At 71.7% G+C, this 56,712-nt stretch carries 49 protein-coding genes, 1 tRNA gene and 2 pseudogenes (1 of these 52 only partly in view); 30 read left to right on the forward strand and 22 right to left on the reverse strand.

Going from position 1 to position 56,712, the window contains the following annotated elements:
- The 5 genes and pseudogenes from D458_RS0130235 to D458_RS0130255 form a co-directional block, all read right to left on the reverse strand.
- Positions 1-342: pseudogene (locus tag D458_RS0130235) on the reverse strand (oxygenase MpaB family protein); the annotation flags it as partial.
- 272 nt (positions 343-614) lie between these two features.
- Positions 615-1,199, reverse strand: coding sequence for a GTP-binding protein (locus D458_RS0130240; RefSeq protein WP_026119835.1), 585 nt, complete (start codon positions 1,197-1,199; stop codon positions 615-617).
- Positions 1,180-1,620 carry a DUF742 domain-containing protein gene (locus D458_RS0130245; RefSeq protein WP_017590462.1) on the reverse strand — a complete coding sequence of 147 codons (441 nt, stop codon included), beginning with the start codon at positions 1,618-1,620 and terminating at the stop codon, positions 1,180-1,182. The genes D458_RS0130240 and D458_RS0130245 overlap by 20 nt, the downstream gene beginning before the upstream one ends.
- A gap of 8 nt (positions 1,621-1,628) precedes the next feature.
- On the reverse strand, positions 1,629-2,081 hold the full coding sequence (locus tag D458_RS0130250) for a roadblock/LC7 domain-containing protein (protein ID WP_017590463.1): 453 nt from the start codon (positions 2,079-2,081) through the stop codon (positions 1,629-1,631).
- 2 nt (positions 2,082-2,083) lie between these two features.
- Positions 2,084-4,696, reverse strand: coding sequence for a sensor histidine kinase (locus tag D458_RS0130255; RefSeq protein WP_026119836.1), 2,613 nt, complete (start codon positions 4,694-4,696; stop codon positions 2,084-2,086).
- Between the two features lie 480 nt (positions 4,697-5,176).
- Here D458_RS0130255 and D458_RS0130260 point away from each other — a divergent pair, with 480 nt between their 5' ends.
- A complete protein-coding gene (locus D458_RS0130260) occupies positions 5,177-6,256 on the forward strand; it encodes an RDD family protein (protein ID WP_017590465.1) in 1,080 nt (359 codons plus the stop codon).
- A gap of 87 nt (positions 6,257-6,343) precedes the next feature.
- Here D458_RS0130260 and D458_RS0130265 read toward each other — a convergent pair whose 3' ends face one another.
- The 4 genes from D458_RS0130265 to D458_RS0130280 form a co-directional block, all read right to left on the reverse strand.
- Complete coding sequence (locus D458_RS0130265) at positions 6,344-6,742, reverse strand: DUF3592 domain-containing protein (protein WP_017590466.1); 399 nt, start codon at positions 6,740-6,742, stop codon at positions 6,344-6,346.
- Between the two features lie 38 nt (positions 6,743-6,780).
- Positions 6,781-7,422, reverse strand: coding sequence for a TetR/AcrR family transcriptional regulator (locus D458_RS0130270; protein WP_026119837.1), 642 nt, complete (start codon positions 7,420-7,422; stop codon positions 6,781-6,783).
- 112 nt (positions 7,423-7,534) lie between these two features.
- Positions 7,535-9,649, reverse strand: a complete 2,115-nt coding sequence (locus D458_RS0130275) for a YhgE/Pip domain-containing protein (RefSeq protein ID WP_017590468.1) — start codon at positions 9,647-9,649, stop codon at positions 7,535-7,537.
- Positions 9,636-10,340 carry an ATP-binding cassette domain-containing protein gene (locus D458_RS0130280; protein WP_083936480.1) on the reverse strand — a complete coding sequence of 235 codons (705 nt, stop codon included), beginning with the start codon at positions 10,338-10,340 and terminating at the stop codon, positions 9,636-9,638. Before D458_RS0130280 ends, D458_RS0130275 begins: the two co-directional genes overlap by 14 nt.
- Positions 10,341-10,578: 238 nt before the next feature.
- Here D458_RS0130280 and D458_RS0130285 point away from each other — a divergent pair, with 238 nt between their 5' ends.
- Together D458_RS0130285 and D458_RS0130290 are read left to right on the forward strand one after the other, a co-directional pair.
- Positions 10,579-11,391: a M23 family metallopeptidase gene (locus D458_RS0130285; protein ID WP_017590470.1), complete on the forward strand. Its 813-nt coding sequence runs from the start codon at positions 10,579-10,581 to the stop codon at positions 11,389-11,391.
- Between the two features lie 78 nt (positions 11,392-11,469).
- A complete protein-coding gene (locus D458_RS0130290) occupies positions 11,470-12,240 on the forward strand; it encodes an endonuclease V (RefSeq protein WP_017590471.1) in 771 nt (256 codons plus the stop codon).
- 64 nt (positions 12,241-12,304) lie between these two features.
- On the opposite strand, the gene D458_RS0130295 is transcribed toward D458_RS0130290, so the two are convergent.
- Positions 12,305-13,744 carry a GuaB1 family IMP dehydrogenase-related protein gene (locus D458_RS0130295; RefSeq protein WP_017590472.1) on the reverse strand — a complete coding sequence of 480 codons (1,440 nt, stop codon included), beginning with the start codon at positions 13,742-13,744 and terminating at the stop codon, positions 12,305-12,307.
- Positions 13,745-13,988: 244 nt separating this feature from the next.
- On the opposite strand from D458_RS0130295, the gene D458_RS0130300 reads away from it, so the two are divergent.
- Positions 13,989-14,918 (forward strand): CDP-alcohol phosphatidyltransferase family protein, encoded by a 930-nt coding sequence (locus D458_RS0130300; RefSeq protein ID WP_017590473.1) that lies wholly within the window; start codon positions 13,989-13,991, stop codon positions 14,916-14,918.
- 142 nt (positions 14,919-15,060) lie between these two features.
- Here D458_RS0130300 and D458_RS0130305 read toward each other — a convergent pair whose 3' ends face one another.
- A complete protein-coding gene (locus D458_RS0130305; RefSeq protein WP_017590474.1) occupies positions 15,061-16,206 on the reverse strand; it encodes an acyltransferase family protein in 1,146 nt (381 codons plus the stop codon).
- A 477-nt stretch (positions 16,207-16,683) separates the two neighbouring features.
- Between D458_RS0130305 and D458_RS0130310 the strand changes: the two genes are divergently transcribed.
- Positions 16,684-18,597: an amidohydrolase gene (locus D458_RS0130310; RefSeq protein ID WP_017590475.1), complete on the forward strand. Its 1,914-nt coding sequence runs from the start codon at positions 16,684-16,686 to the stop codon at positions 18,595-18,597.
- A gap of 42 nt (positions 18,598-18,639) precedes the next feature.
- Positions 18,640-19,407, forward strand: coding sequence for a M48 family metallopeptidase (locus D458_RS0130315; protein WP_017590476.1), 768 nt, complete (start codon positions 18,640-18,642; stop codon positions 19,405-19,407).
- 445 nt (positions 19,408-19,852) lie between these two features.
- On the opposite strand, the gene D458_RS0130320 is transcribed toward D458_RS0130315, so the two are convergent.
- Positions 19,853-22,018 carry an elongation factor G-like protein EF-G2 gene (locus tag D458_RS0130320; protein WP_017590477.1) on the reverse strand — a complete coding sequence of 722 codons (2,166 nt, stop codon included), beginning with the start codon at positions 22,016-22,018 and terminating at the stop codon, positions 19,853-19,855.
- Positions 22,019-22,197: 179 nt separating this feature from the next.
- Between D458_RS0130320 and D458_RS37200 the strand changes: the two genes are divergently transcribed.
- The 3 genes from D458_RS37200 to D458_RS0130335 are packed head-to-tail and all read left to right on the forward strand — an operon-like array spanning position 22,198 to position 25,835.
- Positions 22,198-23,691 carry a CPBP family intramembrane glutamic endopeptidase gene (locus D458_RS37200; RefSeq protein WP_040702994.1) on the forward strand — a complete coding sequence of 498 codons (1,494 nt, stop codon included), beginning with the start codon at positions 22,198-22,200 and terminating at the stop codon, positions 23,689-23,691.
- A 17-nt stretch (positions 23,692-23,708) separates the two neighbouring features.
- The gene (locus D458_RS0130330; protein ID WP_017590479.1) at positions 23,709-24,506 is read left to right on the forward strand and encodes an alpha/beta hydrolase; all 798 of its coding nucleotides are present in this window, start codon (positions 23,709-23,711) and stop codon (positions 24,504-24,506) included.
- Between the two features lie 60 nt (positions 24,507-24,566).
- A complete protein-coding gene (locus tag D458_RS0130335; RefSeq protein WP_017590480.1) occupies positions 24,567-25,835 on the forward strand; it encodes an MFS transporter in 1,269 nt (422 codons plus the stop codon).
- A 47-nt stretch (positions 25,836-25,882) separates the two neighbouring features.
- On the opposite strand, the gene D458_RS0130340 is transcribed toward D458_RS0130335, so the two are convergent.
- The 3 genes from D458_RS0130340 to D458_RS0130350 form a co-directional block, all read right to left on the reverse strand.
- A complete protein-coding gene (locus tag D458_RS0130340; protein WP_017590481.1) occupies positions 25,883-26,842 on the reverse strand; it encodes a coiled-coil domain-containing protein in 960 nt (319 codons plus the stop codon).
- A gap of 206 nt (positions 26,843-27,048) precedes the next feature.
- Positions 27,049-27,606, reverse strand: coding sequence for a peptide deformylase (gene def, locus D458_RS0130345; protein ID WP_017590482.1), 558 nt, complete (start codon positions 27,604-27,606; stop codon positions 27,049-27,051).
- 81 nt (positions 27,607-27,687) lie between these two features.
- Complete coding sequence (locus tag D458_RS0130350; RefSeq protein WP_026119838.1) at positions 27,688-28,497, reverse strand: nucleotidyltransferase domain-containing protein; 810 nt, start codon at positions 28,495-28,497, stop codon at positions 27,688-27,690.
- 826 nt (positions 28,498-29,323) lie between these two features.
- Between D458_RS0130350 and D458_RS0130355 the strand changes: the two genes are divergently transcribed.
- Both D458_RS0130355 and D458_RS0130360 read left to right on the forward strand, forming a co-directional pair.
- Positions 29,324-30,001: a sirohydrochlorin chelatase gene (locus D458_RS0130355; RefSeq protein ID WP_017590484.1), complete on the forward strand. Its 678-nt coding sequence runs from the start codon at positions 29,324-29,326 to the stop codon at positions 29,999-30,001.
- A 329-nt stretch (positions 30,002-30,330) separates the two neighbouring features.
- Positions 30,331-31,248 (forward strand): aminoglycoside phosphotransferase family protein, encoded by a 918-nt coding sequence (locus D458_RS0130360; RefSeq protein WP_017590485.1) that lies wholly within the window; start codon positions 30,331-30,333, stop codon positions 31,246-31,248.
- 542 nt (positions 31,249-31,790) lie between these two features.
- Here the strand turns inward: D458_RS0130360 and D458_RS0130365 are convergent.
- Complete coding sequence (locus D458_RS0130365; protein ID WP_017590486.1) at positions 31,791-32,468, reverse strand: response regulator; 678 nt, start codon at positions 32,466-32,468, stop codon at positions 31,791-31,793.
- Positions 32,449-34,983, reverse strand: coding sequence for an ATP-binding protein (locus D458_RS0130370; protein ID WP_017590487.1), 2,535 nt, complete (start codon positions 34,981-34,983; stop codon positions 32,449-32,451). Before D458_RS0130370 ends, D458_RS0130365 begins: the two co-directional genes overlap by 20 nt.
- A gap of 150 nt (positions 34,984-35,133) precedes the next feature.
- On the opposite strand from D458_RS0130370, the gene D458_RS37790 reads away from it, so the two are divergent.
- Together D458_RS37790 and D458_RS0130380 are read left to right on the forward strand one after the other, a co-directional pair.
- Positions 35,134-36,147 carry a hypothetical protein gene (locus tag D458_RS37790; RefSeq protein ID WP_239648109.1) on the forward strand — a complete coding sequence of 338 codons (1,014 nt, stop codon included), beginning with the start codon at positions 35,134-35,136 and terminating at the stop codon, positions 36,145-36,147.
- 231 nt (positions 36,148-36,378) lie between these two features.
- On the forward strand, positions 36,379-37,371 hold the full coding sequence (locus D458_RS0130380) for a hypothetical protein (RefSeq protein ID WP_239648110.1): 993 nt from the start codon (positions 36,379-36,381) through the stop codon (positions 37,369-37,371).
- A 76-nt stretch (positions 37,372-37,447) separates the two neighbouring features.
- Here D458_RS0130380 and D458_RS0130385 read toward each other — a convergent pair whose 3' ends face one another.
- Positions 37,448-39,067, reverse strand: a complete 1,620-nt coding sequence (locus D458_RS0130385; RefSeq protein ID WP_017590490.1) for an FAD-binding oxidoreductase — start codon at positions 39,065-39,067, stop codon at positions 37,448-37,450.
- A 17-nt stretch (positions 39,068-39,084) separates the two neighbouring features.
- Here D458_RS0130385 and D458_RS0130390 point away from each other — a divergent pair, with 17 nt between their 5' ends.
- From D458_RS0130390 to D458_RS0130435, 10 genes are all read left to right on the forward strand, one after another.
- Positions 39,085-39,720 carry a TetR/AcrR family transcriptional regulator gene (locus D458_RS0130390; protein ID WP_017590491.1) on the forward strand — a complete coding sequence of 212 codons (636 nt, stop codon included), beginning with the start codon at positions 39,085-39,087 and terminating at the stop codon, positions 39,718-39,720.
- Positions 39,721-39,794: 74 nt separating this feature from the next.
- Positions 39,795-41,327 carry a glycerol-3-phosphate dehydrogenase/oxidase gene (locus D458_RS0130395; RefSeq protein ID WP_017590492.1) on the forward strand — a complete coding sequence of 511 codons (1,533 nt, stop codon included), beginning with the start codon at positions 39,795-39,797 and terminating at the stop codon, positions 41,325-41,327.
- A gap of 178 nt (positions 41,328-41,505) precedes the next feature.
- Positions 41,506-42,057 carry an ATP-binding protein gene (locus D458_RS0130400; RefSeq protein WP_017590493.1) on the forward strand — a complete coding sequence of 184 codons (552 nt, stop codon included), beginning with the start codon at positions 41,506-41,508 and terminating at the stop codon, positions 42,055-42,057.
- Positions 42,058-42,208: 151 nt separating this feature from the next.
- The gene (locus tag D458_RS0130405; protein WP_017590494.1) at positions 42,209-43,102 is read left to right on the forward strand and encodes a bile acid:sodium symporter family protein; all 894 of its coding nucleotides are present in this window, start codon (positions 42,209-42,211) and stop codon (positions 43,100-43,102) included.
- Between the two features lie 171 nt (positions 43,103-43,273).
- Positions 43,274-43,819, forward strand: coding sequence for a DinB family protein (locus tag D458_RS0130410; protein WP_017590495.1), 546 nt, complete (start codon positions 43,274-43,276; stop codon positions 43,817-43,819).
- 28 nt (positions 43,820-43,847) lie between these two features.
- Positions 43,848-44,342 carry a hypothetical protein gene (locus D458_RS0130415; RefSeq protein WP_017590496.1) on the forward strand — a complete coding sequence of 165 codons (495 nt, stop codon included), beginning with the start codon at positions 43,848-43,850 and terminating at the stop codon, positions 44,340-44,342.
- 32 nt (positions 44,343-44,374) lie between these two features.
- Positions 44,375-45,652, forward strand: a complete 1,278-nt coding sequence (locus D458_RS34585) for a sensor histidine kinase (RefSeq protein ID WP_083936482.1) — start codon at positions 44,375-44,377, stop codon at positions 45,650-45,652.
- Complete coding sequence (locus tag D458_RS0130425; RefSeq protein ID WP_017590498.1) at positions 45,649-46,353, forward strand: response regulator; 705 nt, start codon at positions 45,649-45,651, stop codon at positions 46,351-46,353. The genes D458_RS34585 and D458_RS0130425 overlap by 4 nt, the downstream gene beginning before the upstream one ends.
- A 120-nt stretch (positions 46,354-46,473) precedes the next feature.
- On the forward strand, positions 46,474-47,187 hold the full coding sequence (locus D458_RS0130430; protein WP_017590499.1) for an ABC transporter ATP-binding protein: 714 nt from the start codon (positions 46,474-46,476) through the stop codon (positions 47,185-47,187).
- Positions 47,187-47,942: an ABC transporter permease gene (locus D458_RS0130435; protein ID WP_017590500.1), complete on the forward strand. Its 756-nt coding sequence runs from the start codon at positions 47,187-47,189 to the stop codon at positions 47,940-47,942. The genes D458_RS0130430 and D458_RS0130435 overlap by 1 nt, the downstream gene beginning before the upstream one ends.
- A gap of 73 nt (positions 47,943-48,015) precedes the next feature.
- Here the strand turns inward: D458_RS0130435 and D458_RS0130440 are convergent, their stop codons facing one another.
- The gene (locus D458_RS0130440) at positions 48,016-48,510 is read right to left on the reverse strand and encodes an LURP-one-related/scramblase family protein (RefSeq protein ID WP_017590501.1); all 495 of its coding nucleotides are present in this window, start codon (positions 48,508-48,510) and stop codon (positions 48,016-48,018) included.
- Between the two features lie 75 nt (positions 48,511-48,585).
- A complete protein-coding gene (locus D458_RS0130445) occupies positions 48,586-49,050 on the reverse strand; it encodes a MarR family winged helix-turn-helix transcriptional regulator (RefSeq protein WP_017590502.1) in 465 nt (154 codons plus the stop codon).
- 133 nt (positions 49,051-49,183) lie between these two features.
- Here D458_RS0130445 and D458_RS0130450 point away from each other — a divergent pair, with 133 nt between their 5' ends.
- A complete protein-coding gene (locus tag D458_RS0130450) occupies positions 49,184-50,407 on the forward strand; it encodes an MFS transporter (RefSeq protein WP_017590503.1) in 1,224 nt (407 codons plus the stop codon).
- Between the two features lie 81 nt (positions 50,408-50,488).
- On the opposite strand, the pseudogene D458_RS35930 reads toward D458_RS0130450, so the two are convergent.
- Positions 50,489-51,547: pseudogene (locus D458_RS35930) on the reverse strand (DMT family transporter); the annotation flags it as partial.
- On the opposite strand from D458_RS35930, the gene D458_RS0130465 reads away from it, so the two are divergent.
- The 4 genes from D458_RS0130465 (at position 51,467) to D458_RS0130480 (ending at position 55,401) form a co-directional block, all read left to right on the forward strand.
- Entirely contained in the window at positions 51,467-52,438 is a 972-nt protein-coding gene (locus D458_RS0130465) for a LysR family transcriptional regulator (protein ID WP_017590506.1), read from the forward strand. The pseudogene D458_RS35930 and the gene D458_RS0130465 overlap by 81 nt on opposite strands.
- A complete protein-coding gene (locus tag D458_RS0130470) occupies positions 52,435-53,145 on the forward strand; it encodes an exonuclease domain-containing protein (RefSeq protein WP_017590507.1) in 711 nt (236 codons plus the stop codon). The genes D458_RS0130465 and D458_RS0130470 overlap by 4 nt, the downstream gene beginning before the upstream one ends.
- A gap of 56 nt (positions 53,146-53,201) precedes the next feature.
- On the forward strand, positions 53,202-54,134 hold the full coding sequence (locus tag D458_RS0130475) for a LysR family transcriptional regulator (RefSeq protein WP_026119840.1): 933 nt from the start codon (positions 53,202-53,204) through the stop codon (positions 54,132-54,134).
- Positions 54,135-54,240: 106 nt separating this feature from the next.
- Positions 54,241-55,401, forward strand: coding sequence for an NAD-dependent formate dehydrogenase (locus D458_RS0130480; protein ID WP_026119841.1), 1,161 nt, complete (start codon positions 54,241-54,243; stop codon positions 55,399-55,401).
- Positions 55,402-55,559: 158 nt separating this feature from the next.
- Here D458_RS0130480 and D458_RS0130485 read toward each other — a convergent pair.
- Positions 55,560-55,631, reverse strand: a tRNA-Arg gene (locus D458_RS0130485).
- A 133-nt stretch (positions 55,632-55,764) separates the two neighbouring features.
- Between D458_RS0130485 and D458_RS0130490 the strand changes: the two genes are divergently transcribed.
- The gene (locus tag D458_RS0130490) at positions 55,765-56,163 is read left to right on the forward strand and encodes a response regulator transcription factor (RefSeq protein WP_017590510.1); all 399 of its coding nucleotides are present in this window, start codon (positions 55,765-55,767) and stop codon (positions 56,161-56,163) included.
- A protein-coding gene (locus D458_RS0130495) for a DALR anticodon-binding domain-containing protein (protein ID WP_017590511.1) crosses the window boundary here: on the forward strand, positions 56,160-56,712 show its 5' end (the start). 566 nt of this gene lie beyond the right edge of the window; only the first 553 of its 1,119 coding nucleotides appear in the window; its start codon is at positions 56,160-56,162; its stop codon lies off the right edge, out of view. Before D458_RS0130490 ends, D458_RS0130495 begins: the two co-directional genes overlap by 4 nt.

A 56,712-nucleotide genomic window follows, 5' to 3' on the forward strand; every position in this document is an offset into this window, starting at 1 on the left:
CACGTAGCGGTAGTCGTCGTTGCTGATGTCGTAGGACCGGTGCATCTGGTTCATCCGGCGCAGCGCGTCGCGCCCGCGGCCGGGCTCGAATCCGAACTCCAGGATGTCGTTGAGGATGAGCGCGGTGTCGTCGTAGCGGTGCTGGGTGCGTTCGGTGAACTCACGGGTGTCCCCGAGCAGTCGGCCGATGGAGGGCACGGCGTAGGTGCGGTACAGCGCCAGCCCCAGGGCCTGCTCGATGTCCCAGGGGAACTCGTGTGCGCCCAGGATCTGGACGATCCGCTCACAGTCGGCCTCGGCGTCCAGGCTGTGGATCGTGTCGCGCCATTCGAAACGCTTCATGGGGGAACTCCACCTTCGTCCGGGCCCGCCCGAGACGGGTCCATGGTCGTCGGGTACTCGAAACGCCTGCCACGGAGACGTTCCACCGCCCCGCACTTTACCTGGACGCTTCACGTGTACAGCGGCCCGAGAGCGTGCTGCCCCGATCCGAGGGCGGAACCGTGTCCGGAATGTTCCCGAAAGCGCGGGATGGCGGGTGGTGAAGGGCTCCCGGAGCCCTTCACCACCCGCCATCGTTCATGCCCGTACCGCTCGTACGCGTACCGCCGCGCCTACGCGGTGACGCGCTCCGCGACCCGTCCCACCAGGGTCAGCAGCACCTGCTTGGCGGACTCGCGCCGACGGGCGTCGCACAGCGCCACCGGGATGTCGGGGCTCAGGCTCAGCGCCTCGCGCACCTCGTCGGCCTCGTACTCGTGGGCTCCGTCGAAGCAGTTCACCGCGACCACGAACGGCACCCCGCGCCGCTCGAAGAAGTCGACCGCGGCGAAGCAGGTCTCCAGGCGGCGGGTGTCGGCGATGACGATCGCGCCCAGGGCCCCCTCGGAGAGCTCCTCCCACATGAACCAGAAGCGCTCCTGTCCGGGGGTGCCGAACAGGTACAGCACCAGGCTGGGGCTGATGGTGATCCGGCCGAAGTCCAGCGCCACGGTGGTGGTGGTCTTGGACTCCACACCGGACAGGTCGTCGACCCCGTAGCTGGCCTCGGTCATCACCTCCTCGGTGCTGAGCGGCGCGATCTCGCTGACCGCACCGACCAGGGTGGTCTTGCCGGCGCCGAAACCACCGGCCACCAGAATCTTCAGTGCCGAGGGGACAGGGGCCTCGGGGCCCGGGTCAGAGTCTCTGGATGCCATCGAGAACCGCCTGGAGTACGTCCCGGCTGACCGGGCTCTTAGCTGTGTAGGGGGCGCGGGCCAGGGCCAGTCCGCGGTTGAGCAGGTCGCTGAGCAGGACCTTGACGACGGCGACCGGGATGTTCAGGTGGGCGGACACCTCGGCCACCGACTGGGGGCGGCGGCACAGCTCCAGGATGCGGAGCTGCTCCGGTTCGAGCGCCATCTCGTCGACCTCGGCGCGCTTGGCCGCGATCACCACACTGATCATGTCCAGCTGGACGGCGTCGGCGTGGTCGCGGCCCTGCGCGATCACGTACGGCCGGACCAGCGGCCCCGCCTCGTCGGCCTCGGGGCCGTCGTCGCCGTAACCGCCGATCGCGTCACGGTGCGGCAGGCTGTGCGGGGTTCCGCCCGGATCGAACTCGTTGTGCGCTTGCATACCGTCCCCTAACGCGTGGCTTCCCCGGCTGCACCCTCGTGGCGGGGCGCGGCGTCGAGGTAACGGCCGACCTGCTCGACCAGGACGTTCATCTCGTAGGCGATGAGGCCGACATCGGAGCTCTCCTCGGCCAGTACGGCCAGGCAGGCGCCGCGGCCCGCGCCGGTGACGAAGAGGTAGGCGCTCTCCATCTCGACGACGGTCTGGAGGACCTCACCGCCGCCGAAGTGGCGGCCGGTGCCCCGGGCCAGGCTCTGGAACGCGGAGGCCACTGCGGACAGGTGCTCTGCGTCCTCCTTGACCAGGTCGCGGGAACGGCCGATGAGCAGGCCGTCAGCGGAGAGGACGATCGCGTGGCGGGAGCCCACGGCCCGGTCGAGCAACTCGTCGAGCAGCCAGTTGATGTCCTTCTTGCCCGCGGCGCTTCCGCTGCCGCGCTCGGAGCTTTCGGTACTCGTCACGGTTACGCGTCCTTGTCGGTGTCGTTGGTGTTCTGCTTGCCATCGCGCCGCCCGCGGTCCGTGCCCTGCTGGAACGCGGACATGTTCTGGCGCAGGCGCGCCAGCCGTTCGGTGCCGTCGAGGGTCGGTGCGGAGGATGCGGTACCACCGGCAGCGGGGCCGGTCTTACCCGTCTCGGAGGGGTCGGTCGCCAACTGGGGCGCCAGGTTCTCCTGAGGGCGCCGCTTGGGCAGCGCTGGGCGGCCACCGCCGGCCTCGACCGTCTCGCTCTGCTCCGGCTCCCGGGCGGGGGAGGTCTCGAGGGAGGAGGGGGTCTCGGAGGACGGGGCGCTGGAGGGCGGGGTCTCGGGGACGTCCGGCACCGCGCTGATCCGGGAGCCGCGGCTGGGCAGGACGGGACGGCTCTCGTCCTTCGCGGGTGCGCTGAGAAGGTCGCTCTCGGAGGCGGTGTCAGCGGGGGCGGACGCCTGCTCGGCCCCGCTTCCGGAACCGGATCCGGAGGTTCGGGAGGAGGTGGAGACCGAGGTCAGGAGAGGCTTTCCGGACCGGTTGCCCCGGCCCGCCTCCAGGGCGGTGTCGGGAGTGCGGTCGACGATCTCCCGCACCTCCCAGATGTCCTCGCCGGTGTCCTCGGAGGAGGGCAGCGGGGTGCGGTCACCCGAGATCAGCTCCTGCGGGAGCAGCACGATGGCCTGAACGCCGCCGTACGGCGACGGGCGCAGGTGCACCCGGATGCCGTGGCGGTGCGCCAGGTGGGAGACCACGAAGAGGCCGAGGCGCATCTTCTCGTTGAGGCGCATCACGTCGAACTCGGGCGGGTCCGCCAGCAGGGAGTTGGCCGAGGCGAACTCGCCGTCGGTCATGCCCAGGCCGCGGTCCTCGATCTCGATGGTCACGCCGTTGGGCACGTCCTCGCTGCTCAGGCGCACATGCGTGTGCGGCGGCGAGAACATGGCGGCGTTGTCGACCAGCTCGGCGACCAGGTGGATGACGTCGGCGACGGCCGGGCCGTTGAGGTTCACCCGGGCGATGCGCTCGCGCTTGACCCGCGTGTAGTCGCCGGACTCCGAGATCGCGCCGCGCAGGACGTCGATCAGCGGCATCGGCCGGTGCCAGGTACGGCCCGGAGCCTCGCCGCCGAGGATCAGCAGGTTCTCCGCGTTGCGGCGGGAGCGGGTCGCGAGGTGGTCCAGCTTGAACAGCTGGGCGAGCTGGTCCGGGTCCTCCTGCTCGCGCTCCATCTTGTCCAGCAGCCGGAGCTGGCGGTGCACCAGAGTCTGGCTGCGGTGGGCGATGTTGAGGAAGACGCGGTTGACGCCCTGGCGCAGCTCGGTCTGCTGGACGGCCTCCTCGACGGCGGCGCGCTGGGCGGTGTTGAACGCACGGGCGACGTCGCCGATCTCGTCGTCCTCGGCCTTGAGCTCGGGGAGCGAGGTGGCGGTGTCCACACGCTCGCCCCGGTGCAGGCGGCCCATGATCTCGGGCAGCCTGTTCTCGGCGAGGTCCTGGGACTCCTCGCGCAGGGTGAGCAGGCGCTCGGTGAGGTTCCGCGAGGAGCGGCGGGCCAGGTAGAAGGCGACCACGATGGCGGCGGCGACGCCGAGGCTGCCGCCGATGGCGAGGAGCACGGCCCCGTTGGCGTCCTCCCGGGCCAGCTGGGCGGAGTGCAGCGCCTCGTCCGCGCCCAGGGCGGTGAGCTCGGTGAGCACGTGGCCGTACGCGGCGTCCCACTCGGCCTCGTCGACCGGCATGGAGAGGTCGTCGACCGTCTGCGGGGCGAGGGTGACCGGGTCGGTGACCGTGGTGGTCTCGACCTCGCGGTCGATGATCTCGTCCGAGAGCCTGGTGAGGGCGGCGAACTCGGAGCTCTCCCGCACCGCCTCGTACCGCTCCAGGTGGCCCTCTCCCCCGAGGTAGGGGGCGTTGGCGTCCAGAAGGGTCTCGAAGGCCCCCAGCTGAGCGGTGAACTCGCGCTGGTCCTCGGTGGTGAGCTCGCCGGTGGCGAAGGCGCGGGCGATCTGGGCGTCGGCCCGGGCGCCCACGTCCACGGCGCGGAACAGGTAGACCGCGGTGAAACCGGGGCTGATGGCGTCGCCCTCGTTGCCCTCCCGGCCCTGGCTGTCGAAGCTGTCGGCGCCGTGCAGGATGAGTTCGTTGTAGTAGTCCAGGACGTCGTCACGGCTCGCGTCACCGTTGTCGACGGCCTCGCGGATCTCGCCGACCTCCTGGTACATGCCGTGCAGCATCTCGATGTGCATGCCGGTCTCCTCGGGGGCGTAGTCGACGAACCCGATGAGGTCGTCGACGACGGCGCCGAGGGAGTCGTCGGTGGCTTCGCGTGCTTCCGCGAGCCCTTGGGCCAGGTCCGCGTCATCGGGGTTCTCGATGAAGGCGATCGTCGCGGACCGCTCCGACATCGCGTCCACGAGACCGATGGCCGCGGGGGTGACGAGGTCGTCGGTGGCCTTGGACCGGATCAGTTTCAGGGCCGCGTCGCCGCCGAGGGCGAAAGTGAGGATCAGCCACAGCGCGACCAGCGCGGTAGTGGGGATCATGACCATGGCGCGGATACGGGCGGTGATCGTCCGCCCACGTTTTTTCGGTACTGCCTGCACGGTTCTCCTGTCGATCCGCGTCAAAGTCTTCTCGGGTGGCGCCGGGGCCGGGTGGTCGCCTGGCCGCCCCGGGGGGCGGACGGCGTGCGCGCACGCGGGCCTCTTCACCCCCGTGGACCGCTTGGTCGGCATCCGAGGGTGGTCAACGCCGGACTTACCGCAGAGTAACCAAATTTGGGGGTTTTGGCGTTGGGGATCGTATCTCGCCTGGGAAACAGCGGAATATCCGGGTGCAGCAGGCAGTCTGCCATGAAGTTGTGAAATGTTCACACAACTGCAGGTATGGCGCCTGGAGAAGGGGGTTCGGGTTGTCCCGAACCCTATGGGACAAACGTCACATGTGGATCCGGGTGCCACTTTGCGGGCCTCGCCAGTCGTTCCGAACCGCACTCGCGAAGCGATATCGCCGTTCCCGCCACGCGTCGGCGCGGACCGTACTAGCGTGGCGCACCGGGAACGAGCGGGGGGAACGCACACGCCATGGGGCAACCGTTCGGCGGAGCACAGGCCGCCATCGAGGTGGCGGTCGCCGCCATACCGCTGTTGATGGTCATCGGGTCCGCGCTCTACCTGAGCGCACAGCACCGCCGCTACGGGCGCCTGGTCGGCTGGCCGGGGCAGCTCACCCTCGCCGCGCTGCTCGTCGGGCTCGGACTGGCGACGTACGCGGTCTGGCCGCTGCCCGCCTCGGCCGACGGACTCTGCCCGGTCGAACCCGTGCCGGCTCCGCCGCTGGAGCTCCGTGACGCCGCCCTGGCGCTGGGGGTGTTCCTGCCGGTCGGCGTCCTGGCCCGGTCCCGGTTCCGCCGCGGCCTGTTCGTCACGGTGGCCATCGGTACCGCGCTGGCCGTGGCGGTGACCGTCGTCCGCGCCACCGGGGTCCTCGGCCTCTACCCCTGCGCCTACAACGCCGCCGCGCCCGAGACCGCCGGGATCGGTGTCGCCGGAACCCTCCTGGGCTGGCTGCTCGCCCGCTGGGTGCCGGTGGTCTGGCCGTTCGGTCCGCACCGCTCCTGGCCCGCCGCGGTCCCGGACAGGGTCGCTCCCGACCTCGCCCGCCGCATGCTCGGCACCCTGGTCGACCTCGGCCTGTGGTGGTTCGGCTCGGCGACCCTCGTCGCCCTGCTGCACGCCTACGGCGCGGTCCGCCCCGGTACGGAGGCGCAGGTCCTCACCGGAACCCTCCTGGGCCTGGCGGCGCTCTTCGGCCTCTTCCTGCCCCTGCTGCGCCGCGACCGCTGCACCCCAGGCCGCGCCTCGGTCCACCTGTCCCTGACCGAGTGGAGCTCGCCGCGCCCCGCGGCCCGCCACCGCGTCCTCGCCCGCGCGGCCCTGCTGTCCGCGCCGGTGGCCGCGCTGATCGCGTTCGGGCTGCCCTGGTTCGCGCTCCTCGTCGTCGCGGTGCACGCCGGCACCGCTGTGGTCCGCCCGGACGGTGCGGGCCTGGCCGACCTGGTCTGCCGTGTGCGGGTCCGCACCAGGTCCAGCCTGGACGGCGGCCTGCCCCGCCGCCTCGTCCGCTACGTCCCCCCGCCGGAGGGGGTTCCCTCCCCGGCCTGAGCCGCAGGGGTCCGTTCGAGCGCCGGTGGGTCCGGGGTGCGGCAGACCCGGTCCCGGAGCAGCCGAGCCGCCGGCGGAGGCGCGAAACTATTCGGCCCAGTGCAGGTAGCCCAGGAACGCCCCGATGAGGACCAGGATCAGGCCGAGGCTGCCGAACATGCCCCGGACCCAGTGGCTCAGCCAGGGGGCGGAGACGATCCGGGCTCGCTCGGGGGACTCAGGGTCGTAGGAGACGGTGACGATCTCACCGGCGCGGGAGGCCATCCAGCCGGTGTTCTCGTGTTCGGCGTGGACCTCCCGGCCGTCCTCGGTCCGGAACTGCACGATCATCCGGGAGGCCACCGACGTCTCGTGGTAGCCGATCACCCGCCCCTTGGCGCGCACTCCGTTGCGGACCAGGCGCAGCTCCGTGCGGGTGTCGCGGGTGACGATCCACAACAGGATCACGCCGACCGAGATGGGCAGAAGCGGGTACAGGTCGACCATGGCGGGGGAGTCCTCTCCGGGGTTCTGCTTGCGGAAGTTCAGCGCGGGGAGGCGGGGGAGCCGATCAGTCCGTCGGCCATGTGCGCCAGGGTGGTGTGGATCTCCTCCACGGGGCGCTCCGGTTGGAGGGTACGCCAGTCGAGGGCCACTGTTACCACCATGCCGAACAGCGCGGACCCCGCAAGGGCGGTGTCCAGGTCCGGACGGGTCGACCCCTGTTCGACCATGGCGTCGAGCTGGCCGGTGATGACGCCGATGGCCTCGGTGCGGATCTGCCGGACGGTCGCGTACCAGGCGCGGTTGGTACGCCAGGCCTCGGCCATCAGCAGCCGGGCCAGCGCCTCGTGGGTGCTGATGAACACGACGCCGGCCCGCAGCACCGCGGTCAGGGCCTCACGGGGGCCGACGCCCCGCGCGGGGTCGGGGACCGCGTCCCTCAGGGTGTCGGCCAGCCGGGTCACGCCCCATTCCATCAGGGCCGCGTACAGCTCGTTCTTGCCCCCGAAGTTGTAGTAGACGGTGCCCTTGGCGACACCGGCCCGCTCGGCGATCTCGTCGACGGTGGTGGCGCCGTAGCCCTGTTCGGAGATCAGCGTGACCGCCGCCTCGAACAGTTTGCGCCTGGTGGCCTCGCGGCGGCCGCTGAGGGGCCTACCCGGTCCGGGTGTGCTCACGTTGATCCGTTCCGTTCTTCCCTGCTCGGGTGGGTTCCGCCCGTCGTCCGCCATCACCCTCAACGGACACGCGGGTTCGTGCAGTTCCCTGATGCCTACGTGCCCTGCCCCGGGGCGGTCAGACCTTCAGTGCAGGGTAGAGCGCGGACATCGTCCACACCCGTTTCCGGGCCACGGCCCGCCAGGTGAGCAGCAGGGGCACCACCAGCCAGAGCGCCATCACCCCGAAGGCCTGCGCGACCAGGGCCGTGTCACCGCCGCCGACCAGGTGGCGCATGGCGGTCACCCCCCAGTGCAGGGGCAGGTACGGGCCGATGGCCTGGAAGAAGGCGGGGCTCGTCTCGATCGGATAGGTGCCGCCCGCCGACGTCAGCTGGAGGACCAGCAGCGCCAGCGCGACCACCCGGCCCGCCGCGTTGAACCGCACGTTCAGGTACTGCACGGTGGCGGTGAACGCGGCCGAGGTCAACACGAGGAACGCGATCAGCAGGAGCCAGTTCTGGGACTCCAGTCCCAGTGCCAGGTGCAGGACGGTCATCATGACCGCCACCTGGGCCCAGCCGAGCAGCAGCGGGACCACCCGCCCCGCCAGGGCGACCCGCCAGGACGCGGCGGAGGAGGCCAGTGCCCGGCTGGACAGCGGGGGCAGCACCATGAACACCACCATGGCGCCCACCCACAGCGACAGGGGCACGAAGAACGGCGCGAAACCGGTGCCGTAGTCGGGCACCTCGTTGTCCACCTCGCTGTCGAGCCGGACCGGTTCGCTCATCATGTCGGCGGCGTCGACCCGGCCCTGGTCGGAGTAGGTGGGGATCTCGTCGGCCCCCTCGGCCAGTCCCTCGGCGAGCTCGTCGGTGCCCGAGGCCAGGGTGCCCAGCCCTTCGTGGAGTTCACCGGCGCCGCCGCTGAGCGTGCCCAGCCCCGTGTCGAGCTCCCCGGCTCCCTCGGCGGCGTCGGAGAGCCCGTCGCGCAGGGCTCGGGAACCCTCGGCCAGCTCCTCCAGCCCTTCGGCGAGCTCGTCGACCTGCTCCCGCGCACCCTCGGCGTCCTCGACGAGGTCGGGCAGGTCCTCGGACAGGCTCGCGGCCTTCGAGCTCAGGGCGGCGGCCTCGGCGGCCGTGTCGTCGATGTCCTCGCGGTTGTCGTTGACGAACCCGGCCACCGACAGCGCGGTGTCCATGGCCCCCTGGAGGTCCGTCATCAGCGCGTACAGGTCGGGCTGCTCCTCCTCCAGCTCGGGGTGGTCCTCCAGGTAGGCGTCGAGCCGCCCGTCGACCTCGCCGAGTGCGGTGACGTCGATCTCCTCGGGCAGCTCCCCCAGGGCCTCGGACACCGCGGCGGAGACCTTCTCGGCCTCCGCGGCGCGCTCCTGGACGGCGGGGATGTCCTCCTCCAGCTGGGGGAGCCACTCGTCGACCAGGTCGTCGAGTTCGTCCACCTTCTCGGAGACGCCGTCGGAGGCGGTCGTGGCGCCGCCGGCGAGGGTCTTCGAACCCTCGTAGAGCTGTCCGATCCCGCTGTTGAGCGAACCCGCGCCCTCGTGCGCGCCGTCGATGCCCCCGGCGAGCTCGCCCGAGCCGCTCTCGGCGTCGTCGGCACCGCCGGCGATCTCGTCGGCCCCCTCCGAGGCCTCCTCCGTCTTTCCGTGGATCTCGTTGAAGCCCAGGAAGATCTGGTCGAGGTAGTCGCTGATCGCGGAGCCCGCCGCCGCCTCGCGGATCTCCTTGAAGGCGCTTCCGGCGAGCTGGCGCACGATGTAGCTGTTGGAGTCGTTGTAGTTGGCGACCAGCAGGGCGGGGACCGGGTCCTCCCGGTCCCGTGAGGGGGAGGTGACGGCCTCGCTGAAGTGCGCGGGGACGGTCAGGGTCACGTAGTACGTGCCGTCGCCCAGCCCGCGGGCGGCCTCCTGCGCGTCCACGAGGTGCCAGTCGAGGTCACCGCGGTCCAGGAGCGTCTCGGCGAGCTCCTCGCCCGCGTTGACCTCCTCGTCGTCGACCTCTGCGCCCTCGTCCTCGTTCACCAGGGCGACCGGCAGGTGCTCCATCCGGTCGAAGGGGTCCCAGAACGACCACAGGTACATCCCGGAGTAGAGCAGGGGGATGAGCATGAGCGCGGCGAGCGCCGCGGCGGGCAGCGGCGACCGCAGGAACGACCGCGCGGTGAGCAGCCCGAGCCGGGGGACGGCCAGGAAGCGGTAGCGGGGGGTGCCGGATCTCCTAGGGGCGCGCATGCCGTCCGCCTCCGTTCGTGTCCTCGTTCGTGCCCTGCCCGATGGGGAGGGGGCCCTGGGTGTCGCGGTCGGCCACGGTGTCGAGTTCCCGGGCGTCCGCGCAGGTGGCGATCACGGTCAGCCCTTCCTCGGAGAGGTCCTTCAGGCAGCGCCACATGTCGGCCCGGTGCTCGCTGCCGAGCCCGCCGTCCACGTTGTCCACCACGAGCAGGCGCGGTTCGGTGACCAGCGCCAGGGCCACGCCGAGGCGCCGCCGTTCCAGCATCGAGAGCTCCTTGACCATGGTCCGGCGGTCCAGGTCGGCCAGCCCGGCGGCGGTCATCGCGGAGTCGGCCACGGACCGGGCGGCGGGCCGCGTCCGCAGCAGCCGGGCCTCGGAGAGGTGCTCGCTGATCCGCAGGCGTTCGTCGAGGGCGTTGACGTCGTCCATCAGCCCGAGCGCGCTGATCCGCCGGACCTTCCGGGCCTGTTCGGGCAGGGCGTAGCCGTCCACGTGCAGGGTTCCCCCGGTGGGCCTCATCCGGCCGGAGAGGGTGAGCAGCAGTGCGCTGCGCCCGCCCCCGGAGTCGGCCTGGAAGGCGGTGAGCGTTCCCGGCCGGGCGGTGAGGTCGATCCCCGTGTAGACGGGTCCCTCGCGGGTGGTGAGCGTGACGCCCTCGGCGCGCACGCGAGCTCCGGTGGCCCGACGCATCCTTGCGGCCTCCCATTTTTGAACTGACCAGTCAGTACAAATTTACGGCTCCACCGTACTGCTCCGGGGCGGCGGTGCCGGACGTTCGGGCCTGTGTCCTCCGGCACAGCGCGACACGCTGGGGCCGAGGGGTCCGCGGAGGAGGCGGGGCTGTGCTTTCCGGTTGGGCGATCGTGAGGTACGTTGATACGTAATTACGTATTAGTACGCACGAGTTCGACTCCCAGAGGAACCACTCATGCGCCGCAAGGCCGCGATCACCGGTTACTGTTTTCTGCTCGCCTACTTCGCCTACCTGGCCCTGCTCTTCTGGGGGCCCGCGTCCGAGCTCTCCGCGCTGCCCGCGTTCGCCCTGCTCGGGGTCGCGATCGCGCTGATCCTCGGATCCGCGCTGTGGCCCCGGACCCGGTCCGAGGAGCACCGGGAGGCCGTCGAGGTCGCCCCGCCGGTGAGCGGTGAGTGGATCGCGGTGAACAGCCCGGCCGACAGGGTGCCCAGCCACGGTGTGCACGGTCTGGGCCAGGAGTACGCGATCGACGTCTTCATGGATTCCGGCAGGCCCCTGGTCGACGGCTGGTGGCCCGCCATGCGCCGCCCCGACGACGGGTTCCCGGCGTTCGGCCGGCCGATCCTGGCGGTCGCCGACGCCACGGTCGTGCACGTCTCCGACGGCCAGCGCGACCACCTCAGCCGCAACAGCTGGCCCGGGCTCCTCTACCTGCACGTGATCGAGGGCATCGGCCGCTCGATCGGCGGCGCGCGACGGATCTTCGGCAACCACGTCGTCCTGGACCTGGGCGACGGCGTCCATGCCGCCTACGCCCACCTCAAGCAGGGTTCGATCGAGGTCGCGGCCGGGGACCGGGTCACCGTCGGGCAGCGGATCGCGCTGTGCGGGAACTCGGGGAACTCCAGCGAACCCCATCTGCACTTCCAGCTGATGGACCACCCGCGGATCGCCTTCGCCAAGGGCGTCCCCTTCACCTGGACCGGCGTGGGGGTCCCCTCCGCCGGGGAACCCTTCCACACACCCGCGCCCGATCCGAGCTGAACGGCCCCTCCCGTCCTAGACTGCGCCTCGACAGCGCATCCGACAGGGGACGGCCGAGAGGTCATCGGAGGAGGACACGTGAGCGATATCGCGGAACGGGCGGCCAAGGCCCTGGACGACCCGGAGAACTGGCCGTCCGATCCCAAGGAGGCCGTGACCCGCCAGCGCCGGCTGGCCGACCTCGTGCGCACCGCACCTTTCGACCCGGACTCCGTGCGCCATGTCGCCGGGCTGGACGTCAGCTACGGCGTGGGGGACACCGAGCTCGCCGCGGCCGCCGTGGTCCTGGATGCACGCACCCTGGAGGTCGTCGACACCTCCCTGGTCGCCGACACCCCGTCCTTCCCCTACATCTCCGGGCTGTTCGGCTTCCGGGAGCTGCCGCCGGTGCTCAAGGCGATCGAGGGCCTGTCCGTCACCCCCGACGTGTTCGTCTGCGACGGCTTCGGCCTGGCCCACCCCCGCCGCTTCGGGGTCGCCAGCCACCTCGGCGTGCTCATCGACGCCCCGGTGGTCGGCTCCGCCAAGTCCGTGCTCTACGGGAAGAACTCCCTGCCGGGGGAGGAGCGCGGCGCGTGGACCCCCATGGTCGCCGGGCGCTCCGAACTGGTCGAGGACACCGAGAGCCTCGCCGCGGAGGGGGCCGAGGTCATCGGCCGGGCCCTGCGCACACGCGCCAGGACCAAACCCGTCTACGTCTCCGTGGGCCACCGCGTGGACCTGGCCGGATCCGCCGAGCTCGTCCTGCGCATGTCGCCCAAGTACCGGATCCCCGAACCCATCCGGCACGCGGACCGCCTCTGCGGGCAGTACCGCAAGGAGCACAAGGCACGCACAGCCGAGGGGTAGGGCACACAGAAGGGGAGGGGCCCGAAGGCCCCTCCCCGTCACTGTCCTCCGGGTCGGTACCGGACTACCAGCCGTTCTCCACGGGGCGGCCCTCGTTGTACCCGGCGGCGCTCTGCACGCCGACCACGGCGCGCTCCTGGAACTCCGCCAGCGAGGTGGCGCCCGCGTACGTCATGGAGCTGCGCACACCGGCGATGATCTGGTCGATCAGGTCCTCGACCCCCGGGCGCTCCGCGTCCAGGTACATCCGGCCGGTGGAGATGCCCTCCTCGAACAGCGCCTTGCGGGCCCGCTCGAAGGGGGAGTCGTCCGAGGTGCGCAGACGCACCGCGCGGGCGGAGGCCATCCCGAAGCTCTCCTTGTACTGGCGGCCCTGGGCGTCGCGCATGACGTCACCGGGGGACTCGTAGGTCCCGGCGAACCAGGAGCCGACCATCACGTTGGAGGCGCCGGCGGCCAGGGCGAGGGCGACGTCGCGCGGGTGGCGCACACCGCCGTCCGCCCACACGTGCTTGCCGAGCTCGCGGGCGGCGGCCGCGCACTCCAGCACGGCGGAGAACTGGGGGCGGCCCACCGCGGTCATCATCCGGGTGGTGCACATCGCGCCCGGGCCCACACCCACCTTGACGATGTCGGCCCCGGCCTCGATGAGGTCCCGGGTGCCCTGCGCGGTGACGATGTTGCCCGCGACGATCGGCACGTCCGGCGAGAGGGCGCGGACCTTCCGGATCGCCGTGATCATCTTCTCCTGGTGGCCGTGCGCGGTGTCGATCACCAGGGTGTCCACACCGGCGGCCAGCAGTTCGGCGGCCTTGCCGGCCACGTCGCCGTTGATGCCCACGGCGGCGGCCACCCGCAGCCGGTTCCGCGCGTCGACGGCCGGCTTGTACAGGGTGGAGCGCAGGGCGCCGGTACGGGTGAGCACGCCCACCAGGGCGCCCTCGCCGTCGACGACCGGGGCGAGCCGGTGCCGGAAGTCGTGCAGTGTCCCGAACGCCTCCTGCGGTTCGGTGCCCGCGGGAATGGTCAGCAGCTCGGTGGACATCACGTCGCGCAGCTGCGCGAAGCGGTCCACGCCGGCGCAGTCCGCCTCGGTGACCACACCGACCGGACGGCGATCGTCGTCGACGACGATCACGGCGTTGTGCGCCCGCTTGGGCAGCAGGTTGAGCGCCTCGCCGACCGTGCTGGCAGGGTTCAGGGTGATGGCGGTGTCGTAGACCAGGTCGCGCTGCTTGGTCCAGGAGATGACGTCGGACACCACCTCGAAGGGGATGTCCTGCGGGATGACGGCGACGCCGCCGCGGCGGGCGACCGTCTCGGCCATCCTGCGGCCCGCGACAGCGGTCATGTTCGCGACGACCAGCGGCACAGTGGTGCCGGTGCCGTCAGGGGACGACAGGTCGACGCTGAGCCGGGAACCCACGGCGCTGCGGCCCGGGACCATGAACACGTCGCTGTAGGTCAGGTCCTGGCTGGGGACCTGGTCGTTGAGAAAACGCAATGCCTCTACCTCGGTCGAGACCGAAGGGGGTGGACCACTCCGCCGCGGTCAGCGCAGGCGGCACCCTGTTGATCCCCCTCTTACCAGTCAAGTATGCCGTCACTGATTAGGTTGGGGGTACCCCCGTCTGGCATGATGACTCGATTCCCGCCTCTACCCGGCCCTCGCCCCTGCCATGAATCGGCGGTCGTATCCCGTGCGCCGTAGGCGTTTCCGGGGGCTGGGCCTTCCAGGAGAACCCCGCATGTCGCGTTTCACTCTCGCGCAAGTCAAGGAAGAGACCTACAAGGCGAAGGACGCCTGGTGGACGGTCTTCCTGGTCGATCCGCTGGCGGGTCGGCTGGTGGTGTGGACGGCGAACAGGACCAACATCACACCGAACCAGCTGACCCTCGGCGCCGGTGTGCTGGGCCTGCTGTCCGCGATCTGCTTCGCGGCCCCGATCTGGGCGGGCGACCTGGGTTGGGCGTGGCTGCTGGCCGGCGCGCTGCTGTTCCACCTGAGCTTCGTCCTGGACTGCATGGACGGCAAGATCGCCCGGCTGAAGGGCACCGGTTCGGTCTTCGGGAGCTGGGTCGACTTCGTCTTCGACCGCATCCGCTTCTTCGGTTGCGTGATGGCGCTGCTGATCGGCCAGTGGCTGGTCACGGGCAACGCCGCCTACCTGATCGTCGCCCCCGTGGTGGTCTTCTTCGACCTGCTGCGCTACCTCAACGGGTCCCAGGTCGCCAAGACGCGCAAGACCATGAAACAGGCCCTCGCCGTGGCCTCGGGTGACACCGAGCGGCTGCGCGCGGAGGCCACCGACCCCGACGTGTCCGACCCCGAGGACGACGAGATGTCGGACGCACCGGCCAACGCGGACACACCGGCGCGGCAGGGCCTCTACCAGCGGGTGCGCGCCTTCCTGCTCCAGCACCGGGTGCGCCCGCACCTGTTCAGCGGTATCGAGTTCGAGATGTTCCTGTGCGTGGTGGCGCCGGTGACCGTGCTGGTGGCCTTCTTCACCCCGCTGAACAGCCTCATCATCCCGGTGGCGGTCTTCTCCGTCCTCGCCCTGGCCTTCTTCGAGGTGGTACTGGTGGGCCGCCTGTACAAGGAGTCCCAGCGCTTCGAGGCGCGCCGCCGCCAGCTGGCCGCCGCGACCCCGACCGGCACGGACAGCGGCAGCTGATCCGGGGCCCGGCCGGTCCCAGGCGCGGCCGGCCCGAGGCGCGGTCGGCCGGCGGCACAGCCGGTCCGTGACACAGAAGGGGGCGTTCCGCGTGGTGCGGAACGCCCCCTTCGGCGTTGTGGTGCCGTCCGGGCGGTACTCCCTAGACGGTGCTCTTCTCCCGCTCGGCCGCCCGCCTGCTGGCGTCGGCCTCCTTCCGCGCGAGTCCCTTGTCGTCCTGGCGCAGGAACCAGGTCGGCTGCGGTTCGACCGCCCACTGCAGGCACCTGCGCACCCACGGGGCGCACAGCAGCAGAGTCAGTCCCACCGCCATCACCAGAGTGGTGACCAGGGCCACGGGGCCGGACATCATGTCGTACCAGGGGGTGTTCTTCAGCAGGAGCAGGAACACCGAGTGGCCCAGGTAGACGAACAGCGTGTAGGCGCCCAGAGACGTGTACCAGGTCCGCTGCTTCGGGGTGAGCGCCAGTATCGCGACGGTCATGGCCAGGGCCAGGCCCATGAAGGCCAACCGGATGCCGATGCTCGGCAGCAGCGGGTCGATGTCGCGGTCGGTGAGGCTGTCCCGCCAGAACAGCCAGTCCCGGCTCAGGCGGTCCGAGATCGGCACCGCCAGGACGGCGGTGACGCCCAGGACCAGCAGCGAACTCACTCGAATCCAGAAGCGGTCCAGGTACGCGAAGTGCTCGCGGCGCAGGCTCAGGCCCAGTACGAAGAAGGGCAGGAAGCTGACGACGCGTCCCATCGACAGGGTCTCTCCCAGGCTCGACATGGCCCCGAACACGGAGATGACCACCGCGATCGCGACGGGCCAGCGCAGCCGCTGCCACAACGGCACGCTCAGGCGCCAGAGGAAGAGGGCGACCAGGAACCACAGGGTCCAGGTCGGCTTGAGGACGGAGACGGCGTCCGGGAGCCCTCCGCGCTCGACCGTGTAGATGGTCTGGTGCGCGGTCCAGAAGATGAGGTAGGGAACGGCCAGCGACAGGACCAGCTTCTCCACGCGGTTCGACGAGGCGTCGAAGGACCGGGAGAGGTAGCCGCTGATCAAGATGAACGCGGGCATGTGGAAGAAGTAGATCCAGTAGTAGAGGGCACTGGCGGGCCCGTAGTCGGTGAGCGGTTCGATCGCGTGGCCGACGACGACCAGCGCGATGAGGATGAACTTGGCGTTGTCCAGCCGGGCGTCGCGCTCCGACGGCTGAGTTGTCACACCGGCCTGTTCTGCGGAGGCCCGGGCGGTCGCGCCGTGCCCGTTCTCCGAGGACTGGGGGGCCGGACTGGTCATGGATGAGGCCACTAGGGACTCCGAGATCACTGATTTCTGGGCTATGGGTATCGGTCCCGCCACCCTCTGTGCGGGATTGGGGACGTCCGACTGGTCGGGGACAGGAGACCGGTGGTGTGGTGCCGCGTGGCGCGCGAGGGGGGCACCGGGCGGAGCTGTTGCGCGAACTTGGTTCCGTTACCTTACTGAGACATACTGGGGTATGCCAGTGGTTCGCACAAATCAGGTAAAAGTTCCCGCGGCCTACTCGGGCCCGACGAGGCGGGGCACATGAGGGCTCGTGGCCCGTGGAGACGGGCCTGGGATGGCTTACCGTGTGCAGACCCTAACCCATGGTCCCCACCACGGACGACCTCCGCACACCCGTGCGCGAACATGTCGGTGTGAACCGTCGGTGGGCGCGCCGATAGGCTGCCCCCAGGCGGCTGAACCCCCTGACAACCTTTTACTGCCCGCCAGTCGAGAACGAAGAAGGCGGTGGAAACCGTGCCGCACGCGGTGGACCCGAACCGTGCAGCCCAGCACGGAAGCGTGGTCATGCGACTCCTCGACGAGCTCTTCCCGCTCGTGGAGGGGGTCTACGTCGACCTGCACAAGAACCCGGAGCTCTCCCACTCCGAACAGCGCACCGCCAGCGTCGTCGCGGAGTGGCTGAACCGAACCGGCTACGAGGTCCACAGGGGCGTCGGCGGCACCGGTGTGGTCGGCATCCTCCGCAACGGCCCCGGCCCCACGGTGATGCTCCGGGCGGACATGGACGCCCTCCCCCTGGAGGAGAAGACCGGTCTGCCCTACGCCAGCACGGCCAGGGCCCTGGACCCCGACGGCGTCGAGGTCCCGGTCATGCACGCCTGCGGGCACGACGCGCACACCGCGTGCCTGATCGGTGTCGCGGACCTGCTCTCGGAGACCCGCGAGGAGTGGGCCGGGACGGTCATGATCGTGGCCCAGCCCGGCGAGGAGACCCTCGACGGCGCCCAGAGGATGATCGACGACGGGCTGTTCGACCGCTTCGGCCGCCCCGACGTGGTCCTCGGCCAGCACCTCGGGCCGCAGCCCGCCGGGCTCATCTCCCACCGGGCCGGCATCATCCTCGGTTCCTCCAGCTCCTACCGGGTGCGGATCTTCGGCGAGGGCGGCCACGCCTCCCAGCCGCACACCACCGTCGACCCGGTGCTGATCGCCGCCAACATCGTCACCCGGCTCCAGGGCGTGGTCTCCCGCGAGATCAGCCCCAGCGAGATGGCGGTGCTCACCGTCGGCAAGCTCCAGGCGGGCACCAAGGCCAACATCATCCCCGACGAGGCCTACCTGGAGATCAACACCAGGGCCCTCAACGACAACGTCGCGGACCAGCTGCAGCAGGCCATCGAGCGTGTCGTGCGCGCCGAGGCGGCCGCCTCCGGCGCCGGCCGCGAGCCCGAGGTCGAGCGCTTCCAGGGCAGTGGGGTCACCCACAACGACCCGGCCAGCACCGCCGACGTGGCCGCCGCCCACCACGCCTACTTCGGTCCCGACTACGTCATCCACCTGCCGGACCCCTCCCCGGCGACCGAGGACTTCTGCCGCTTCGGTCTGCCCGGGGACCCGCAGCCCATCCCGTACGTGTTCTGGTTCGTCGGCGCCACCCCGCACGACGTGTGGGACAGCGCCCCCGGGGACACCCCCTACGAGAAGATGGGCAACGTCCCGAGCAACCACTCGCCGTTCTTCTCGCCCGACCGCGAGCCCACCCTGCGCGCCGGGCTCGCCGCGCTCACCGTCGCCGCCCTCTCCTACCTGGGCAGCGACAACAAGAACCCGTCCGCCCTGGCCCCGGAGCCCGCCGCGGCCCCGATGGGCGTGCCCTTCCCCGGCCCGGCTCCCACCGAGACCGCTGACCCGCGCGGCAACACCGACCCCGGCGCCGCGGGCTTCGGCGGGACCGGCTACGGGACCAGCTACGGGACCGACTACCCGGGGGACACACCGCCCCCGGGGGAGGCGCCCGCACCGGCCGACCCGTTCTCGGACCCGCTGACCGGGCCGCGCCCCTCGGAGCCGAGCTTCTCGGACGAGGCCAACGACGCCTACGACAGCGCGTTCCTCGCAGCCGCCTCCTGGCCGGAGGAGCCCTCCAAGTCCACCTACGACGCCGACATGGACTCGGTGATGGGCGCACAGGACCAGGAGATCCGCGACGAGTGGCGCAGCGACAAGGCCGAGGAGTCGACCCTGTCCGCCGACATGGCCGCGATCCTGGACGAGGACGAGGCCCCCGCGCCACCGCCGCCGTCGGGCCCGCCCGCCGGGCCGGCCTACGGGGGTCCGCCGCCGGCGGGCAGCGCGCACTCCGCGCCGCCGCCCCCCGGGCCGGACGACGATCTGCCCGACGCCCAGTACCGGCTCTGAACGCAGGTGGGGGCCATCCCTTGGCGATGGGGTGACCCCCGCGTGCGCCGGTCCCTGCGGCACCACCGGGAGACCACCCTGCTGGTGGGTTGTATCGGTGTCACGCTGCTCGCCGTCGTGGGGGCCGTCAGCCGTGCCCTGTCCGGCGATCCCAACGAGCCGCTGCTGCTCCTGAGCATCCCCGCGCTGGTGTACTTCGTGCGCGGGCAGCTCTACGCCCGCCAGCGCGTCAACGGGGTGCGCATCACCGAGGCGCAGTTCCCGGAGGCGTACCGGATGGTGGCCGAGGCGGCGGCGTTCTTCGGGATGCGCCGCGTCCCGGAGGCCTACATCGTGCTGGGCAACGGCACCATCAACGCGTTCGCCTCCGGGCACGGCTTCCGGCGCTACGTGGCGATCCACAGCGACCTGTTCGAGGTGGGCGGCCGCCTCGGCGACCCCGACGCGCTGCGGTTCGTGATCGGCCACGAGGTCGGCCACATCGCGGCCGGACACACCTCCTTCTGGCGGCAGTTCTCGATCTCGATCGCCCAGGTGATCCCGGGGGTGGGCAGCACGCTCGGCCGCGCCCAGGAGTACACCGCCGACAACCACGCCTACGAGTTCTGTCCCGAGGGCGTGCCGGGGATGCGCGTGCTGGCCGCGGGCAAGTACCTCTACCCGGCGGTGGACTTCGACGACATCGCCGCGCGCGCCGCCACCGACACCGGCTTCTTCGTGCTGCTGGTCAACTTCCTGTCCAGCCACCCGGTGAACACGTTCCGGTTCGCCGCCCTGGCCGACCGCTCCAGACCCGGCCGGGTGCTGTGACTGTGTTTTTCGGGCATCTCCGCTTCGCTTCGATGCGTGTTCGGCGCCTTTGCGGAGGGGTTCTTCATCCTCGTCTGCGCCTGACGCTCGTTCCTCGCTAGCGGCTTGACTCGTCTTGCAGAACCCTCCCGGCGTCCGAACGGCAACCCCTTGTGGTTGCGGCGGATGGGTGGGCTAACTCCGTTTTTTGGGCATCTCCGCTTCGCTTCGATGCGTGTTCGGCGCCTTTGCGGAGGGGTTTGGGTTCAAGGCAACACCGTGTCCTCGTCTACGCCCACCCGTCGCCCGCCACCACCCTCAACGGACGCCTACGGCGCAGCCCCTGCCTCCAGCTCGTTCCTCGCTAGCGGCTTGACTCGTCTTGCCCTGTGTTGCAGAGGATCGGCCTCCCGGCGTCCGAACGGTAACCCCTTGTGGTTGCGGCGGGTGGGTGGGCTCTACGGGCTTACGCCTTCGCCTTGGTGAGCCGCCGGCCCACCTGCTCGGGCAGGCGCTCGTGGCGCAGGTAGTCGCGGGTGAACACCCCGGTGCCGTGCGAGACCGACCGCAGTTCCACGGCGTAGCGCACGATCTCCAGTTCGGGCACCTCCGCCCTGATGACCACCCGCCCGCCCGCTGTCGCCTCGGTGCCCACCACACGCCCGCGCCGGGCCGACAGGTCGCTCAGGACCGACCCCAGGTAGGCGTCGTCGACCTCCACCGTCACGGTGTCCACCGGCTCCAGGACGGCCAGTTCCGAGGTGGTCGCGGCGTCCCGCAGCGCGAGCCGGCCGGCCTTCTGGAAGGCCATGTCGGAGGAGTCCACCGAGTGCGCCTTGCCGTCGTACAGGGTGACGCGCAGGTCCACCAGCGGATACCCGTCGCCCACGCCGTCGGCCATCTGCGCGCGGACGCCCTTCTCCACCGACGGCACGTACTGGCGGGGGACGACCCCGCCCACGATCCGGTCGACGAACTCCAGCCCGGCCCCGGACTCCAGCGGCTCCACCCGGATCCGGCACACCCCGAACTCCCCGTGCCCGCCGCTCTGCTTGACGTTGCGCCCCATGCCCTGGCCGGGTGAGGTGAAGGTCTCCCGCAACGGGATGCGCAGGTCCTCGGTCGCCACGCGGACCCCGTAGCGGTGCTCCAGCCGGTCCAGGGCGGCGTCCAGGTGCGCCTCGCCCAGGCTCCACAGCACCATCTGGTGGGTCTCCGGGTTGATCCGCACCCGCAGAGACGGGTCCTCCGACACCAACCGGGTCACCGACTGGGACAACTTGTCCTCGTCGGAGGCCGAGGCCGCGCGGATCGCCACCGGCATCGTCGGGTCGGGGAACCGCCAGGGCGACACCCGGAACGGCAGCTCGGGCGCGGACAGGGTGTCCCCGGTCCTGGCGGCGGGCAGCTTCGACACCAGGCACAGGTCGCCGGCGACCACCTCGCCCACGGGCCGGGCCTCCCTGCCGAGCGGTACCGAGAGCGAACCCAGCCGCTCCTCGTCCCCGGTCCGGTCCAGGTCCTCGGAGTTGCCCAGCCCCGTGCGCACACCGTGGCCGTGCAGATGGACGTCGACGTCGGGCGTCAGCGTGCCGGAGAAGACCCGGACCAGACTGACCCGGCCCACGTAGGGGTCGCTCGTGGTGCTGAGGACCTCGGCGGCCAGCGGTCCCGCCGGATCGCAGGACAGGCCCTCGACGGGGCGGCCGTCGGGCCGGGTCACCGAGGGGAACGGGCTCCGGGTCGGGTCCGGACAGGACAGCGGGAGTTCGCGCAGCAGCTCGCGTACGCCCACGCCGCGGGTCGGGCTCAGCGCCAGCACCGGGTGGAACCCGCCCGCGGCCACCGCCTTCTTGAGGTCGGCGATGAGCAGGTCCGGGTCGAGTTCACCGCCCTCCATGTAGCGCTCCATGAGCGCCTCGTCCTCGCTCTCGGTGATGACCTCCTCGATGAGGGTCTCTCTCAGCGGGCCGGCCTGCTCGCGGAGCCAGTCGGGTGCCGGACACGAAGAGGGGGCGGACTCCGGCCCGCCCCCCTCGGAGTAGTCGTAGTAGCGCTCCGAGACCAGGCCCCAGAGCCCCACCAACTCGCGTTGGTCGCCCGACCCCCGCACCGCGGGGACGTAGGCGGCGTGCACGCCGGGGCCGAACGCGTCCTGGCACTGCGCCACCATCTCGTCGAAGTCGGCGCGGGGATGGTCGATCTTGGTGACGGCGACCGCCCGGGGCATACCGACGGCGGCGCACTCCTCCCACAGCATCCGGGTGCGCCCGTCCACGCCGTCCAGGGCGGAGATCACGAACAGGGCGGCGTCGGCGCCGCGCAGCCCGGCACGCATCGCCCCGATGAAGTCGGCGTACCCGGGGGTGTCCAGCAGGTTGACCTTGACGTCGCCCACCATCACCGGACTGACGGTCAGGTGCACGGACCGCTTCTGGCGGATCTCGACCTCGTCGTGGTCGCTGACGGTCGTGCCCTCCTCCACGCGGCCGGGGCGCTTGATCTCCCCGGCGGCGAGGAGCAGCGCCTCGACCAGGCTCGTCTTGCCGGCGCCGGTCGGGCCGACCAGCGCGACGTTGCGGATGTTCTGGGGCCTTTCGGCCCTCGGTACGGCTACGGCTCGGTCTGCCATCCTGCTTACCCAGCCCTTCGGGGTCCGAGCGGTGGTCGACCAGGACCACCGAGAGTGTGACCTGTGACACTCTCTACGTTCGCTCTTCACGGCCCCGATCACAAGAGGTCACCCGGTTGATATCCGGCTTGGGGGCTTTCGGGTCCGTGTGACCCGGGTTGTTCTTCTAGGCTGTGCCCGTGCCATGGTCGGAGAGTCTTCCTCAATTCAGTCTCGCCGGGACCCTTCTCACGGTCCTGCTGCTGTTCTTCGCGGCGGTCGGTGAGCCCCTGCTCGGTCGGCGCGCGTTCGCGTGGCTGTCGCGCCGTCGGGACGGCGACGAACGCGCCCTCGGGCTGCTGTACGCAGTCACGACGGCGATCCACGTCCTGTGGGGCCTGCTGGTCCTCGCGGTGCTGCTGCTGTCACCCGCTCTGAACCTGGTGGACCTGGGGCTGCGGACCCCGGACGCGTTCGGCCCGCTCGTGGGCGCCGCGGTCGGCGGGATCGTCGCCCTGGCGGTCTTCTGGGTGCTGGTCAACGGCCTGCCCACCAAGGAACGCCTCCCGATCCTGGCCCGGCTGCCCGAGCGCGGGTCCGCGAAGGACGGCGACGGTGCCGAGGACGAGGCGGAGGGCGGTTCCGGCGGCCGGCGCCGAGGGAGCCGCGGGGGACGCGGAAGCGGCCACCGCGGGCGCAGGAGCGCCGCCAAGCCCATGATCCTGCCCGAACCCGGGCACCGGCAGTACCTGCTGCTGCCGCGCACCCGTCGCGAGCGGTGGCTGGCCGCGGGCATGGCGGTCACCGCCGGCGTGTTCGGCGAACTCCTGTACCGGGGCTTGTTCATCACCCTGGTCGCCAGCATGGGTGTCCCGCTGTGGGGCGCCGCCGTGCTGTCGATCCTGCTCTTCGCCGTGGCGCACGCCTACCAGGGCTGGTGGGGGCTGCTCAGCGCGGGCTTCTCGGGGACCCTGTTCACCGTCCTGTACCTGGGCACGGGCAGCCTGGTCGTCCCGGTCCTGGTCCACGTGGCGCTGAACCTGCGCTCGGTGGTCTTCCCCCCTGCCGCGGACCTGGCGGCGGCGGAGGAGGCCTACTACTCCGCCGACCACTACGACGACGAGTACGAGGGCGAGTACGAGGACGACTACGGGCGGACCGGCGAGTTCGACGCGGTCGAGCCGGTCGGAGCAGTGGAGGGGGTCTCGGAGGAGCCTCCGGCCCCACCGAACGCTCAGGGCCCGCCCCCGGGGTACGGTCCTCAAGGCCCGCCCCAGGGTCCGCCCCCCGGCCGGTTCCCCCAGGGTCCGCCCCCGGGATACGGCCCCCAGGGCCCGCCGTCCCCCCAGGGCCCGCCGCCCGGCCGGTTCCCGCAGGGTCCGCCCCCGCCTCCGCAGGGCCCGCCCCCGGGGTACGGCCCCCCGGGCCCGGGACCCCGCCCGGGACCGCCCCCCGGTCCGCCGCAGGGCTTCGGTCCGCAGGGTCCCGTCCCGCCCGCACCGGCCCACCCGCCCGCGCACGACCCCGGCGACTTCCTGTCCGGTCCCGGCCACGGGGCCGACCCGCTCTCCGCGCCGTACCCGGACCCCAGCGGTGACAAGGCCGGACACCGCCTGTACCCGGACGAATGGATCGACCGGCACCACGGCCCCGAAGGCGACACACCGGGGCCGGATTCCCCGTACCGGGACTGATCGTGCACGATGGAGTGGTGTCCGACGCCATTGACCACCCCATCGCCCAACCCCAGGAGAACCGCTTCTGGCTGACCACCTCGGACGGGGTGGGGATCGACGCCGTGCTGTTGCGCCGAGCCGCACCCCGGACGACCGCGGTGGTCCTCGCCAACGGTTTCACCGGGACCTACCGGAGCCCGCACACGCGCACCGTCGCCGAAGGGCTGCTGGCCGTGGGCGACGTGATGACCTTCGACTTCCGGGGCCACCACGGTTCCGGCGGGCGCAGCACCGTCGGCAACGCCGAGATCCACGACCTCGAAGCGGTGGTGAGCCGCCTGCGCGAGCTCGGCTACACCCACATCGCCACCGTGGGCTTCTCCATGGGAGCCGCGGTCGCGATCCGGCACGCCGCCATCTACGGCGGTGTCCGCGCCGTCGTGTCCGTGAGCGGCCCCAGCCGCTGGTACTACCAGGGCACCCGGGCCATGCGCCTGCTGCACATCGGGATCGGCAAGGCGATGGGCCGTGCCTTCCTGCGGCGCTTCCGCAAGGTCCGCGTCACCGACCAGCGCTGGGACCCCACTCCCGCCGAACCCCGGGAGATCGCCGGTGAGGTCTCACCGGCTCCGCTCCTGGTCGTGCACGGCGACGCCGACAGCTACTTCCCGGTGGCGCACGCCACCGCCGTCTACGACGCCGCCCGCGAGCCCAAGGACCTGTGGATCATCCCGGACATGGGTCACGCGGAGCGGGCTGTCACCCCCGACCTGGTGGCCCGGCTGCGCGGGTGGCTGGACGAGCGGCTGCCCCAGCAGGAGCAGCCCGGCTAGCAGAGCGGGGCGGGACCGGGTCGCGTCGACAGAGCACCGTGACTCGGTTAGAAAGGACGGATGATCCGATCTCGCTCCTCCTCGGCCGGGAACGGTGCCCCCGAGTTCACCGACGCCGACCTCCCCGGTCTCAAGGGGCGGGGCTTCGCCCTGCTCATCATGGCCACCGCTGTCGGCCTGTGCGGGTTCGCCGCCGTCCTGCCCCTGGTGCCGTTGTGGGCGAGCCGGGGCGGGGCAGGCGAGTTCGGCGCGGGCGGCACCACCGCCGCGTTCATGCTCACCACGGTCCTCACCCAGCTGGGCATGCCCTGGCTGCTGGACCACGCGGGCGGCTACCGGTGGACGTTCCCGGTCGGCTCCCTCGTCATGGGCCTGCCCATGCCGCTGTTCGCCCTCACCACCGACCTCGGGCCGCTGGTGGCGATCTCGGCGGTGCGCGGAGTGGGCTTCGGGATGGTGACCGTGGCCGGCACGGCGCTCGCCGCCCGCCTGGTCGTCAAGGAACAGGTCGGCCGGGCCACCGGCTACTACGGCCTGGCGGTCGGGCTGCCGCAGATCGTCATCCTGCCCGGCGGGGTGGCGCTGGCGCTCAACATCGGGTTCGACACCGCCTTCTGGCTCACCGGGATCTGCGGTGTGGTGGCGGCGGTGCTGGCCTCCGGGGTCTGGTTCGCCGACGGCGGCCGCAACCGGGCGGCGCTGCGCGGCGCGGGCTCGGAGAAGGGCAAGGAGAGGACCGAAGCGTCCAGAGACCTGCGCGGCCTGCCGCTCCTGGCCGCCCTGGCCGCGCCGCTGGTCATCATGCTGGTGGTGTCCTCGGCCGCCAGCGCCGTCGTCACCTTTCTCGCTATCCCGCTCGAACAGGCGGCCTGGCTGGTCAGCGCACTGCTGGCGGCCTACGCGCTCGCCCTCGTCACCGGCAGGTGGACCGCGGGGGTCATGTACGACCGGTACCGGCGCACCGTCCTGCTGCTGCCCGGCACGGCCGCCGCGGTCGTGGGCATGGGCCTCCTCACCGCCGGGCTGTGGGCCAACGGCGGCGGGTCCCCGGGCGCGGGCGTCGCCTCGCTGGTGCTCGGCGGCACGGCCCTGTTCGGGCTCGGGTTCGGCGCGGTGCAGAACGAGACCGTCACGGTGATGCTGGGCCGCGCCGGTCCGACCGGCTACGGCCGGGCCAGCGCGGTGTGGAACATCGGCTACGACGCGGGTACCGGGGCGGGAGCGATCGGACTCGGGCTGGTGATCCAGCTCATGGGCTACGGCCCCGCCTTCGCGGTGGTCGCCGTGGCCCTGGCCGCGGTCGTGCCGCTCGCCCTGCGCCGCGGCTAGCGGGCCCCGGGGCGGCGGTCAGGGCGAGGCCGACCGCCGTGCGCGGATCAGTACGAGCTGATGTGCACGTGGTCGTAGTGGTTCTGGGTCAGGTCGCCGCGGTCGTTCATCCACGTCCACTGGCGCGACGTCGACTGCCAGATCTGCTGCTCCCAGATGATGTACTTGATGCCCAGACGGTCGGCGTTGGCGATGCCGTAGTCGGAGATCTGCTGCCCCAGGGCCTTGTTCTCCGCTGAGGGCGCGGCGCCGTTGGCGCTCATCATGAAGTCGCAGGCGTTACCGCTGCCGTGGTCGTCGGCGCTCGGACGCCAGCAGCCCACCGGGAAGGGCGCGCCGAACTCCATGATGATCTCGTCGCGGATGGCCGCCATCCGGGGCTGGGTCTGCTCCCAGCCGCCGCCGCGCGCGCTGTCGGGGATCGTGCCGTTGCCGGGGGTCTCCGGGACCTGCTCGGCCTCGTACTCCTCGATGCGCTTCTCGACCTCCTCGCGCTGCTCCTCGAGCTCGTCGATCAGGTCGGAGGCCTCGGTCATCTCGCCCTGGAGCTCCTCGGTGAGCTCGGCCTGCTCGTCGCGGAGCTCGATGAGCTCGGAGATCTGCTCGGCCTGGTTCTGCCCCAGGTAGTCGACGGTCGCGGCGTCGACGAACATGTCCTCGGGGTCGCTGGAGAAGACGATCTGGAGGGCCGGGTCGAACCCGTCGCCCTTGTACCGGGCGGCCGCGATCGCCGACACCCCGCCACGGGAGGCCTCGAGGCGCTCATCGAGCTCCTCGAGTGCCTCTTCGGCGGCCTCCGCCCGGTCCTTGATCTCGGTGTACTGGAGCAGTTCGCCGTCGTAGGTCTCCTCCAGCTCCTCCGCACGCTCGGTCAGTTCGTCGATGTCGACGTCGTCCGGGTCCGCGTGGGCCGCACCGGGCAGGCCGATGAGGGCGACAACGGTGACCGCGGCGATGGACGCTGTGATCCGGCCGCGGCAGGGGGCGTTACGAGGAGTGGATGTCATGTCTGCTCCGTGGATGGTCCGAGATCATCCGCTTCGCCGGGGGGACGGGCTGTGCCGCCACGGGAGGGGAGTTACTCAGGAGACCATACGAGATCTTGGCGTTACGTGCACAGTGAGTTGACTCGCGTTGCTGTGGGGGTGTGAGCGGGGGTCTGTCCAGAAGATACCCGGACCGGGGGACCGGACCGGACGGCGGTCCGGTCGGTTCAGCCGTTTCCGCCGAAGGCGCTGGGCAGGCGCACGGAGGTCGTGGGGGCGGGCTGCTCGGAGGGCAGGAACCAGTCGGAGCGGCGGATGTCGCGCAGGGCCAGCTTGCGGGTCTCGGAGTCCAGCCGGTCGATGTAGAGCATGCCGTCCAGGTGGTCGGTCTCGTGCTGGAGGCACTGCGCCATCAGCCCGGTGCCCTCGACGGTCACCGGCTCGTTGCGCAGGTCCACACCCCTGACCACGGCCCGCTCGGCGCGCTTGGACCGGTACCAGAGCCGAGGGATGGAGAGGCAGCCCTCGTCGCAGTCCTGGAGCTCCTCGGAGAGTTCGACGAGTTCCGGGTTGATCACGTACCCGATCCGGTCCTCGATGGCGTAGCTGAACACACGCGAACCCACACCGATCTGGTTGGCGGCCAACCCGGCGCGCCCGGGGGCGTCCACCGTTTCGAGCAGGTCGCGGACCAGCTTCTCCGTGCGCTGGTCGAAGGTGGTCACGGGTGCGGTCTTGGTCACGAGGACGGGGTCGCCGAAACGGACGATGGGGCGCATGGTCATGCTCCCAAGGTTAGTAGCCCGCCTCGGTGGGTTGCCCGGCTCTGCGGGGCCGCTCGCAGCGGGGCGGCCCGGGGGACGGGGTCAGGTGGCCAGCCCGGGGCGCAGGGACTCGTCCAGCACCATCTCGATGTAGTCCAGGGCGGCCCGGCGGCGGGCCAGGGCGTTCTCGTACAGGGAGGGGGACTGGACGCCGCGGCGGACGCGCAGGCACTCGTTGACGATGCGCTGCCAGCGTTCGGGGAAGGCGTGCAGGGCGTAGGCGCCCGCTCCGGACTTGGAGGTGATCTCGCCGGTCTTGAGCGTGAAGTGCAGGCGGCTCACGCTCAGCACGCTCCACGACGGGGCCAGGGAGCCGAGGACGGCGAGGCCGCGCGGGGTGACCAGTCGGCCGGCCTTCTCCCGCCAGCGGCTCCACTGCTCGTCGAGCGAGCCCAGGGACCAGGTGCGCAGGCTCTCCGGTTCGTCCCACACGTCCAGTTCCAGGGGGTGCGGTCCGCGCACGGTGACGCCCCGGTCGGCCAGGACGTGCCAGGTGACCGGGTTGACGTCCACCGACGCGCTGTTGCGGAACCGGCCGTTGATGACGGAGGGCACGGGACCGCAGTCGCCGGGGTCCTGGTTGAGTTCGTCCCAGGTGACGTGCACACCGTTGAACTGGGGGTGGGGCACCTGGTTTCGGGTTCGGGAGTGGATACGGCGCAGGGCGTCGACGTCCTCCCCGGAACGGCGGCCGGTCACGACGACGAAGTCGACATCGCTGGTGTGCGGACGGAAGTCGCCGAGAGCGACCGAACCGGTCAGGTAGAGGCCCTGGACCAGGCCGGGGGCCTCCTGGTCGGCATTGGCGAGGAAAGCCTGGGTCAGCGTCTGCACCCGAGGGTGGACAGCCATGCTCAACTCCAGTCTGGAACGGTTCGGCGGGTATTCGGTGCTGGTGTGGGACGTGGGCGGAGGGCCGCGCCCGCGCGCGCTGGGGACGCCCTCCGAATCACGTACGCGGGAGGGGCCCCGGGGTGCTGATGGGACCCGGGTTCCCTTCCGTCGGTTTCCAAGTGTGGTCCGGGTCCTGGGGGATGGCAAGTGATCACGCCGGACCTGCACCCTGTCTCCCCACGTCAAGTGGTGTGCGGTAATGCCGGGGAGGGGGAGTGCGCACCCTTGACAGGCGGCTCCGGAATGTGGCAGTGGATGCCTCGGCGCGCCGACGAAGCGCTCGGGGACACGTCCGAAGCCGGTGCACCCGCGGGGGCGGACGCCCATTCCTCCGCACGTGCAACAGTCCCGTGCATCTGCTTCGTGCATTTGCATCTGCTGTCTTTGTGCGTGCATTTCTCTGGAGAACTTCCGTGAATTCAACGGGTTTGTCGAGAGGGATGCGTGGGAAAGTGGCATCCAGCACGTTCTACTCATTGGTAGCGACGTTGCCGGATGATGACTTCTGGCGTTCCAGCAGTTCAGTGAGGTGATCGAGGAATGGGTGGAGCTTTGCCCGCGTCCCGTGCGTGCTGTCGTGAGGCGTACGACACTCTCGCGGGAAGTGGACACGCCGTGGTTTTTCCTGGATTGTTATGATTCACCAAGACTCCCCCTGGTGATAACCAATACAGCCATTGTCCGCTGTTTTCCTCCGCGTAACACAAGGCCACTCCCCTGAAACTACGCCACTTTACGCTCGGTGGGCAACGGCAGCACTTTCAGCGATTCCAAGGAGCCGTGCATGGTCCCCACGATGGTTCTCGTAGCCGATGATTCGCGTGACGCCCACCGACGTGAGGCCCTCTGCGGGCTGGCCGAGGCGGTGGCCGAACGCGGTGAGGCACCCGTCACGGCGGCTTTCGGCAGCCCCGACGAGGTCAACGCCACGATCCACTCCGTCCGCGGTCCCAAGGTGGTGGTGCCCGCCTTCGTCGCCGGGGGCGACGTCGCCAGCGCGCACCTGCTCTCCCGGCTCGAGCTCGGCCGCCTGGAGAACTCCTGCCAGACCTCACCGCTGGGCGCGGTCCCGTCCATCGTCGCCGACCTCGCCGGCCGACTGTCCGAGTCGGGATGGAAGGCCGAGGACGGCGTGGTCCTGGCCGCCGACGGCACCACCGGCACCGAGGAGCGCCAGGTGGTCATGGACGTGGCGCGGATGCTCAGCCGGCGCCTCTCCTCCCCGGTCCAGGTCGGTTATCTGCGCACCTGGGCGCCCTCGGTCTTCGACGCGGTCGACCGGCTGCGCCGTGACGACCGCGACAGGGTCGCGGTGGCCGCCTGGAGGCTGGTCGACGGGCCCGACTTCGACCTGCTCCGCGGGCTCGACGTCACCGCCATCACAACTCCGCTGTGGCCCTCCGAACTGGTCGTGGACACCCTCCTCGCCCAGCACCGGGCGGCCAAGGGGCGCCTCAGCTGAGACGCCCGGTCCGACAGCGCACGGCGGTGCCCCGCCGAGAACAGCCGCGACGTCGTTACCCGAACCACGAGGATGGGTATGTGCCTCACGGGCGGGAACTTCCCGCACCCGCTGTGCGGTATTCGCCGCCGTGTCGACACCCAGGCGGTGCGGCGACGGTCCGGGCGCGGCCCCTTCGCAAGGTTCGTGCACGTCAGACCGGTGCGGAGCTCCCCCCGAGGCCGGTCCACGTCTCGAAGACGCTTGCCTTCCGCGGATTTCCCCGTTCGCCGACCCGAGACAGGTCCGGCTCCGGCAGGCATCGACGTGAGCGAACCTAAGGTGGATGTATGAACGACGTCACAGCGCAGTTCGTCGACAGCCGGCAGCGGCGCCGCCTGGAACGGCGCTTCGGGGCCCACGTCACCGATTGGCTGGCGGAGCTCCCCGCCGTCGTCGAGAAGCTGGCCGCCGAGTGGCGGCTGACCGTCGAGGGCCCCGCGCCGCACGGGCGCACGTCCGTGGTGCTCTACGTCCGCCGCGCCGACAGCGAAGGTGTCCTCAAGCTCTCCCCGGACAGCGGGTTGGCCGTCTCCGAGGCCGGCCTCCTGCGGATGTGGGAGTCCTCCCCGCACGTCCCCGACGTGTGGGGCGTGAACGCCGAACACGGTGCCGTCCTCATGGAGCGGGTCGAGGGCGACACGGTCGCGGAGACCGGGGTGGTCCCGCCGATGGAGACCATCGGCGGCCTCATCGCCCGGCTGCACGCGGTCGAGGTCAGTCCGGCGGAGCGGATGGAGCTGCGCCCGCTCTCCGCTCGGGTGCAGTTCGTGTTCGACGTGTGGGGGCGGGAGCGCGTCGAGGGCGCCGCCGCCGACCTCGTCCCGGCCGCCGTGATGCACCGGGGCGCGGCCAAGGCCCGGGACCTGGCCCACGGGGAGGACGATGTCGTTCCGCTGCACGGGGACCTGCACCCCGGCAACGTCATCGACGGCGGAGCGCGCGGACTGGTCGTCCTCGACCCGCGCGCCTGCCTGGGCGACGGTGCCGCGGACGCGGTCGACTGGGCCGTGTGGAAGGCGGCCGACATCGCCGAGGTGGAGCACCGCGTGGGTGTGCTCTCCGACGTCATGGCGGTGGACGGCGAGCGGATGATGGAGTGGGTGCGCGCCTTCGCGCCCTGCTTCGCGGTCGCCAAGGCCAACCGCGGGCAGGCCGACTCGGTCGAGTTCGACCTGATGATGGGCCTGTGCGGGGCGGCCGCCTAGATCATCTGGCCGATCCTGCCGCTGAGAGAGGGCGCTGTTCCCCCAGGGCGGTGCTCAACGCCTGGCCGTGTCGCGGCCGGTCACGCACCTGACGAGAAGCGGCGGCGAAGGCGGGAGCTTCCCCTGCTCGGCGCCCAGCGCTCCCCGTGTCGCGGCCGGTCACGCTTGCCGGCGGAACAACGGCAGCGAAGGCGGACGGGAACCGGCGCCCCGGACGGGTTCCGGCCCCTCTCCCAAGATGATCTTGCTCCCAGCGCCACTTTCGGCGCCGAAAGTGGCGCTGGGAGCAAGATCGTTTGCTTTCGGACGCTGCTCGGGGCAGTGGATGCCCCGGCGGTCGGGTTTCGGTCTGCACGGGAGTGCCAGCCTGGGCCCACCGCTCGCCTTCGCTGCCGCTGTTCCGCCACTTGCATCCATCAGCCGCGACACGGCCGGGCGTTGCGCGCAGGGCTGGGGAAAGGTACCGCGCCGGAGGCATTCGTCAGAGGGAGCCACCGTACGCGAGGCGTGCCCGCTGAGGCTGGTGGTCGACGGGTGGGCGGTCAGCCCTCTCGTTCGAAGCGGTAGCCGCGGCCGGCCTCGGTGATGAGGTAGCGGGGGTGGGCCGGGTCCGGTTCGAGTTTGCGGCGCAGCTGGGCCAGGTAGACCCGCAGGTAGTTGGTCTCGTTCTGGTAGTTGGGGCCCCACACGTCGTGCAGGATCTGGCGCTGGCTGACCAGCTGCCCGGCGTTGCGGGCCAGGAGTTCCAGGATGTGCCACTCCGTGGGGGTGAGCCGCACCTCCTCGCCGTTCCGGAGCACCCGCTTGGCGCCCAGGTCCACCTCGAAGGAGCCGGTGCGCACCACCGGGGCCTCCTCGAGCGGGACCGCCCGGCGCTCGGCGGCGCGCATCCGGGCCAGCAGCTCGTCCATCCCGAACGGTTTGGTGACGTAGTCGTCCGCGCCCGAGTCCAGGCAGCGCACCTTCTCCCCGGCGGAGTGCCGGGCGGACAGCACGATGATGGGCACCTGCGACCAGCCGCGCAGCCGTTGGATGACCTCGACACCCTCCATGTCCGGCAGCCCCAGGTCCAGCAGCACCACCTGGGGGAGGTGTTCCGTGGCCAGTCGGAGGGCGCTCGCGCCGTCCGCCGCGGTGTCCACGTCGTAACCGCGCGCCCTCAGGTTGATCCGCATGGCCCGGATGATCTGCACGTCGTCGTCAACGACCAGGACCCGCATGCCGCTCCTCTTCGTCCTCGCGGTCCACCGCACGCAGGGTGAACACCATGGTCAGTCCGCCGCCCGGGGTGTCCTCGGGGGCGAGGGTGCCGTGCATCGCCTCAACGAAACCACGTGCCACCGCCAGGCCCAGACCCACCCCTGTGCCCTGGGGTGCGTCGCCCAGGCGCTGGAAGGCCTCGAACATCCGCTGCTTGGCCTCGTCCGAGACGCCCGGCCCCCGGTCCACCACCCTCAACTGCACGCTGTCACCGTGCGCGCTGGCCGCCACCAGCACGGGGGTCCGGGGATCGGGGTTGTACCGCACCGCGTTGGTGACCACGTTGGCCACGGCCCGGTCCAGCAGCCCCGCGTCCACCCGTACGCGGGGCAGGCCGTCCGGGACGTCCACCACCACCGCGTCGGTCGGCACCCCCAGCAGCGTCGCCGGAAGCACCTCCTCCAGCCCCACCGAACGCAGTTGGGGGCGCACGCTGTCGGTCTGCACCCGGCTCATGTCCAGCAGGTTCCCGATGAGCCGGTCCAGCCGGTCCGCCGACTCCTCGACGGTCTCCAACAGCTCCGCGCGGTCCTCGTCGGAAAGCCGGATGTCGGTGGCCCGCAGGCTGGACACGCTCGCCTTGATGGAGGTCAGCGGGGTGCGCAGGTCGTGCGAGACCGCGGCCAGCAGCGCCGTGCGGATGCGGTTGCCCGCCACCTGGCCGCGTGCCTCGGCCGCGTCCCAGGCCAGCCGCTGGTGCTCCAGGGCGATTCCCGCGTGGGTGGCGAAGGCCTCCAGCACACCGCGGTCGGCGGCGGGCAGCACCCGGCCGCGCAACCCCAGTGCCACCGTGTCGGAGACCGACACCAGCGCGTCGGCCTCCTCCGGTGAGTCGCAGGCCGGGGCGCCCACACTGTGCACCGCGTGCCAGCGGCCGTCGTCCAACCGTTCCAGGAGGGTCGCCGACCGCTGCCCGAAGGTCTCCCGGATCCGCCGCAGCAGCGCCTGGAGCGGTTCGTTCCCGGACAGCACGCTCGCCGCCAGCAGCGCGACCGCGTCCGCCTCCGCCCGGCCGCGCACCGCCTGCGCCGACCGGCGGGCCGCCATCTCCACCATCACCGCCACCAACGCGCCCACCAGGACGAACACCGCCATCGCCAGGAAGTTGTCCAGGGAGACCGACGGCCGGCCGTGCAGCGGTGACAGCAGCACCGTGAGCAGGATCGCGCTCCAGAGCGCCGAGGCCACGGCCGGGGGCAGTCCCCCCACGGCCGCGGTGGCCACCGTGATGAGCAACAGCAGCAGGGGATCCGAGGCCGGGCCCACCTCGGCGAAGAGCGGCAGCGCCAGCACCAGGGTGAGGAACGGCGGGGCGGTGAGGGCCAGCGTCCACCCCCACACCCGGCGGTGCTCGTTCAGGCCGCGGCCCGGCGGGGGCAGCGGCCAGCGACCCCGGCCCACCTCCTCGTGCGTGACGATGTGCACGTCGATGTCACCGGACTCGCGCGCCACGATCGTGCCCACCCCGGGACCGAACACGTACTGCCAGGCACGTCTGCGGGAGGACCCGAGGACGATCTGGGTGGCGTGGGCGCCGCGCGCGAACTCCAGCAGGGCCGAGGGCACGTCGGCCCCCACGACCTGGTGGTAGGTGCCGCCCAGTTCGGCGAGCAGGTGCCGCTGCCGCAGCAGGTCCCCGGTGGGCCGCTCGCCGATACCGCTCGGCGGGACCACGTGCACCGCCAAGAGGTGGCTCGGCTGGGGACGGCCGCCGCGGGACCGGGCCGCGACCCGGGCGGCTCGGCGGATCAGCGTCTCGCCCTCGGGGCCGCCGGTCAGTGCGACGACCACTCGCTCCCGGGCCTCCCAGGTGTTGTGGATCTTGTGTTCACCGCGGTACCGGGTGAGCCCTTCCTCGACCCGGTCGGCGGTCCAGAGCAGTGCGAGCTCGCGCAGAGCCGCCAGGTTGCCCTCGCGGTAGTAGTCGGCCAGCGCCGCGTCCACCCGCTCCGCCGGGTGCAGGTCGCCCCGGGCCATCCGGCGGCGCAGTTCCTGGGGGGTGACGTCGACGAGTTCGATCTCCCCGGCGCCGCGCACCACCCGGTCGGGGACCGTGTACTCGGGCCGGGCGCCGGTGATCTGGTGGACGACGTCGTAGAGCGAGTCCAGGTGGTGGATGCCCACCGTGGACAGGACGTCGATCCCCGCTGCGAGCAGCTCCTCCACGTCCTGCCAGCGGGTGGCGTTGGGGGAGCCGGGTTCGTTGGGGCGGGCCAGGTCGTCCACGAGCACGAGTTCGGGCGCCCGGGTGATCACCGCGGCGGTGTCCACGGACCCGTTGGGCAGCGGCGGTACGGTCTCCAGCCCTTCGAGCAGGGCCGAGGTGTGGACCCGGCGGTGGGTGTGGACCGCTCCGACCACGACGTCGGTCCCGCGTTCGGCCCGGCGCCGCGCCTCGGCCAGCGCGTGGTGTGTGGTTCCGACACCGGGGGCCGAACCCAGGTGGATGCGGAGTGTTCCTTTCACGTCTCCCATTGTGGGTGCGGGGCACCGGGCCCGCTCTCGTTCCGGTGTGATCCCGGCAACGGGACGTGACCGAAAGAGGACCATGACTGATCCTTCACGGCTTGTGTCCGGTAGAACTGAAGAGCCCTTTTTCACCAGAGCAGACCACGAGGTATCCCCATGGGACAGCCCCCGCCCCCGCACGGCCCGCAGGGTCCCTTCCCAGGGCAGCCCGGCCGGCCCCCTCAAGGTCCGCCACCGGGTTACGGACAGGGTCCGCAGCCCCCGCAGGCCCCGCCCGGCTACGGCCCGCCGCAGGGGACGCCTCCGCAGGGTCCGCCGCAGGGGCACGGCCACTCCCAGGGCCCCTACCAGGGGCAGCCCGGCGGGCCCTCCCAAGGACCGCCCCCGGGTTACGGTCAGGGTCCGCAGCCTCCGCAGGCCCCGCCCGGCTACGGTCCGCCGCAGGGCGCGCCCGGGCAGTACCCGCCCGGCTACGCCCCGCAGGGAGCCGGTACCCCGAAGAGGACCGGCCTGGTCGTCGGAGCGGTGGTCGGCGCCCTGCTGCTGGTCGGTGGCGGCGCCGGTGCCCTGATCCTCGTCAACTCCGGAGGCGAGTACGTCGCCATGCCCGACGATTGCTCGCAGGCGGTCGACAGCTCCGTGCTGGCCCCCTTCTTCGAAGGCGCCGCGCCCACGCTGAGCGGTGGTTTCACCGAGAGCGACGTCAACGACCGCGGGGTCTACGGCCTGCTGGAGTGCGAGGGCGAGTCCGAGGGTGTCACCGTCGAGATCTACGCCGAGCTCCTGGACCTGGAGAACCCGCAGGCCCTGGAGGAGCTGGAGGGGATCATGGACGGGGACCAGCTCACCGAGGAGTACCTGGAATCCGGGGTCCCGGCCGGTGAGGTGAGTGAGGAGGACTACGGCTACGGCATGACCGCGTCGATCCTGTGGGACAACACCTCCGTCGGTGACGAGAGCGTGGTGCTGGCCATGACCACCAACGGGGACGAGGAGCTCGCCGGTGTCTCGAACAGCTTCGCCCTCGGAGCCTTCCTCACGGACAACATCGCCGGCGGCTTCATGGTGAACGACAGCGAGGGCGGCCGCGACGTGCAGGACCTGTTCGACGCCGTCGACTCCGCCAGCGGTGACCTGGCCCGCGAGCTCACGAACGCGGCCGAGAAGTAGTCGGCGGGGCGCGACCCCGCGTCGGGTCGTGCGGGGCCGGGCGGCCGGTTCCGGGGCCCGGTCCCGGGAACTCCGGGTCCGGTGGTGGCCGGGACCGGCCGTGGGAGGCCCGTGGCCGGTCCGGCACGTTCGGTGTCCGGTAGAAGTGAGGAGTTCGTTTCCTCCCCTTCGAAGACACCGGTCGTCGAGTGACACGGATCTTCCAGTGACATGGATCCACGAGGCACCTTCATGGGACAGCCCCCGACCCCGCACGGCCCGCAGGGCCCCTTCCCCGGCCGACCCGGCCAGCAGCCCTTCCCCGGCCAGCCGGGGACGCAGCCCTTTCCCGGCCAGCCGGGGCAGTACGCACCGCAGGCCCCGCCCCCGGGCTACGGTCAGCAGCCCCCGCAGCCCCCGCAGCCCCCGCAGCCCCCTCAGGGACCGCCCGGACAGTTCCCTCCGCAAGGGCCGCCCCCGCAGGGTCCCTCCGGGCAGTACCCGCCCGGGTTCGGACCCCAGGGCCCCGGCCCCGGCGCTCCGAAGAAGAGGATCGGCCTGATCGTCGGCGGTGCGATCGGTGCCGCGGTGCTGCTGATCATCGGCGGCACCCTGGTGTCCGTCAACACCGGCCGCGACTACCTCTCCCTGCCCGGCGACTGCCCGGAGGTGGTCGGACAGGACGTCCTCGACGACGTCTTCGACGGCTCGCCGCCGAGGATGGAGGGCACGTACGAAAGGGGCACCTCCGACCTCGACGACTTCCCGGCGTCCCTCCACGGGGTCATGGCCTGCCTGGCCGTGACCGACGACGTGGATCTGACCGTCGTCACCGTGCTGGTCGACCGTGAGAGGTCGGGCTGGGACCCGGACCACGGCTTCGGGGACACACTGGAGTACTTCGGGGACACCCTGGGCGGGCTCGACGACCTGGTCGAGGGGAACGTCCCGCGCGGCGAGGCCGTCGACCACGACTTCGGTTTCGGGGGCGACCGGGCACGGGGCTACTGGGACGACCCCTCCCTCGGTGACCGGAGCGTGGCCCTCGGGATGGACGACGGCAGGGGCGACAGCTACATGTCGGAGTTCGGTGTGGCGTTCGTCCAGAAGAACAACGCCGTCATCGCTGTGGGCGTCGACTACTCCGGGTCAGCGTCGCCGCCGGACGTCGAGGAGCTCTACGAGACCGCGGCGGCGGCTGCGGGCGCGGTCGTCAAGCAGATCCCGCGCGTGGCCGAGCGGTAGCCGGAGGACCGGGGACGGAAGGAGCGGAGCCGGGAACGGGCCGACGGCGACACGCGCGGTTCCGTCCCCGGCCGGGTCAGGCCTCCGGGATGAGCTTGCCCGGGTTGAGCACGCCCTCCGGGTCCAGCGCCGCCTTCACCGCGCGCAGCACCTCACCGCCCAGCGGGCCGAGCTCCGCCGCCATCCACGGGCGGTGGTCGGTGCCCACGGCGTGGTGGTGCGTGATGGTCCCGCCGTTGGCCACGATCGCCTCCGAGGCGGCCCGCTTGGCGCGGTCCCAGCGCGCGGCCGGGTCCTCGCCCGCGCCCGTGGCCACGGTGAAGTAGAGCGAGGCGCCGGTCGCGTAGGTGTGCGAGACGTGGCACTGCACCACGGCTCCGCTCTCGTCGTCCTCCAGGGCGCCGGTCAGCGCGCCCGCCACGGCCGTGTACAACGGCAGCAGGTCGCTCCAGGACGCGGCGGTCTCCAGGGTCTCGGCGAGGATGCCGGCGGACAGCAGGGTGTCGCGCAGGTAGGGCGCGTGGAAGCGGGTCCCGCGCCAGTGCGCCACGGGGTCCGGGCCCAGCGGGGTGCCGCCCGCGGCCGCCATCGCCTCGCGGACCACGGCCGCGCGCGCCCCGACCTCGGCGGCGGTGCCCTCGAAGCCCAGCACCGCCTGACAGCCGGGGACGGCCTCGCGCCCGCCGAGGGCCGCGTTCACGAAGGTCTCGGTCTCGTCGGACAGCCGCGCCATGGTGGGCCGGGTGTCCGACTGGGCGAGGGCGCGCAGCGCGTCCACCCCGGTGGCGTAGTCGGGGAAGGACCAGGCCTCGTCCAGGACCCGCTCCGGCCTCGGCCGCACGCGCACGGCCACCTCGGTGATCACGCCCAGCGTGCCCTCCGAGCCCACGAGGAGGCGGCGCAGGTCCGGCCCCGCGGCGGAGGCCGGAGGGCCGCCCGCCTCCAGCGTGCCGCGCGGGGTGGCCACCCGAAGACCCACCACCATGTCCTCGAACCTTCCGTACCCGGCCGAGGCCTGCCCGCTGGAACGCGTGGCGGCGTACCCGCCGATGGTCGCGTACTCGTAGCTCTGCGGCATGTGTCCGAGGGTGAGCCCGTGCTCGGCCAGCATCGCCTCGGCGTGCGGGGTGCGCACGCCCGCGCCGAGGACCGCGGTCAGCGAGGTGGTGTCCAGGGAGACCAGCCGGTTCAGGCGGCGCAGGTCGAGGCTGACGACGGCCGGGAAGCCGCCGTCGAGCGGGGAGACCCCGCCCACCACGCTGGTGCCGCCGCCGAAGGGCACCACGGCCACGCGCTCGGCCGAGCAGAGCGCCAGAAGCCGTTCGACCTGTTCGTGGTCGGCCGGGTACAGCACGGCGTCGGGGGCGGGGGAGGCCCGCCCGGCCCGGCGGGCGAGCAGGTCCGGGGTGCTCTTCCCGCCGCTGTGGAGCAGGCGGGTCGTGTCGTCCGTGCGTACGTTCTCGGCTCCCACGGCCCCGGTGAACACCTCCAGCAGGCGTCCGTCCAGCCGGGACGCAGGCAGGGACACGTCGTCCCGGGCGACCGGGGGCATGTCGCTGGTCCGGGTGCGCAGCACCTGGGAGACGAGCTCACGCAGGTCGGGGGCGAGCTCCTCGGCCTTGGCCGGGTCACCCCAGGCGAACCAGCTCATGTCCGGTGCGGTGTCGGCGGGTTCAGTGCGGGTGTCGTGGGTCATGCTCTACAGTTTTACACATGGCGTCAAAACGTAACGTAGAGGACGAGATCCTCGACGCGGCCCGAGTCTGTGTCGAAGCCTTCGGGGTCCGCCGGACCACCCTGACCGACGTGGCCCGGCGCGCCGGGGTCAGCCGGCCCACCGTCTACCGGCGCTGGCCCGACGTGACCGCCCTGGTCGCCGACCTGCTCACCCGTGAGCTGAGACGCATCCTCGTCGCCGAGGAGGCGAAGGCCGAAGGCGAGGCCCGGGCAGGGGCCGGCGCGGCAGGGGAGGGCGCCACGACGGAAAAGGGTCCGGCGGACAACGTCCGGACCCAGCTGGTCCGGCACGCCGCCGGGGTCGCCCGGGCGATGCTCGCCCACCCCCTGGTCAACCGCATCGTCGACACCGAACCCGAACTCCTGGCCACCTACACGTTCCACCGGCTGGGCAGCAGCCACCGGGCCGCCTTCGACCTGGTCGAACCGGCCATCGCCGCGGGCCAGGCCGAGGGGTCGGTCCGGGAGGGCGACCCCGCCGTCCTGGCCCACCTGTTCATGGTCACCGTGCAGAACACCGTGACCTCCCGCCGCCTGTTCACCGACGTGCTCGACTCGGGCGGGCTGGTCGACGAACTGTCCGTCCTGCTGGACGGCTACCTGCGGCCCTGACCGGAGCGGCCCTCCGACCCTGAGGGCCTGGACCCCCAGGCCCCGATCCGCCATCCCCCGGAAAGGACGCCCCGATGCGTCAGCACACCCGGTCCACCTCCCTCAACGCCGTCCAGCGCGCCACCGACCTCGCCGAACTGGAAGCACGCCCCGAAGTGGACGTCCTGGTGGTCGGCGGGGGAGTCACCGGGGCCGGAGTGGCCCTGGACGCCGCGTCCCGCGGTCTGTCCACCGTGCTCGTCGAACGCGAGGACCTGGCGTTCGGCACCAGCCGCTGGAGCTCCAAACTGGTCCACGGCGGGCTGCGCTACCTCGCCAAGGGGCAGGTCGGCATCGCCTACGAGAGCGCACGCGAGCGCGACGTCCTCATGCGCGTCACCGCGCCCCACCTGGTCCGGCCCATGCCCATGGTCGTCCCCGTCCACAGGGACTCCGGCCTGGCCCGCGCCCTGCTCGTCCGTGCCGGAACGGGCATGGGCGACCTCCTGCGCGTCCTGTCCCGCACCCCCGCCTCGGTGCTCCCCCCGCCCCGGATCCTCAACGCCCGCCAGACCGTCCGCCTCCTGCCCGGCGTCAGGACCGAAGGGCTGCTCGGCGGCGTCCTGTCCTTCGACGGCCAGCTCGTCGACGACGCCCGCCTGGTCCTGGGCATCGCCCGCACCGCGGCCCGCGAGGGCGCCCGGATCATCACCCGCTGCTCCGCCGACAGCATCAGCCCCGACGGCGTCGTCCTGCGTGACGAGAACACCGGGACGATCATCCCGGTGCGGCCGCGCGCGGTGGTCAACGCGACCGGTGTGCACGCCGACGCCCTCGACCCCGGCATCCGGCTGAGCCCCAGCCGAGGCACCCACCTGGTCCTGGACGGGGCCTCGCTCGGGCACCCCAAGGCCGCGCTGACCGTCCCGCTCGGAGACAGCGTGAGCCGGTTCGTGTTCGCGCTGCCGCAGTCGGACGGCCGGGTCTTCGCCGGGCTCACCGACGAACCCGTGGCCGGCCCCGCCGCACGGGTCCCCGAGGTCCCGGAGGAGGACGTGGACTTCCTCCTCGCGCAGTTCAACCGGGCGCTCTCCACCGAGCTGACCCGCGCGGACGTCATCGGCTCCTTCGCCGGGCTGCGGCCGCTGCTGCACGGTGACGGCTCCAGTGCCGACCTGTCCCGCGAACACTCCGTCTCGGTCGCGCCCAACGGTGCGGTGACCGTCGTCGGGGGCAAGCTCACCACGTACCGCGCGATGGCGGAGGAGGCCGTGGACACGCTGGTCGACGTCCACCGCCTGCCCGCGGGTCCCTGCCGTACCCGGGGGATCCCGCTGGTCGGCGCCGCCTCCCACGAGGAGCTCGATTCCCTGGACGCCCCGCGCCGTCTGGTGGCGCGGTACGGGACCGAGGCGGTCGACGTGGTCGCCGAGGCGGAGGGGGACCCCGCGCTGCTGATCCCGGTCGCCCGGGGGATCACCCCCGCCGAACTCCGCTTCGGGGTGCGCCACGAGGGCGCCCTGAACGTCGCGGACCTGCTGGAACGCCGCAGTCGGATCGCCCTGGTCGACGCGGACCGGCAGCTGGCGGAGGCCGCGGCGAGGGAGGCCCTGGCCGCCGCGGAGTGAGCGGAGGGGGTCCGGCGGTGAATTCGGGGAACTCGCCACACCGGTCTCCCCTGTTCCGCGACGATGTCATCGCGTAAGGTCATACCGGTTCGAGCCTCCCTCCCCCCTCGGACACTCCCGCAGCCGCCCCTGTTCCGGCTCGTCCGTCCACTGAGCCGCCCCGCCGAAGGAGTCAGCCATGCCCACGCTCGTTGCCGTGCCCGCCCTCATCAAGAACGAGGACAGTGTCCTTGGGAGGGTTCCGGACGAGTACCGGCACTACTTCAACGGGCGGGTACCGGTGCCGTTCGCCAAACGCCGCTGGGAGTTCGCGGGGGAGCCGGTGAGCGTGCCGATGGTCCGGGCCTTCCTGGAGACCTGTGCCGCGGGACGCGACTCCGACTACCAGTACGTGTTCACCCTGCTCGGCGCGGAGCTGGCCACCAACGCGATCCGGCACAGCCGCTCGGGGGAGCCGGGCCAGACCTTCGTGGTCCGGGTGGACCGCGGGCCCAACGGGCTGACGGTGACCTGCCGCGACAACGGGACCCCGGTCAACGCGCTCACCGACGAGGGCGGCCAGCTGTTCGCCTCGCCCCCCGAGGACCGGCTCACCGCGGAGGACGGGCGCGGGCTGGCGCTGATCGACAGCTTCGCCACCACGTGGGGGGACAACGGGCACCCCAGCATCCGCAAGGTCTGGTTCCACCTGGCCTACGACATGACGGGCAGTTCCTGGCCCGCCGCCTGAGCTGGGCCGGGTCTTGTCAGCGGGCGTGACGCGTGTCACTATTCCCTACTTATAGGTAACTTTGTGACCCAGGGCACGGTCCGGGTCGTGCGGTCGCCTGTGCACGCCCCCCCGCGCCGCCCGCCCGGCGGCCCTTCCCCCAAGGTGCCCCATGGACTCCGCCCTCACGACGATCGGTCTCCCGATCGCCCTCGGCATCATCATGCTCGGCCTGGGACTGTCCCTGTCCGTCAAGGACTTCACCCGGCTGCTCTCCATGCCCTGGACCATCGCCTTGATCCTGGGCTGCCAGATCTTCCTGCTGCCGGTCTTCTGCTTCGGCCTGGTCCTGTTCTTCGTCAACTACTTCGACCTCTCACCGCTGCTGGCGGTGGGCATGATGATGATGGCCGCCTCCCCGGGCGGGACCACCGCGAGCCTGTACAGCTACCTCTTCAAGGGCAACGTCGCGCTCAACATCTCGCTGACCGCGATCAACTCGCTCACCGCCATGGTGACCCTGCCGCTGATCACCGGTTTCTCGCTCGGCTACTTCACCGAGGGCGGTTCCATCGGGCTCCAGACCGACAAGATGATCCAGGTCTTCGCGGTCATCCTCGTCCCGGTCGCCATCGGCATGTTCGTCCGGGCGAGGATGACCTCCTTCGCCGAGCGCATGGAGAAGCCGGTCAAACTCGGATCCGTCTTCGTGCTCGTCGCCGTCATCGTCGGCGCGATCGCCGCTGAATGGGCCAACCTGCCGGAGTACATCGTCTCGGTCGGGCTGATGGTCCTGGTCTTCAACCTGGTCAGCCTGACCATCGGCTACTGGGCCCCGCGCATGGTCGGGACCGGGCGCCCCGAGGCCGTCGCCTCCTGCATGGAGATCGGCCTGCACAACACGACGCTGTCGCTGACCATCGCGGTGACCGTCCTCAACAGCACGGAGATCGCGATCCCCTCGGCGGTCTACGGCGTGCTGATGTTCTTCACGGCCGCCGGGGTCGGAGCCCTGCTGACCCGCCGCAACGCCCGGGAGGAGAAGGCCGAGGCCGAGGCGGTGTAGAGCGCACCCGGGCCTCGGGAGGCCCGGGGCCCGGGGCGGCCTCCGGACCACCCGGGGACCGTCCCGGCGGTCTCGTCCACCCCGCCGTGCCCGTCCTCGGTGACCTCCGCCCTTGTCCACAGCTCGCGAGAGGCCCTCCCGCTTGTCGGTGCTCCGGCGCAGACTGGAGGCATGAACCGGATCCCAGCACAGAACTACGCGGGTGTGTGGCCCGCCGACGACCGTCCCGCGCCGCCCCTGGCGGGGACGGAGGCCGAGGTGCTCGGCGCCTACCTCGACTGGCACCGCACGACCCTGGAGGCCAAGTGCGAGGGGCTCACCGCCGAACAGCTCCGCGCGCGGGCCGTCCCCGCCTCGGCGCTCAGCCTGCACGGGCTGGTCCGCCACCTGGCCGGGGTCGAGCGCTGGTGGTTCCGCATCCAGTTCGCGGGTGAGGACCTGCCGATGCTGTACTACTCCGACGACGACCCGGACCAGGACTTCGACGACCTCGGCGGCGACCCGGCCGAGGCCTTCGCGACCTGGCGGGCCGAGGTGGCCCGGTCCCGGGAGATCGTCGCGGCGGCGGGGTCGCTGGACGAGACCGGGACGGAGCACCGATCCGGTCGGCCCGTCCAGCTGAGATCCGTTCTGGTGAAACTCATCGCCGAGTACGCCCGTCACAACGGTCACGCGGACCTGTTGAGAGAGAGCATCGACGGAGCCACCGGCCACTGAGTCGTCCATCCGAGAGAGGCGGAGCCCCGTGACCGCTGACCCCCCGTTCCGCTGTCGGCTGTCCGACGCGGTCCCCCTGCGGCGTGCCCTGCCCGGCCTGTACGCCAGAGCCGTCCGGCAGAGCTGCGCCGGGCTCTTCGCCGTGGTGTGGGCGGACGCGGAACCGCTCGGCCCTGGCCGGAGCGGGATCGAGATCGTCGACGAGGTGAGCCGCCGGGTGGACGGGGAACGCTTCCCCGCGGAGTACCCGGCGGCGCTCGGGGAGGGCCTGTCCAGCGCCTGGACGGACGGAGACGGGCCCGGACCGGGTCACTCGGCGAGGATCCGGATCACCGATGCCCTCTGGCACCCGGTGGACTCCGGCCCGCGCTCCTTCCGCCTGCTCGGGGAGCTCCTCGCCGCCGAGATCGCTGCGTGCGTGCTGGAGGGCCGCGCCCCACGCCCGCGGCTGCTGCCCGGGAACCGCACCCCGTTCTCCTGGGAACGCGATCTGCTCCCTCCCGGACGCGGGGACGCACCGTGACCCCGGGCGCCTCCGGGACCCACTGGACCTCCATGGGAGGAACCGGTGGGGCCACGCCCGCCAGGTACGCCGTGGACGTCGCCTTCGCCCTCTTCTACGTCTTCGTGGACCCTGCCACCTCGCAGCGGCTCACGACCCTGGGCCAGGCCGGGACCGATCCCCGGGAGTGGGCGGTCCTGGCTCTGCTCCTCGCGATCCCGGCCGGGGTCGTCCTGCGCTGGAAGTACCCGAGGGCGGCCTTCCTCACCGTTCTCACCGCCACCCTCGCCTCGCTGCTCGGCGGTTGGGGCAACGCCCCTCCGGTGGCCGCGGCCTGGGCCCTGTACCCCCTCGCCCTGACCTCGGAGGGCGTGCCCGACCGCCTGCGCCCCCGTCCGGTGGGATGGGGGATCGCGGCCGCTGTCCCCGTCGTCCTGTCGGGCGCCGCACTGCTCTGGGACGCCGGGCGGGTGATGGACATGCTCGCCGCGTTCTCACCGCTCGCCCTGCTCCCCCCGATCGTCATGCTGTGCCCGTTCGCCCTGGCCTGGCTCCTGGGGCGTGTGGTGCGCGAACGCCACCTGAGGGAGAGACACGAGACGGCTGACGCGATCGCCCGGGCCCGGAACCGGGAACGCCTGCGTGTGGCGAGAGAGGTCCACGACGTCGTCTCGCACGCTCTGGGCGTGGTCGGCGTCCGTGCCGGAGTGGGCCGCCACGTCCACGGTGACGACCCCCGTGCGCTCAGGGCGGCCCTCGAGGAGATCGAACAGGTCAGCCGGGCCGCCACGGACGAGCTGCGCCTCGTCCTGAGGGCCCTGCGCGTGGAGGGAGAGGCGCCCCTGCGGCCCCAACCCGGGCCGGCCGACCTCGAGGAGATCGCCGACACCGCGCGGGCGGCCGGCCTGGAGTGCACGGTCAGCGCGCACGGGGTGGACGCGCTGCCCGGGGCCGTCGCGGTCAGTGTGTTCCGGCTGGTCCAGGAATCGGTCACCAACGCGATCCGACACGCGCCCGGCACCACCTGCACGGTCACCGTGGCCGGGGAACCCGGTGCGGTGACGGTCGAGGTGGCCGACACCGGCCCCGCCGACGGCGCGGCCCACCCGCGGGCACCGGGGAGCGGCACCGGTCAGCTGGGTATGAGTGAGCGGGTCGCCCTCCTCGGGGGAACGTTCACGGCCGGGCCGGTCCGCGGCGGGGGATACCGTGTCCGCGCGCGCATACCCCTCGACCCCGGCGCCCCGCCCGGCGCCGCGGTCGCCGGAACCGGCGCAGAGCCCGAGTCCGGATCCGAGAACAGCGCCGACACCTTGGAGGAGTCCCCGTGACCGAACCCGCGCCCGCCCCGGACCGACCGCCGCAGGAGAGGGTTCGGGTGCTGGTCGCCGACGACCAGGACCTCCTGCGCGGCTCGCTGCGCATGCTGGTGGACAGCGATCCCGCACTGACCGTCGTCGCCGAGGCGCGCACCGGGCGAGAGGCGGTCGACCTCGCGGTGAGCACCCGGCCGGACCTCGTGCTCATGGACATCCGCATGCCCGAACTCGACGGCCTGGCCGCCACCCGGGAGATCTGCGCGGCCTCCGACTCCACCCGCGTGATCGTGCTGACCATGTTCGACCTGGACGAGTACGTCTACGCCGCGCTGCGGGCGGGCGCCAGCGGCTTCCTCCTCAAGAACACCAGCCCCGAGGAGCTCCTGCGCGCCGTCCACGTGGTGGCCGACGGGCAGGCGCTGCTCGCCCCCGAGGTCACCGGGCGCCTCATCGCGGAGCTCGTCCGCTCCCGGCCCGGCCACCCCGAACGCCCGCCGTGGCCGGTGACCGCACCCCGGCTGACCCCGCGCGAACGAGAGGTCCTGATCCTCATCGCACGCGGACGGGCCAACCACGAGATCGCGGCGGACCTGCACCTCAGCCACGCCACGGTCAAGACCTACGTCAGCCGGCTGCGCACCAAGGTCGCCGCCCGCGACCGAGCCCAGCTGGTGGTGTTCGCCTACGAGAACGGGCTGGTCCAGGCGCACTGAGCCGGCGCCCCGACCCCGTCCGCCCTCCGGCCCGCCCTCCGGACGTCCCCCGGAGTTGACACCCGGACTGTCCCCCCAGGGGCGATGTGCCGGGCCCCCTCGAAAAACGACGATGGGTCCATGATCGAGATACGCGGACTCACCAAACGCCACGGTGCCCGCACCGTCGTGGACCGACTGTCCTTCACCGCCGCCCCCGGGCTGGTCACCGGGTTCCTCGGCCCCAACGGGGCGGGCAAGTCCAGCACCCTGCGGATGCTGCTCGGCCTGGACCGGATCGACGGGGGGCGGGCCACCGTCAACGGGGTGCCCTACACCTCACTGCGCCGACCGGCCACGGTGGTCGGCGCCCAGCTCGACATCGGCGGGGCCCACCCCCAGCACACCGCCCGCGCCCACCTGTCGTGGATCGCCCGTGCCAGCGGCATCCCCCTGGAGCGGGTCGACGAGGTCCTGGACGAGGTGGAGCTGGAGCGGGCGGCCCGGGCCCGGGTGCGCACGTTCTCCCTGGGAATGGGGCAGCGGCTCAACCTGGCCGCCGCCCTCCTGGGGGACCCGACGACGGTCATCATGGACGAGCCGGTCAACGGCCTCGACCCCGCGGGTATCCGGTGGATGCGCTCCTTCACCCGCCGGCTGGCGGACGAGGGCCGTACCGTGCTCCTGTCCAGCCACCTCATGACCGAGATCGCGAAGGTCGCCGACCACCTGGTGGTCATCGACCACGGACGACTCGTCGCCGCGGGGGCGCCCGACGAGCTGACCGCGGGCCACGACTCCCTGGAGGACGCGTTCTTCGCGCTCACCGCCGAGGCCGGGGAAGCGGTGTCCTGATGCTGCTGTCCGTGCGCTCCGAAGGCCGCAAACTCACCACTCTGCCGTTCGTCCCGCTGGCGGTGCTCGCCACCTTCGCGGTGACGGTCGGCCTGTCCGCGATCGCCAGCCAGAACACACCCGCCTATCTCGACGCCGACCCGGCCCTGGCCGCGGCCTTCGACCCCGTGGAAGAGGGGTTCAACGGGGTCTACATGGGGCAACTGGGGATGGTGGTGCTGGGGGTGCTGGCTGTGAGCAGTGAGTTCACCAACACCCAGGTCCGCACCTCCCTGATGGCGGTGCCCGGCCGGGGACGCTTCCTGGTGTCGAAGGCACTGGTCGTGGCTCTGATGGCCCTGGTGGCCTCGCTGGCCGTGGTGCCCTCGGCCTTCGTCGCCACACAGGCGGCGCTGGGCGACTACGGACTCGAGCTCGGAGCCCTCGCCGAAGCCGACGTCCTCGGCCGTCTGGCCGGGGCGGTGCTGTACTGGACCCTGCTCGCCCTGCTGGCGGCGGGCGCGACCGTCATCGCCCGCAACGCGGTGGCGCCCCTGGCGGTCCTGGGCGCCCTGGTACTGGCTCTGTCCCATGTTCTGGCCGAGTTCACCGACTACGCGGAGCTGCTGCCGGACCGCGCGGGTCAGCTGATGTTCCTGGAGGCGTTCGAGCCGGGGATCGGGCTCAGCGCGGTCCAGGGCGGACTGGTGATGGCCGCCTGGGTGGCGGGCGTCTGGCTGCTGGCGGCGCTGCTGTTCCACAGGCGTGACGCCTGAGGCGCATTCGGGGAAGGCGGGCGGGGCGGTCGGGGGACCGTCCCGCCCGTACGCCGGGGACACCCGGCTTCCGTCAGTCGTCGCTCGTGAGGGCGTCCACGGCCACCGCCACACTGACCACCAGGGCGGGATCCCCGGCGAGGTCCGTGCGATGGGTGTTGACGTCCACCGCGTAGGTGTCCCGCATCCGGAACCACTTGCGGGACACGACCGCGACGGTGCCCGCCTTGTCGCTGATCGAGTACTCCTTGTCGAGGAAGCTCCCGACCACCTCCCAGTCGGGACCGCCCTTGACCTCCACGTTGAGCTTGTCCCGGACGGGGTTGAAGAGCCGCTTGCGGACGGTCGCGACGGTCTTGCCGTCGTGCTCCACCCGCATCTGGTCCCGGACCTTCATGAGCTTCTTGCGGATCACCATGAGGACCTCGCCCTTGGGGTCCTTGAGCTCGAAGGTGGTGCGCACACGCAGCGCCTTGCCGTCCACCCAGAACACCTTGGTGCCCTGTTCGTCGGTCACCCAGAAATCGTCGCCGATGTCGAAAACACGTTCACGTACCAGGAACTTCATGCCCCGACGCTAGTAGACCGCGCCACCGGCCACCAGAACCGCAGATGGCAGGCCCGGCAGTGCTTCGGGCCGCCCTCAGCCGACGGGCTCGCCCGATGCGGGGGTGAGCCCGCGCAGGGCGCCCACCAACGGGGCGAGTTCGGGGGACCGGGCCGCCTCGTCCAGGGCCTGGTGCAGCACCGCGTCGTGGGTGGGCCGGGCCCGGGTGAGGAGGTCCATCCCGGCGGAGGTCAGCTCGGTGTAGATCCCGCGCCGGTCGTCGGCGCACAGGATGCGGGTGAGCAGGCCCCGGTCCTCCAGGCGGGTGACCAGGCGCGTGGTGGCGCTGTTGGACAGGGCGGCGGCGCGGGCGAGCTGGCGCATCCGCATGTGCCAGCCGTCCTGGCGGTTCAGGGCGTCCATGACGGTGTACTCCACCACGGAGATCCCGTGCTCCGACTGGAGGGCGCGCTCCAGAGCGGTGTCGATCAGTCCGTGCACGGCGGCGAGCGTGCGCCATCCGTGCGCACGGATCTCTACGGCGTCGTCGGCGATTCCCATGGCCGCCCCACCTCCTCGTGGCTGGTCGCACATCATCCTAGCTTGCGCACATAGAGCGCGCATGCAACTATTTTTGTTGCGCGTGCAACTAGTGCACGCGCAACGAATCATCTCTCTTCGAGGAGCACTCCTCATGCCGCTCGCGCTCTACGCCCTCGCCATCGGGGGTTTCGGGATCGGACTCACCGAGTTCGTCATCATGGGGCTCCTGCCCGAGGTCGGCGCCGACTTCGGTGTCACGCCCACCGTCGCCGGCTACCTGATCTCCGGTTACGCCCTCGCTGTGGCGGTCGGCGGCGTCGGCCTGACCGCGCTGCTCAACAGGGTCGACCGCAAACGCGCGCTGCTTCTGCTCATGGTCCTGTTCATCGCGGGCAACCTGACCTCGGCGCTCGCACCCGCCTACGAGATCATGCTCGCCGGGCGCGTCCTCGCGGCCCTGTGCCACGGGGCGTTCTTCGGGATCGGCGCGGTCCTGGCCGCCTCCCTGGTCCCCGCGCACCGCAAGGCCGCCGCGATCTCGATCATGTTCGCCGGACTCACCACCGCCACCGTGCTCGGCGTGCCCTTCGGCACCTTCCTCGGCCAGGCCTTCGGCTGGCGCTCCACCTTCTGGGCCATCACCGTGATCGGCGTGCTCGCCTTCGCGGGCATCACCGCCCTGGTCCCGGCCACCCGCGCGACCGCGGCCACGGCGGGTGCCGGCGGTGCGGCCCCGCCGGCACCCGCGCCCAGCCTGCGCACCGAACTCTCCGCCTTCCGCAGCACCCAGGTCTGGTTCTCCCTGGTGGCCACGGTCCTCGGCTTCGGCGGCATGTTCGGCGGGTTCACCTACATCGCCTTCACCCTCACCGAGGTCAGCGGGTTCGCCGCCACCACGGTGCCGTGGCTGCTGGTCCTGTTCGGTGTGGGCCTGTTCGCGGGCAACATCCTCGGCGGCCGTGTCGCTGATCGGAACCTCGGCCGGACCCTGCTGGTGCTGTTCACCCTTCTCACTCTGGTCCTGGCCGTGTTCGCCCTGGTCGCGCACCTGAAGTGGGCGGCCCTGGCGGCTCTGCTGCTCATGGGCTTCCTCGGCTTCGCGACCGTGCCCGGGCTCCAGATGCGCATCATGGACTTCGCCGCCGAGGCGCCGACGCTCGCCTCGGGTGCCAACATCGCGGCGTTCAACGTCGGCAACGCCCTGGGTGCCTGGGTCGGCGGTCTGGGACTGGCCGCCGGGCTGGGGTACACCTCGCCCCTGTGGGCGGGCGCCCTGATCACCTTCGTGGGCCTGGCCGTGATCACGGTCGCGGTACGCCTGCGCGGGGGTGAATACGCCCCCGCCCCCGCCGCGGAACCGGTCGGGGCGCCCTGACCGGAAACCCTGCCGTTGGGACACCCAGATCGCCAGGACCACCAGTGCACAGCCGACCAGTTGGACGGGTGTCACCCGCTCGCCCAGGAAGACGGCGCCCATGGCCACCGCCAGGACCGGAGGGAGCACCAGGATCGCCGCGCCGGTGCTCGCGGTCAGCCGGGGCAGGGCCGAGCCGACCAGCAGCCAGGTCAGGACCTGCCCGGTCAGCGCCAGCAGCGCCAGCCACACCCAGGCCCGTGCGTCCAGCGAGGCCAGGTCGATCCCGCTCCACAGGGCGCCCAGCAAGCCGGCGGCCAGCGCCGCGGTGGCGGTCGAGACACACACCGGGGTCACCGTGTGCCCCCGCCCGCCGCCGAGCCGGGACAGGAAGAGGTAACCGGCGTAGGTCACCCCGGCCGCGCATCCGTAGGCCAGCCCGAGCCACGGGTCCCCCTCGGGGACCGCACCCGACGCGCCGCCCGGGTCGACCACTCCGGCGGTCAGGGCGACCCCGGCCAGCATCACCGGCACCGCGAGCAGGAACCTCAGCGGTGCGCGGTCGCCCAGGAACACCCACGCCAGCAGGGGGAAGACCACCACCTGGATGTTGAGCAGGACGGTCGCCATCCCCGCCCCCACGTGCTGGATGCTCGCCACCCAGAACACGTAGTCCACACCCAGCAGCAGCCCGGCCGCCGCGTCCAGGCCCACCAGCCGGAGCGCCCGCGGGCCGACCCTGCGGACTTCGGCCACGGCCATCGGCACCAGGACGAACAGCGCCAGCGCGCACCTCAGGAAGGCCGCGGTCCCCGTGTTGGCCCCGGAGAGCTTCACGAACACACCCGTCGCCGAGGTGCAGCCCGATCCCACCACGGCCAGGACGACCGGGTCGGCCCGGTCCAGCACCGAGCCCTGCGGGGATGTCCGTTTCGTGTCTGTGCCCGCCACTCGCTCCGCGCTCCCCGCCGTCGTCGTCCGACCCGGGATGTAGACATGGGGTCGTATGATCCAGCCTGCCGCCCCCCACTCAGAAACAAAAGCGATGTTTTGTCGCAGGTAATCAGTAGTGTTGCTTACGTGTTCAGCATCGAACGACTGAGGGCGCTGGCCGCCGTACGGACCCACGGCTCCATCGCACACGCGGCGAGGGTTCTGCACGTGACCCCGTCGGGGATGTCCCAGCAGCTCACCAAGTTGGAGCGGGAGGCGGGCCAGCGCCTGCTCGAACCCGCCGGCCGCACCGTGCGGCTGACCCACGCCGGGCGGGTCCTGGCCGGGCACGCCGACCGTGTGCTCGCCCAGATCAGCGAGGCGCAGAGCGACCTCGCCGCCCTCGACAGCCAGATCCTCGGGCCGCTCCGCCTGGGCGGGGTGGGCAGTGCCGTGCGCACCCTCCTCCCGGGCGCGCTGTCCGCCCTGCTCACCGCGCACCCCCGGCTGACCCCCACGGTCCGCGACGGCGAGGTCGTGTCGCTGCTGCCGCCGCTGCTGCGCGGCGAACTGGACCTGGTCCTGGCCGAGAGCTGGTCCAGCCGCCCGGTCGCGCTCCCCGCCGGGGTCCGGACGGTGGAGCTCCTGGACGAACGCGTGTGCCTGGCCCTCCCGCCCGGCCACCCCTTCGGCGACCGGGACGCCGTCGACCTCGCCCGTCTCTCCGACTCCGGCAGCGGCACGGCCCCCGGCGGCCTTCCGTGGGCGAGCTGCCCCGAGGGCACCGAGCCCTACGAGGCGATCCTCCAGGCCCTGCGCTCCCGCGGTGTGGAACCCGACATCAGGTACACGCTCGCCGAGATCCCCTCCCAGCTGGAACTGGTGGCCTCCGGGCTGGCCGTGGCCCTGGTCCCGGACCTCGGCCGGCGCACCGCACCCGAAGGAGTCCGATTCCTGCCCACCGTCCCACCGCTCCGTAGGACCATCAAAGCCGTGTGGCGGGCCGACGCCGAGACCCCGGCGATCCGAGCCTGCGTCACCGCGCTCACCGACCGCATCGACCGCACCGGTGCGCCCGACGACCGCACCACCGCTCCGAACCCACGAGGAACCACGTGAACACTCCCTGGCACACCCGGCCCATGGCCGCCTTCGACATCGAGACCACCGGCCTGAACGTCGAGGGGGACCGGATCGTCACCGCTGCCCTGTGGCGCATCGACCCCGCGCACGGGACCAAGGAGGTCACCACCTGGCTGGCCGATCCCGGGATCGAGATTCCGGAGGAGGCCACCGAGATCCACGGCATCACCACCGCCCACGCCAGGGCCGAGGGCCGTCCGGCCGCCGAGGTGGTCCCCGAGATCGCCGCCGCGCTGGAGGCCGTCACCGCGGAGGGGAGGCCCGTGGTGGTCTACAACGCCCCCTACGACCTCACCCTCCTCGACCGCGAGATCGCGCTCCACCGCCCGGGCTCGCCCCTGGCCGCCCAGCCCCTGGTGGTGGACCCGTTCGTCCTGGACAAGCAGGTGGACACCTTCCGCAGGGGCTCCCGCAAGCTCGTCGACGTCTGCGCCCACTACGAGGTCCCCCTCGCCCAGGAGGAGGCTCACGGGGCCGCCGCCGACGCCCTGGCCGCCGCCCGCCTCGCCTGGCGGATCGCCGCCACCCACCCCGAGATCGCGGAGATGTCCGCAGAGGACCTGCACCTGGCGCAGGTCAAGTGGAAGGCCGAACAGTCCGCGAGCTTCCAGGAGTACCTGCGCCGCCGGAACCCCGAAGCCGTGGTCGACGGCTCCTGGCCGCTGATCCCCGCCACCGAGTGAACCCCGCCTGACCCGGACCCCTGGACGGGCGGGCGGCGCAACCGCCATCCTGGACCGTGCTCTTGCGTCAGCTGGAATACCTGTCGGCCCTCGCCCGGGAGAGGCACTTCGCGCGGGCGGCCGACGCCTGCCACGTCTCCCAGCCCTCCCTCTCGGCCGGTATCCGCAAACTGGAACGCGACCTCGGGGTGTCCCTCGTGCTCAGAGGGCAGCGGTACGCAGGGCTCACGGCCGAGGGGGAGCGCGTCCTGGGATGGGCCCACCGCATCCTCGCCGAGTGCGAGGCCCTGCGCGAGGACCTGTCCTCCATGGCCGGAAGCCTGTCCGGGGTACTGCGTGTGGGGGCGATCCCGACGGCCCTGGCCGTGACGCCCCTGATCACCACACCCTTCTGCGAGCGCCACCCGCACGCCCGGGTGTCACTGGAGTCGCTGTCCTCCCGGGAGATCTCCCGCCGCCTGGGCGAGTTCGAGCTCGACGCCGCACTCACCTACGTCGACGACGGCGAGGTGGGCGACGTCCGGATCACCCCGCTCTACGAGGAGCGCTACCTGCTCCTCACCCCGAAGGACGGCAGGTTCGCGGACCGGGGCACGGTGCGCTGGGCCGAGGCCGCGGCCCTGCCCCTGTGCCTGCTCACCCAGGACATGCGCAACCGGCGTATCCTCGACGGCTTCTTCGCCGGGGCCGGGGCGACCGTGGTTCCGGCGATCGAGACCGACACGGTCGCCGCGCTGTACGCGCACGTGGCCACCCGGCGCTGGTCGAGCGTGGTCTCCCACGCCTGGCTGAACATGTTCGGGGTACCCGAGGGCATGCGCCTCGTCCGGCTGGAGGCGCCGCCCCGCTTCCCCAGGATCGGACTCATCGTCGCCGACCGGCACCCCGAACCCCTGTTGGCGGGGGCGCTGCTGGACGTGGTCCGCCGCACGGACGTGCGGGGAGACCTGGAGCGCCTGCTCCAGCGCCACCTCGCCCCTGACGCATAGGCGCGGGCTGTCGGCCCATAGGAACTTTCGCTTTGACCGCCGGCCGGCGCTCGGTGAGGCTTGAGGAGAACAGCCACCCCGGCCACCCCCTCGGATGGAGCGCACCATGGCGAAGATTCTCTGTGTACTGTATGCAGACCCGGAGGGCGGGTACCCCGACACCTACGCCCGTGACGGCCTGCCCCACCTCGACCACTACCCCGGCGGCCAAACCCTGCCCACGCCCGGCGGCGTCGACTTCACCCCGGGGGCACTGCTGGGCAGCGTCTCCGGTGAGCTCGGACTCCGCGGGTTCCTCGAGGCCCAGGGGCACACCCTGGTCGTGACCTCCGACAAGGACGGGCCCGACTCGGTCTTCGAACGCGAGCTGGCCGACGCCGACGTGGTCATCTCCCAGCCGTTCTGGCCCGCCTACCTCACCGCCGAGCGCATCGCCCGCGCACCCAAGCTCAAGCTGGCGGTCACCGCCGGCATCGGTTCCGACCACGTCGACCTGGACGCGGCCATCCAGTACGGGGTCACCGTTGCCGAGGTCACCTACTGCAACAGCATCAGCGTCTCCGAGCACGTGGTCATGATGATCCTGTCGCTGGTGCGCAACTACCTGCCCTCCCACCGGATCGTGCTCGACGGCGGCTGGAACATCGCCGACGCCGTCTCCCGCTCCTACGACCTCGAGGGCATGCACGTGGGCACCGTCGCCGCGGGCCGCATCGGCCTGGCGGTGCTGCGCAGGCTGGCCCCCTTCGACGTGCACCTGCACTACACCGACCGGCACCGGCTGCCGCGCGAGGTCGAGGAGGAACTGAACCTCACCTTCCACGAGAGCGCCGAGGACATGGTGCCCGTCTGCGACGTGGTGACCGTCAACGCACCGCTCCACCCCGAGACGGAGGGCCTGTTCGGTGACCGGCTGCTCTCCACCATGAAGCGGGGCGCGTACCTGATCAACACCGCGCGCGCCCGCATCTGCGACGAGGACGCGATCGTGCGGGCCCTGGAGAGCGGCCGGCTCGCCGGGTACGCCGGTGACGTGTGGTTCCCGCAGCCCGCCCCGCCCGACCACCCGTGGCGGAGCATGCCCCACCACGGCATGACCCCGCACATCTCCGGGTCCTCGCTGTCCGCCCAGACCCGCTACGCCGCCGGGACCAGGGAGATCCTGGAGTCGTGGTTCGGCGGCACGGACATCCGCGACGAGTACCTCATCGTGGACGGAGGCAAGCTGGCCGGGGCCGGGGCCCACGCCTACTCCACCAACACCTGACACTCGCCGGAGCCGGGTCCGCACGGTGTACGGAGGTGTCGATCGGGGGCGGGGCGGGGCGGCGTGGAGGTGTACCGCGTCGGCGGGGCGGGGCGGCGTGGAGGTGTACCGCGTCCGGAAAAGCAGAAAGGGAACACCCCGAAAGGTGTTCCCTGCTGTGCCCCCAGGAGGATTCGAACCTCCGCACCCGGCTCCGGAGGCCGGTGCTCTATCCCCTGAGCTATGGGGGCTCGCTGCTGCGTGAACAACTGTAGCAGGGGTTGCGGGATGCTCGTCCACATGTTTGGAGGACATGTCGCCAGGCCCCGACAGATAACGGATTCCAGTGGTGCAGCCGCGCTCCGCGGCGGTAGTGTCACGGGCGTGAACGCCCTTCCCGTACGGGTTCTCGTCGTCGAGGACGACGAGGTGATCCGCGAACTCATCCGCCTCAACCTCGAACTGGAGGGGTTCGAGGTGTTCACCGCCATGGACGGCCAGGACTGCCTGGACCGTGTCGGCCACGTCGACCCCGACGTGATCACCATGGACGTGATGATGCCCCGGCTCGACGGCTGGTCCACGGTCGAGCGGCTGCGGTCCGACGGCTACGACCGACGCATCGTCATGGTGACCGCCCGGGCGCAGGCCGACGACCGCAGGCGCGGTGAGCGGATCGGTGTCGACGACTACCTGACCAAACCCTTCGACCCGGACGAACTGGTCGACCTCATCCGGGCGCTCCTCGGGGAGGGCGACGGCGGGATCGGGGGAGCCGCGTGACCCCACGGAGACTGGAGGCGGTCGTCCGGCGCGCCGCCCTGCGCGCCTTCGGCCTCGGCGAGGCGGACGTCCCCTTCGTGTGGCCGCGCGGCGACCACGCGGACGAGGGGGCCGACGCCGCTGTGGCCCTGGCCCCGCGCCTGGTCGGCCGCGTCCGCGAGGAGCTCCCCGAAGGCCGGGAGAACACCTACAGGGTCATCGTGTCCGGGCGGATCACCGCCCAGGTCAGCGCGATGGCCGACGAGGGGGAGCCCGACGCCGGGTTCGCGCGGGTCCTCACGGACAAGCGCGGCTTCGCCCACTTCACCTTCACCTGCGAGCAGCGCCAGAACCTTCTTCTGGCCGCCGCCGACGGGCCCGACTACCTCACCGGCCGGTCCTGGACCGGTACGGGGGAGTGGCCCCGCTCCGAGCTGCACGAGGCCGGACCGATCGCCCAGGCCCGCCGCTACGCCCGCGCCGACGCACGGGCCCGCATCGCCATGGCGGTGGGCGGACAGGCCCCGCCGCCCGGCCCCGAGGGCGAGGTCTCCTGGCGCGACCGCTACC

This window comes from Nocardiopsis ganjiahuensis DSM 45031, from assembly GCF_000341085.1.
Classification (GTDB): Bacteria; Actinomycetota; Actinomycetes; order Streptosporangiales; family Streptosporangiaceae; genus Nocardiopsis; species Nocardiopsis ganjiahuensis.

What these genes read in the sequence shown, in the direction of transcription:
- D458_RS0130240 (WP_026119835.1), bottom strand. Translation starts at nt 1,199, where the DNA reads ATGGCATCCAGAGACTCTGACCCGGGCCCCGAGGCCCCTGTCCCCTCG.
- D458_RS0130245 (WP_017590462.1), bottom strand. Translation starts at nt 1,620, where the DNA reads ATGCAAGCGCACAACGAGTTCGATCCGGGCGGAACCCCGCACAGCCTG.
- D458_RS0130260 (WP_017590465.1), top strand. Translation starts at nt 5,177, where the DNA reads ATGGGGCAACCGTTCGGCGGAGCACAGGCCGCCATCGAGGTGGCGGTC.
- D458_RS0130265 (WP_017590466.1), bottom strand. Translation starts at nt 6,742, where the DNA reads ATGGTCGACCTGTACCCGCTTCTGCCCATCTCGGTCGGCGTGATCCTG.
- D458_RS0130275 (WP_017590468.1), bottom strand. Translation starts at nt 9,649, where the DNA reads ATGCGCGCCCCTAGGAGATCCGGCACCCCCCGCTACCGCTTCCTGGCC.
- D458_RS0130280 (WP_083936480.1), bottom strand. Translation starts at nt 10,340, where the DNA reads ATGCGTCGGGCCACCGGAGCTCGCGTGCGCGCCGAGGGCGTCACGCTC.
- D458_RS0130285 (WP_017590470.1), top strand. Translation starts at nt 10,579, where the DNA reads ATGCGCCGCAAGGCCGCGATCACCGGTTACTGTTTTCTGCTCGCCTAC.
- D458_RS0130300 (WP_017590473.1), top strand. Translation starts at nt 13,989, where the DNA reads ATGTCGCGTTTCACTCTCGCGCAAGTCAAGGAAGAGACCTACAAGGCG.
- D458_RS0130305 (WP_017590474.1), bottom strand. Translation starts at nt 16,206, where the DNA reads ATGACCAGTCCGGCCCCCCAGTCCTCGGAGAACGGGCACGGCGCGACC.
- D458_RS0130320 (WP_017590477.1), bottom strand. Translation starts at nt 22,018, where the DNA reads ATGGCAGACCGAGCCGTAGCCGTACCGAGGGCCGAAAGGCCCCAGAAC.
- D458_RS0130335 (WP_017590480.1), top strand. Translation starts at nt 24,567, where the DNA reads ATGATCCGATCTCGCTCCTCCTCGGCCGGGAACGGTGCCCCCGAGTTC.
- D458_RS0130340 (WP_017590481.1), bottom strand. Translation starts at nt 26,842, where the DNA reads ATGACATCCACTCCTCGTAACGCCCCCTGCCGCGGCCGGATCACAGCG.
- def (WP_017590482.1), bottom strand. Translation starts at nt 27,606, where the DNA reads ATGACCATGCGCCCCATCGTCCGTTTCGGCGACCCCGTCCTCGTGACC.
- D458_RS0130350 (WP_026119838.1), bottom strand. Translation starts at nt 28,497, where the DNA reads ATGGCTGTCCACCCTCGGGTGCAGACGCTGACCCAGGCTTTCCTCGCC.
- D458_RS0130355 (WP_017590484.1), top strand. Translation starts at nt 29,324, where the DNA reads ATGGTCCCCACGATGGTTCTCGTAGCCGATGATTCGCGTGACGCCCAC.
- D458_RS0130360 (WP_017590485.1), top strand. Translation starts at nt 30,331, where the DNA reads ATGAACGACGTCACAGCGCAGTTCGTCGACAGCCGGCAGCGGCGCCGC.
- D458_RS0130365 (WP_017590486.1), bottom strand. Translation starts at nt 32,468, where the DNA reads ATGCGGGTCCTGGTCGTTGACGACGACGTGCAGATCATCCGGGCCATG.
- D458_RS0130370 (WP_017590487.1), bottom strand. Translation starts at nt 34,983, where the DNA reads ATGGGAGACGTGAAAGGAACACTCCGCATCCACCTGGGTTCGGCCCCC.
- D458_RS37790 (WP_239648109.1), top strand. Translation starts at nt 35,134, where the DNA reads ATGGGACAGCCCCCGCCCCCGCACGGCCCGCAGGGTCCCTTCCCAGGG.
- D458_RS0130380 (WP_239648110.1), top strand. Translation starts at nt 36,379, where the DNA reads ATGGGACAGCCCCCGACCCCGCACGGCCCGCAGGGCCCCTTCCCCGGC.
- D458_RS0130385 (WP_017590490.1), bottom strand. Translation starts at nt 39,067, where the DNA reads ATGACCCACGACACCCGCACTGAACCCGCCGACACCGCACCGGACATG.
- D458_RS0130390 (WP_017590491.1), top strand. Translation starts at nt 39,085, where the DNA reads ATGGCGTCAAAACGTAACGTAGAGGACGAGATCCTCGACGCGGCCCGA.
- D458_RS0130395 (WP_017590492.1), top strand. Translation starts at nt 39,795, where the DNA reads ATGCGTCAGCACACCCGGTCCACCTCCCTCAACGCCGTCCAGCGCGCC.
- D458_RS0130400 (WP_017590493.1), top strand. Translation starts at nt 41,506, where the DNA reads ATGCCCACGCTCGTTGCCGTGCCCGCCCTCATCAAGAACGAGGACAGT.
- D458_RS0130405 (WP_017590494.1), top strand. Translation starts at nt 42,209, where the DNA reads ATGGACTCCGCCCTCACGACGATCGGTCTCCCGATCGCCCTCGGCATC.
- D458_RS0130410 (WP_017590495.1), top strand. Translation starts at nt 43,274, where the DNA reads ATGAACCGGATCCCAGCACAGAACTACGCGGGTGTGTGGCCCGCCGAC.
- D458_RS34585 (WP_083936482.1), top strand. Translation starts at nt 44,375, where the DNA reads ATGGGAGGAACCGGTGGGGCCACGCCCGCCAGGTACGCCGTGGACGTC.
- D458_RS0130430 (WP_017590499.1), top strand. Translation starts at nt 46,474, where the DNA reads ATGATCGAGATACGCGGACTCACCAAACGCCACGGTGCCCGCACCGTC.
- D458_RS0130435 (WP_017590500.1), top strand. Translation starts at nt 47,187, where the DNA reads ATGCTGCTGTCCGTGCGCTCCGAAGGCCGCAAACTCACCACTCTGCCG.
- D458_RS0130440 (WP_017590501.1), bottom strand. Translation starts at nt 48,510, where the DNA reads ATGAAGTTCCTGGTACGTGAACGTGTTTTCGACATCGGCGACGATTTC.
- D458_RS0130445 (WP_017590502.1), bottom strand. Translation starts at nt 49,050, where the DNA reads ATGGGAATCGCCGACGACGCCGTAGAGATCCGTGCGCACGGATGGCGC.
- D458_RS0130450 (WP_017590503.1), top strand. Translation starts at nt 49,184, where the DNA reads ATGCCGCTCGCGCTCTACGCCCTCGCCATCGGGGGTTTCGGGATCGGA.
- D458_RS0130480 (WP_026119841.1), top strand. Translation starts at nt 54,241, where the DNA reads ATGGCGAAGATTCTCTGTGTACTGTATGCAGACCCGGAGGGCGGGTAC.